Source organism: Bacillus sp. RO2 (assembly GCF_012911845.1).
Taxonomy (GTDB): Bacteria; Bacillota; Bacilli; order Bacillales; family Bacillaceae_I; genus Sutcliffiella_A.
Window position 1 is genome coordinate 1 of record NZ_JAAXCU010000033.1, and the last position, 57,671, is coordinate 57,671.

Consider the following 57,671-nt stretch of genomic DNA (forward strand, 5'->3'; position numbering starts at 1 on the left):
CCCAAACAGCCTACGAATCCTCGCAAACGGTAGTAGAGAGGGCTTCTCTAAACCCGAACAGCCCACAAATCCTCATAAACGGTAGTAGAGAGCGCTTCTCTAACCCCGAACAGCCCACAAATTCTCATAAACGGTAGTAGAGAGCGCTTCTCTAACCCCGAACAGCCCACAAATTCTCACAAACGGTCATAGAGAGGGCTTCTCTAAGCCCGAACAGCCCACAAATTTTCGCAAACGGTAGTAGAGAGCGCTTCTCTAAGCCCGAACAACCTACGAATTCTCACAAACGGTGGTAGAGAGCGCTTCTCTAAGCCCGAACAACCCACGAATTCTCACAAACGGTAGTAGAGAGCGCTTCTCTAAGCCCGAGCAACCCACAAATTCTCACAAACGGTCATAGAGAGCGCTTCTCTAAGCCCGAACAGCCCACAAATCCTCACAAACGGTAGTAGAGAGCGCTTCTCTAAGTCCAAACAACCCACAAATTCTCACAAACGGTCATAGAGAACGCTTCTCTAAGACAAAAGCAAGCTAACCAAGTTATCTTTAAACTCATTTACTTTAAAATGTCTAATTTCTAGCTTGCAAATGAAGGAGGTCTCCTCGAAAATGCTATACATTTTCTTCGTGTGATGTTACCCTAGCGAATCCTTCCTTGTCCTGCTTAAGAGTAGCGGCAATGTAGAGACCTCACAGGGTATTGAAGAGGCTCAAGGCCTCCCTCGGAATGCTAAGCTATTTGCGGAAAGGAACCGCGGTGATTAGTCAATAACAAAAATTTATGATAGGAAGACCGGTGGACTTTTGCTCGGTTGTACTTATTTAGAAGAGAAGCAGTAAATTGGAAAAAATTAATCTCTTTTATTAAGAAGAGATTACAAAAATGTCATTCCAATTAAATGCCAAGATGATATAATACCATTATGATAGAATTGAATTTTCTAATAATTATAAAATCAACATGATATGGACAACTAGAGAAGGTGAGGAAAGATGAAAAGACGTTTATTTGCAATAGTACTATTAATTACATTTACAATCATACCGATATATTGGAAAGCTTATGCTAGTTTGGATGCGATACCACTTAAACAGTTCAAGTCTTCTGAACTCGATTCCCACCTAATAGATATTGTTAATCGAGATACATTAAATCAACTTATCTATCTTCCTCCTGGGAATTTTTCAAAGGAAGATGCAGCAAATATGATCCGTCACGTTTCCAATATACCACCACATATATTACAAGTATTGGTTCAGCAGAATGTTCATTTGTATTTATTTAATGGAAAGCTTACCGATGTGGAAGGGTTTAAACATTTACATGGTGTAAAGCCTAGAGGATATAGCAATCAGGGGTCTAATTGGGAAGATGTTCCCGGAATTGGTGGTTCTAAGCTAGTGTTGGCCAAGATTGGACACAGTAATAAAGGGTTGGGACATGGTTCTATCAATTTGGAACTACATGAACTGGCGCATTCCATTGATCGCTATGTTTTCGGTAATATCCGATATAACCAAACATTCTTAAAAGCATGGAAAAGTGAGGTCTCTTCCTTGTTTCCAAACAGAAATTATTTTCACACTTTCCCCGAAGAATATTTCGCAGAAACGTTTGCCATGTACTACTTAAATGATGTGTCTAGATTCGAATTAGCAAAACATGCACCACACACATTCCTATTTTATCAAAATATGGAGAAGCTACCAGTCACTAAAAACCTAATATCCAACACTCACTAGAAAAGCATTCACATGAATGTTTTTCTTTTTTGTCTTACTAGCAAATTCGAATGATTTTTGTGATAGAATGTACTAAGAATAAAGACGATTCAAGAGGTGAGGATGGAATGAAACAATATCTGGATTTATGCAAACATATTTTACATAACGGCACCAAAAAAGAAGACCGGACAGGAACCGGTACAATAAGTACATTTGGTTATCAAATGAGATTTGACCTTCAGGAAGGGTTTCCATTAGTAACTACGAAAAAACTACACGTGAAATCAATTATTCATGAACTACTCTGGTTTTTAAATGGAGATACAAATGTGAAATATTTGCAAGATAATGGCGTAAGAATCTGGAATGAATGGGCAGATGAAAACGGAGACCTCGGCCCGGTATATGGATACCAATGGAGATCATGGCCAACACCTGATGGAGAAAGCATTGATCAAATAGCCAACCTGATTGAACAAATTAAACATAATCCAGATTCAAGAAGACTAATTGTTTCTGCATGGAATGTCGCGAATGTTGACTCTATGGCTTTACCGCCTTGTCATACGATGTTCCAATTTTATGTGGCTAACGGAAAATTATCTTGTCAATTATATCAGAGGTCGGCAGATGTTTTCCTAGGTGTACCGTTTAACATTGCTTCCTATGCCTTACTTACCATGATGGTCGCGCAAGTCTGTAACTTAGAGCCTGGTGAATTCATTCATACACTAGGTGATGCACATATTTATTCCAACCATATAGAACAAGTCAAGTTACAAATAGAACGTGAACCTAAAAAATTGCCAAATATGAAATTAAATAAAGAAGTTACATCGATCTTTGATTTCAAATATGAAGATTTTACACTTGTGGACTATGATGCACACCCCCATATTAAAGGGGTAGTCAGTGTATGATTTCCATTATTGTAGCTACTGACAAAAATAACCTAATAGGCAAGGACAACGACCTGCCATGGAGAATTCCTGCAGACTTGGCATATTTTAAGCAGGTAACGCTAGGTAACACTATTGTGATGGGTAGAAAGACGTATGAGTCTATCGGAAAGCCGTTACCTAATAGAAGGAATATTATCTTGTCGAGGCAAAATTACCATGCAGATGGATGTGAAACACTTCATTCTATTGAAGAAGTTGTAAATATGGATGAGGAGGGGAAAGAACTCTTCATTATCGGAGGGGCTCATATTTTTAAGGAAGCACTCCCTTTCGCAGACTTTTTATATATAACGTTTATAGATGAAGAATTTGAAGGAGATACCTATTTTCCTGAAATAAATGAAAAAGATTGGGATTTAATATCTAGTGAAAAAGGTATAAAGGATGAGAAAAATCCTTACGATTATTATTTTAAAAAGTTTAAAAGAGCAGGTACATTAGACAAATAGATATGGTTTTTAGGGAGAGAAAGAAATGTTACGTACGATTTGGTGGTTTGTTTATTTTTTCGGCTACTTAATTTACAGCTTGCCGACCATAAAGAAAGTGCAAAAAATAAACACTCCAATGACAGTGGAAGAAAGAGATACAATAATACATCAAAAACCCAAACACTGGGCGAAAACATTGGTGAAACTTACAGGTTCTAACATAGAGGTGGTAGGTCAGGAGAAAATTCCAAACGGCCCCGTACTTTTTGTAAGTAACCATCAAGGGAATTTCGATGTCCCGATACTAATTGGGTTTTTAGAAAAGCCGCTTGGTTTCATTTCCAAGATAGAAGTGAAAAAGATTCCATTTATTCCAAGATGGATGGAAGCAATGAACTGTGTGTTCATTGATCGCAAGGATAGAAGAAAAGCGGTTCAGTCTATAAAAGATGGGATTGAAACGCTGAAAAAAGGGCATTCCTTGGTTATTTTCCCTGAGGGGACTAGAAGCAAAGGGAACGAAATGGGAGAATTCAAGAAAGGTGGCCTTCGTCTGGCAACAGATAGCAAAGTGCCAGTCGTTCCCATTACAATTTCAGGATCTTATAAGATAATGGAAGAAAGCAAATTCGGTTTTCAAGCAGCAAAAGTCAAAGTAACCGTCCACGACCCGATTTTCCTACCACAAGACGAAAAAGTCGACGGAAACCATCTAGGCATACAAATCCAAGAAAAAATCAAACAGGAATTATGATCTCCAGCCACTACAAAAGTAGTGGCTTTACCTGTAAAATAAATACATAAAAAAGGAAGTGTGCAGACAATGTGTGGAAGATTTTCATTAACAGCAGAACTTCATAAGTTGGAAGAACGCTTTTTCCTTGAAAATACAAACACCCTTGAATATAGGATCAGCTACAACATCGCGCCCGGACAACCCATTTTAGCCATTGTAAAAGGAGAAAACAAAAACAGAGCCGGTTATCTCCATTGGGGCTTAGTGCCAAGCTTTGCAAAAGACAAAAAAATAGGCTACAAAATGATCAACGCACGAGCAGAGACATTACATGAAAAAGTAAGTTTTCGAAAGCTTTTGGAAAGAAAAAGATGTATCATTCCAGCGGACGGTTTCTATGAATGGAAAAAGCAAAACGGAGATAAGAAGCCAATAAGGTTTACAAAAACTAATGAAAAGCCTTTCGCTTTTGCAGGCCTATGGGACCGATGGGTTACAAAGGATGAAGAATTGGTCAGTTGTACATTAATAACGACTAGACCAAATCAGCTTGTTGAAGATGTTCATGATAGAATGCCGGTGATACTAAAAGAGGAACATGAAAAAGATTGGCTTTCTAGACAAGTTCTCACAAGTAGTCAGTTAGCTACCATGTTGCAACCATTTGATGCTGGATTAATGAGGTCTTTCGAAGTATCCCCTATCGTGAATTCCCCTAAAAATAATGGTCCTGATTGTATCAAAACTATCTGAAATTGTTTTATTTTGTCTATCGAAAGTTTACACTTATTTGAAATTTTAGGGTATAATGATGATAAACGGGTGAAAAAGAGGATTGATATTTTGCTATGGAAAAGCCTAGAGTTCACGGTTAATGAGGGACAGAAGGTAAAAGTCATTGAAATTCCAGTATTGGAGGACGATAGCACATATCATTTTATGGTACGAATCAGATTGGAGAGGTATATTAAAATTATCCTATCTGAGAAGGAGCCAAAGCAAATCTATTCCTTCAAGGATTATTTGCGAACAGTATTAAAATGGCCAGACTATTGTAAAGTTGTAAAAACAGATATATTAAAAAATAATGCTTAAACTTATGTTAATGTGATAATATTAATACAGGGCCAATACCCTGTATTTTTTTTTGTTCTAAGTTTGAACATGCCCGGTGAGAAGGTATAATAGTAAAAAGGATATAATTGGGGAAGTGAATGTAATGACGAATGTAAAGATAGTGACGGATTCAACAGTTGATATTGATCAGTCCCTCATTGAAGAATTAAACATAGAAATTGTTCCGTTATCCATTACGATTGACGGAGAATCATACATAGATCGATTTGGAATTAAGCCCGATGAATTTATGGATAAAATGAAACATTCTACGGAGCTTCCAAAAAGTTCGCAACCTGCTGTGGGCTCATTTGTAGATGTGTACAACCGTTTAGGTGAAGATGGTAGTAAAATTCTCTCCATCCATATGACGGGAGGAATGAGTGGAACCGTCGGATCTGCTGAAAGCGCGGCTAATATTAGTGAGAGCGATGTGACGGTAGTTGATTCAAGGTTCATTTCTTTTGCTTTATCTTTTCAGGTAGTGGCTGCAGCAAAAATGGCCAATGAGGGGAAAGCGTTGCAAGAAATAATTAATAAGTTGAATGATATTCGTTCCAATACGGATCTGTATATTATGGTAGATACATTAGACAATTTAGTGAAGGGCGGCCGAATTGGTAGAGGAAAGGCACTCATCGGATCTTTATTGAATATAAAACCGATTGCCTCTTTGGCAGATGGAGTCTACACCCCCGTGACAAAAGCAAGAAGTCACTCACAAGTAATTAAGTATTATACAAAGCAATTCAAAGAAGATATTGCAGGTAAAATGGTAAAAGGCGTGGGAATTGCTCATGCGGGATCATTAAAACAGGCTCAAGCTTTAAAAGATGCCCTATATGAAGTTTCCGGATTTGAAGACATTCAAATTGCTTATACTACCCCTGTAATCTCTACACACACAGGTCCAGGTGCATTAGCATTAATGTATTATGCTGAATAGCAAATAAAAAGGGTTATGGAAATGTAGACATTTCCGTAACCCTTTTTATATTATCCATTCTTTGGTTCAGGTGTTGGAGTAGGTGTTGAATAACCCTCTTTATACGCTTCGTCAATCAAATGTCTTATTTCTTCTACACTTTTTCCTTTGCTGTATTCCATAACAGAAGTGGCTGCAATCTCTAAACAGACCCCACATCTTGTACCATGGTCATCCCAGGTAAGAGAACCATCTTCTTTATTTTCATACACAAAGCAATTATAACTGCTCTTATGTCCGGCGGAAGTGCCACAACCACAATAACACGGAATATATTCAAGAACTTCCTTATGTTGTGCTGCGGCTGAATAGATAAGTTGCATATCTTCTGGCTTGTCCTTCAAAAAAGAAGGTAAAACTTCCACAGAAGCCGTTTCTTCCCTAAGATCTCCTTGGAAAAAGGAGGGTTTCTCGTTATGATGGTGTTGTTCTTCCTTGTGTTGTGCAATATTTTTCTGCGTTTCAGAATTGGTACAACCGACGGTAAGAATTATCATGCAGGAAGCAGCTAATGCCAATTTTTTCATAAATAAATTACACCTCGTTCACATAAACTGTACCATTATACTATAACATAGAGAAGTATAGAAAAATCTAACACTATTGTGAACGAGGCATGTAATACTGTTACTGCATGTTAGTAACAATGATATTTTACCAGAATAATAGACCGCCTAAAACGACTCCTGTTACGAATGCAAGCGGGACTGCTACAGGATTATACCCATATCCTCCGTAATATCCACCCCAAAAGCCCATGCCATATCCACCGAATCTATTTCTGCCTGTTGGTTGAATGTATACATGACTTGGTGATACTCTAACAATTCTTCCATGATGGGATGAACCGTCACGACATCTCACGGTCACCATTTGCCCCTGGTAACGACGACACTGATTATAAAATTGAGACATGTTTCCTTCCTCCTATCCTATTTAATCACTAATAGACTATTCGCCCCCCGTCCCTTGTGCCTGTATGTTTGTCTTGGTTTGTCTTAATCTAAAGTAAATATATTATGGCTCCTTAACATAGAGGAGGGATCAGTTTGAAGAAAAAAGTGTTGCTTTTTGCTGATTTTGGCATAGATGATATCATGGCAATCATTTATGCCTATTATGAGATACATGTAGAAATTGTCGGTGTGGTAGCAGAATACGGCAATGTTGATAAAAGAACGGCTATCAGAAATGCCAGATACCTCCAAAGGAATACTGGAAGATACGATATTCCTCTTATTGGAGGAGCTGAAAGATCTATGACAGGGGAACCTCCAATTTATTATCCAGAAGTGCATGGTCCGGAAGGATTTGGAGGGTATGTACTTCCTGAAGATTTTCAAACAGAAGGTGATGTTTTTGAAAATTTTCACCAGATTTATGATATTATAGAGAAATTTGCTGGAGAGTTAACAATAGTTTGTATAGGTAGATTAACCTCCCTAGCAACCTCTTTTATCCTTTATCCTGAAACAGTGGCAAAGGTAAGCGATATATTTGTAATGGGGGGAACATTCAATTTTCCAGGCAACGTTACTCCTGTAGCAGAAGCGAATATATATGGTGACCCATATGCAGCGAATATTGTTGTTAATTTTGCGAAAAACTTGACTATTTTTCCTCTAAATGTAACTCAAAAAGCAATCTTGACAGCAGAAATGGTGAATGAAATAGATATTCTAAACAAGGAAAAAAATAGCCAGTTAGGATCAATAATCAAACCCATGATGGATTATTACTGGCAATTCTATAAGTCACAGATCCCTACTATTCCTGGAGCTCCTTTACACGATGTGGTGACATTGTGGGGAGTGTTTAATGAAATGCATATTAAGTATGAAATAAAGCCAGTGAAGGTAGTCACTTCCCAGGGTTCTGCATTTGGGCAAACAATTGGTGATTTTCGTGATTTCGTTCAACTGGCAGACTATCCTGTTCATCGAGTAGCGATGGAATTTAACTATACAGCTTTTATTGACCGTGTAATAGCTGTCTTGACAGTAGAACTAAATAACCACCAATCTCCTTAAGCCGACCTTATCATATAGGGTTGGCTTTCTTAATGCAACTACCTTAATAGACTGCTCAATAGAGATTTTCATAAAATTACGTATCTTGGTAAGCCTACATTTATATGGGAGAAAAATAAAAGGGTGGTCCAGATGGAGAAAAGGAATCTTACTACATACGATTTATGCGATCTTCAGGACTATTTTAAAAAGACCTTTCATGACAGTCCAGATTTGTATTTTTATGAAATGAAAAGAGATCAACTATCTATTCTTTTTGTTTATATGAAGAACCTTGTTGATACTAACGTACTGAATCAATCCATTCTTCCTACTATAATTGATAAAACGACGGAAAATTACTTAGATATGCAGGACTTGATTTACCAATTGCCCACGACTCAGTCAAAGCTGACGGAAGATATGGATGAAATGATCCATAAGCTATTGGATGGATATGTTCTTTTAATTACACCCAAAGCTGAGAAATGTTTATTGATAAACGTCAGTAAAAAAGTGGAACGGAGTTTAGAGAAAGCAGAAACAGAATCGCTTGTCTTTGGCCCCAAAATTTCCTTTACTGAGTCCTTAAGTACAAATATTAGTATTATCAGGCAAAATATAATATCCGAAGACCTTTGTACTGAAAAAATGGCGGTCGGTAAAAAGAATGAAACGGAAATAAGAATCGTTTATTTAAAGGGGATGGCAGAAGAGGGAATAGTTCAATCACTAAGGGATAAGATCAATTCCCTTCAAGTAAATGACATACTCGATACCTCCGTCTTAGCACAATTAATTGAAGATAACAGTTATTCCATCTTTCCGCAATTTGTTCAGACGGAACTTCCTGATAGAGTAACATACAGCGTGGAAAGAGGGATGGTTGCGGTTTTTGTGGACAGGAGTCCTATGGTGATGCTGGGGCCATCTTCTCTTTTTAATTTCTTTGAATCCACAGAAGATGTTTATATGCGTTGGAATATGGGAAGCTTTATTCGGTTTCTGCGTTATGTCACTATGTTTCTTTCTGTTATTCTTACTCCAGCATATGTTGCTATCATAACCTATCACTATGAAATGATTCCTTCTACTTTGTTGGTTTCTCTTGGGGAGTCAAGGTCAAAAGTTCCTTTTACACCAATCTTTGAAGCCCTATTGTTGGAAGTTATGATTGAGTTGCTCAGAGAAGCAGGTGCTCGGCTTCCGACAAAAGTAGGACAAACCATGGGTATAGTAGGCGGGATTGTGTTAGGCCAAGCTGCGGTAGAAGCGGGTTTTACGAGCAATATCCTCATTATTGTTGTTGCCTTAAGTGCTCTAGGCTCCTTTACTGCTCCTAGTTATTTAATGGGCACTGCTGTCAGGGTCATGAGATTTCCAATATTAATACTGGCAGGGATATGGGGCGGCATTGGCATTAGTATTGGGCTTTGCTTCATATTGATTCATTTGCTTCGCTTGACCAGCATGGGTGTACCTTATCTTAAACCAATTTATCCATTTGATAAAACGCATGCAATAAACACAATCTTCCGGATGCCAATTCATTTGATAAGGAAAAATCCGAACAAAGAAGGTTTCTTTTCTTTTCGAAAGGAAGTCTCTCAAGACATAGATGAATAAGGTGAATAAATGGTAAGTACTACAAATACGAAAAAATCCTTTTTTTTATCGGCTTATTTAATTTTTTTTATTGTACATACAAACCAAACTGGTGTGGGAATAGCTGGAGTTCAACGTATCATCTTTCTTGAAGCTGGGCAGGATGCATGGATCTCTATCATCATTAGCTACATTGGAATGGCGATTGTCGTGTTTGCCATGTGTTATATTCTTAAAACGTTCGAATCAAAGGACTTGTTTCAGATTCAAAAGTTACTGTTTGGAAGATGGATAGGCAATGCGCTGAACTTAATTTTTGTTCTATATCTTTTAGCAGGTTTAATGTCTATGCTCTTAAATTATACCGAGATTGTACAGGCATGGGTATTTCCTGATTTAAAAACATGGGCAATTGTGTCACTATTACTTCTAATTTCAATTTATGGGGTATATGGGGGGATAAAAACAATCGTTGGAGTCAGCTTCTTAGGATTCTTCTTAACCATTTGGCTAATATTCATGTTAGTAGTTCCAGTGCGATACATGGATTGGACAAATTTTTTGCCTATGTTAGAGGCTTCTCCAAAAGAACTGTTTAAAGGAGCATATAAAACTTCCTTTACAGTATTGGGATTAGAAATATTGTATTTCGTTTTTCCTTATATAAGGGATAAACATAGAGTCCATAAATACGCTCAATTAGCAGTGTTTTTTACATTTTTCCTGATTTTTGCAGTAACTTTCGTGGCGATTGGATATTATAGCGGGGAACAACTAGAAAAAACGATATGGGCTACCTTATCCATGTTTAAGATAGTACAGTTCCAAAATTTAGAGAGATTTGAGTTTTTTGCGGTCTCGCTGTGGCTTGTAATAATCCTTCCTAACAACCTCTTTTTGCTTTGGGCAGCATCTAAGGGATTAAAAAGGATATTTAACCGAAGGCAAAAAAGCATGGTCATTCTGTGTAGTGTGCTGGTACTAATATGTTCCTGCTTTTTTCAAAAACGTACAGAGATCAATGAGTTTGTTGACTTTATAGGGGTGTTTGGGTTTTATACCATCTTTGTTTATTCCATTTTACTTTCGATTATCGTATTTTTACGAGAAAAAATCAAAGGGGTGAAAAGGGAGGGATGAAAAAAATTATCTGGATTTGCGTAATTGTCATCTTAAGCGGGTGTGTCCAACAAAAACCGCTGGAGGAACTCGGTCTAATAACAGCAATGGGATATGATAATGAAGATGGGATGCTAAAAGGCTCTATCATATACTATGAATTTGATCCCATGCATCCTAATAATACCAAAATGGTGACGACTTTAGCTCATACGAGTAAGGGAGTACGACAAAAAGAAAACCTTGCTTCAAGTAGAAGGCTTGTATCTGGGCAATTAAGGGTAGCAATTTATGGAGAAGAATTAGCCAAGGAAGGAATAATTTCTATAATTGATACTCTTTCCCGGGATGCACAAGTTGGAACTATGTCTTATCTTGCAGTTAGCCGACCTAAGGCTCAAGAGCTTCTTCAACTTTCCCAAGATTCAGAAGACATATCAAATGCTGGTACATTCTTATACGAATTAATCACACAAAATGTGGAAGGGGATACGTTACTTTCGCCCACCCTGCATGAATTTATGCAGTGCTATTATAGTGAAGGCCGTGATCCTGTACTTCCTCTGTTAAATTTTAAAGATAATACAATCATAATTGAAGGATTGTCGTTATTTCAAGATGATAAAGTTGTTGGAGAATTGGATAGTAATGATTCCTTCTATTTAAAATTGATGGTTGATCCTTTTGATGCAGGTAGTACAGAGATTACCATCCCTAAAGAGCAATTAAAAAAGTATATTTTAACTAGCAATAACAAACAAGAGGACAGTGTATTTGTCTCACTTGATCATCTCAGAAGTGTTACAGATATAAAATTGGAAGACAAAAAAGTTCCCTCTTATTCAATAGAAGTAAATGTGAAAACGAGAATGCAAGAAATATCTGAAAATTACGATTTGGGTAATCCTGAAGCTTTAAAAAAATTAGAAGAGGCCATAGGAAAAGATATGGAAGGACAGTTAATAGAGGTGTTGGAAAAAAGTAGGGAGATGGGAGCAGACCCGGTCGGTTTCGGCAACTATTATCGTGCAAAAGTAGGATATGATTCATTCAGTACAGAGGAATGGAGAAAACAATATCAGAACTCTAAGTATAAAATAAGTATCAACGTGGAAATATTACGTACCGGTGTAATGGATTAAAGAAGAAGGAGAGAACCTTTTTTTATGAATAAGAAAGCATAAAATTCCGTTGATTTCCGTTCCAGCCGCTTCGCTTGCCTGCGGGCGGTCCGTGAGCCTCCTCACTCCGTTGCGGGGTCTCACCTGTCCCTTCCTCCCGCGGGCGTCTGCGCGCCTTCCACTCCAATCAACAAGGTGACTTCATTCACCTAGGGTTTATGTAGATGTATTAACCAGGCTAACTGAAAATACATTAACTTTTCGTAATTGTAATTTATAGCTGTTGATTGGAGCAAAAGGCGAAGACTCCTTGAAATTGCTACGCATTTTCTTCGTGCGATGTTTCGCTGCCGAAGCCGTACCTTGTCCTGAGGGAGATAGCGCTAGGTGGAGACCCCACAGGCGTAGCCGAGGAGGCTCTCGTCAGCCCCTAGGAAAGCGCAGCTATTTGCGGAAATCAACAGTGGATAATAACCAAGCAACCAAAATAGGACCTGGCGATTTTTTGTTAGGTTTTTTTATATGAATTTGAAACTTTTTCCTAAAGTGTTACGTCTTAGATATAGTTATTTGAAAATAGAAAGAGAGATTGTCACATTTAGGGGGAAAAGACGTGAAAGCATGGTTTTTAATTAGAAAATGTTTGATCTTGATGGTTATCGGATTATTTCTATATCCGTCATATTCAAACGCAGAGACAAACTTAGAAGTGAAAGTGGAATTTGGTGTAGACAATAAAGTTCAGATGGGCAAGGGACACCAAATCAGGATTGAATTGGTGAACAAAGGGGATGCGACAAAAGGGGATATCGTTGTTTTTTCAAGCCCTACATATAATATGGCCGGTAGTTATGTAATCCCGGTTGAAATAGAAGCAGGAGGTTCCAAAACGTTGGAACTTGCAGTAAAAGGGACCTCTGATCATATGTCTTATAACTACTCCGGTACTAGAAATGATTTTGTCAGTTTTTATGAGGGGGGAGTAGAAAAAGGCAAAGAAGTGAAGCTGAAAGGTAATGCAAATGCTCAGCCAAGGTATATCGGGGATAACAGAGTTGTTCTAGGAGTCCTAAGCAATAACCATGATGCAGTAAACTTCTTGAAATTAGTAAAATATCAAAACGAAAGTATGGAATTACTCAACATTAACAGTGAGAATATTCCAAATGAATCCTATGGGCTGGAATTGTTTGATGTCCTTTTAGTTCATGATTTCCCACTGGCCACTTTAACAGCTACACAGCAAGAAGCCATTAAAGATTGGGTAAATAACGGTGGCTCTTTGATATTTGATACAAAGGTAGGTCTGAGTCAAGATTTAGGTAATTTGCAGGAGTTTCAGCTACTAGATCCTACAGATGAAACGTCACTATTGAAATTGAATGAGAAAAGTAGTTTTCCAGATCTTCCTATATTCACTGGGAATATAATAAAAAAAGATGCTACTGTTCTGACAAGGGATGGGGAAACTCCCATCACACTTATGATGAATGTGGGGACTGGGACAGTAACCCAAATCACAAGTAATTTGGCTTCTCCACTTTTTGGAGAATGGAGTGAACTAAACACATGGTGGAGTAGTGTCCTTCAAAAGGTTACTACTAAGAGTCCGAATCACTATAAGATGCCTGTCATGGAAGAACTATCTCACCAATTAAGCCCTATTGGGGAAGCTTTTCCAGGGTCGATCGTTTCAGTTCCACTGTTAATTGGAGCATTTGCTATTTATCTAATCTTAGTTATTCCTGTATTGTACATTATTCTTAAGAGAACGGACAAACGAGAACAGGCATGGTGGATCATTCCAGCAGTAGCCATTTTTACTAGTGTTGCAGTTTTTGGGATTGGTGCGAAGGATAGAATATCAGGAACGCAAGTGAATGAATCCAGTATACTCCTTTTGGACAATGAAACGGAAACTGCCAGTGGCTATGGTGTGGCGAGCATTCTTACGAATAGTGGCGGCGATTATAAAATGGAAACCGGAGAAAACACAACACTTTTCCCAATGACTTACGGTTATAACGAAAATTTTGAATTAATGAGAAATTACGCATATGTCAGTTCTTTATCTCAAGGAACAGAAATCAAGTTTAATAATGTGGAATATTGGTCAACGCGTACAAGTATCGGAAATGTTAATGCTTTGCCATTAGGGAAAATTGAACATGCTATTTCTATGAAAGACGGAAAAGTACAAGGGACAATCTCTAATCAAATGCAGTATGAATTAAAAGACGCATTTATACTATCAGGTCGAAACTCTGAACCTCTTGGAGATATTAAAGCAGGGGAAACAGTGGATCTTGAATATGAGGTGTCTGGAGGAAACGTCGCCAATGCGTTGACTGCACCGAGCAGCGCTTCTGCAACAAAGGCATTCTCTAATTTCCAAAGTTATTATAATCAGGGACCTGGCGCTAATCAAATTGAAAAGCATGAGTTGGAAGACTATAAGAAGTTTCAAATGCTAGATTTACTTGTCAACAGAAAAGATATTTTCTCTATAGCCTCTCAACCTATTCTGGTTGGTTATGTGACAGATGGAGTGATGAACACGAAGGTGGATGGAAAATCAGGAAAATCAAATGCCTCTCATCTTGTTGTTTTACCAATCACGATCACTAATTCAGGTGGAGGAAGCTTTAGTTTTACGGAGGAACATTTATCACCAAGCGTAGAGGTTGCAGAGGGTGAGACCGGCATGGTTCATAATAACGGTCTAGAATTTGGCGAAACATATGTATTTTTAGGTGGAGGGACGTATGATTTTACCTACAGTCTTCCTGATATGGTCGACATTACAAAAGATGAAATGAGAGAAGTGAAACTTAAACTTCGTACAAGAGATGGAAGTGTAGAGTACTATATTTTCAACCATAAAACGGGTGAAGCAGAATTGCTTGAAAATAAATCTTCAATCACATTAGAGGGAAATCTCCTCGATTATTTCAATGAACAGGGAGGCATTACTGTTCGTCTAAGAGTTCCAAATAATTTTGATATGGATATACAATTGCCGGGAGTACAGGTAGAGGGAGCGTTAAAAGAATGATAGAAACCATTAATCTTACAAAAAAATATGGGAAATTCACAGCATTGGATTCATTGAACTTGAAGGTTGAAAAAGGTACAGTATTTGGTTTTGTTGGTCACAATGGGGCAGGAAAATCGACCACATTTTCCATACTGTCTACCCTTCTCGCACCTACATCTGGTACTGCTTTTGTAAACGGATATGATGTTACGAAGAATCCCAAAATGGTTCGAAAGTATATTGGGTATATGCCTGATTTCTTTGGAGTGTATGATCAGTTCAAAACTGATGAGTATCTGGACTTCTATGGAGCAAGTTACGGCATCCCTCTAGAGGAAAGGCAAAAACTGATACCTCAGCTCCTTGAACTTGTTAATTTAACAGATAAGAAAGATGCTTATGTAGATGTATTATCGAGGGGGATGAAGCAACGACTTTGTCTTGCAAGAGCATTAATACATGACCCCGAAGTATTAATTTTGGATGAGCCGGCATCAGGATTGGATCCAAGGGCAAGGATTGAAATGAGGGAAATTTTAAGAGAATTAAAAAGTATGGGGAAAACCATCATGATTTCCTCACATATACTGCCAGAACTTGCGGAGATGTGTGATGAAATTGGTGTAATTAATGGTGGAAAGCTTGTTGCTACAGGAAGAGTGGAAGAAATTCACCAACAACTGCAAGCCAATAAAGTTCTGAAAGTACTCATTCTGAAAGATATAGATAAAGCTATTGCATTCTTTGAAGATATACCTAGTGTTTCTAATATTCAGCTAAGTGAACAACGATCAAATCTCTTATCCTTCTCATTTGAAGGGACAGATGAAGAGCAAGTTGCTTTGCTAAAGAAAGCACTAGATTCAGGCATAATGATTCTTAGCTTGAGTCAAGAAGAATCTAATTTGGAAGATATCTTCTTAGAAATTACAAAGGGTGTGGAATAATGAAAGCTCAACTAATAAACCCCATGTTAAATAAAGAGTTTAAATTACGCTTCAGGAGTTTCAAAAGCTTCCTGGGAATTCTATTCTACCTCGGTGTACTTGGTCTGATCGCCTTGTTCTATATCTATATGGAGACAAGATACAATTCCATGGGTATGTTCCGTGCAGAGAATAGTAAAAACATGTTCATGATATTAGCATTTGTCCAACTAGCATTAATTTTCTTTATGACACCTGGTTTGACAGCAGGAATTATTAGCAGTGAGCGGGAAAAGCAGACGTTAAATATTCTCCTGACGACACAGCAATCATCTACAAGCATCATCGTAAGTAAGTTGGTGTCGTCCCTATCATTTTTATTGTTGATAGTAATTTCCAGCTTGCCATTATATAGCATTGTCTTCTTATTTGGAGGAATATCACCGAAACTTTTAATGATAACTTTCGGAGTTTATTTGCTCTCCATGGCTACGTTAGGTAGTATAGGGGTTTTCTTTTCCACATTAATTCGTAAAACGATTGTAGCCATGGTTTGTACGTATGGTGTAGCCTTTTTCCTTGCTGCAGGGACAGCAATCATTACCATGTTCACTATTAGTTTTACGCAATATGGTGCAACAGGTCCACAGGCAAATCCGATACCGTACTTTATTGCCATGTTTAATCCCTTCGGTGTCATGTTAGCGCTATTTGAGCCTGCTGCAGCAATGGAATTAAAGAATGTATCAGGAATAGATTTACACCTTGGTGTAGGTTTGATCATTTCATATATCACTATTTCTATCATCTTGATTTTGCTTAGCATTAAAAAGTTACGCCCAAATATGAAACCAAGTAAAGGGTAGATAATTTATGAAGGAAAACGATCTTATAATCAGGTTTCTATTTTCCATTAGAAGAAAGCTTAGAGTTCAACGTATTTCTAAACAGACGCAATATGCCATCTTGGCATTTTGCGTCAGCTTTTTAAGTGTGCTTATCGTTGCCAGAATGGTGGTTACTCCTTACTTAATTGAAAAAGCTCTCTGGTTGGGAGGAGTTGTTTGTATAACAGTTTTCCTCCTATACTGGAGAAAAAGACCCTCGACTTGGGATGCAGCAAGATATTCAGATGCCTTTTTGAAAGAGGATAGACTTACCACATCCCTTGATTATGTAAAAGATACCTCCTTGGTCGCGCAACTTCAGCGCAAAGAAGCTTATGACCATCTTAAGAAAAAGGAACATACTATTAAAGAAGCAAAATTACAGCATGTACACCCAAAAGTACTTTTTATGTCGTTATTAACATCATGCCTTATTGTTCTTTTAATGTTGTTTCCAAATAATAAGATGCAAGAAGCTAAGGCTTTAGAGGCGGAACGAGAAATAATAGAGGAAACCCTTGATAAAGTAAAAAAAGATGCCGAGGAACTGAAGGATAACAAAGAAATCAAGGAAGAGTTAGAAGAGCTCAAAGAACTTAAAAATGAAAAAAATGCAGATGAGTTATTAAAAGAACTAATGGAAAAAGAAAATAACTTGGCTGAAAAGATGAAAGAGCTTCAAGAAAAGGAAGCTAGCTTGAAAGAACTTGCAAAAGATCAGCCAGATAACTCATTGGCGAACCTTGCGTTAAATAAAAAGAATGAAGAATTAGAGAAGCTACTTAATGAAATGAAGAAAAATATTGAATCCTTATCAGAAGAAGAGAAAAAACAGCTATCAGAACTATCAGATACCCTCTTAGACCAAGAAGAAATGAACTTGGAGGAAATGTCTGACGAGGAATTAGAAGCATTGTTGGAGCAACTTGAAGAGCTCCTACAAGACATTTCTGCACTATCTGATATGGAGGCGTTGCAGAATGCACTTCAAGCAGCCGCTTCTAATCAATATGGAAAAATGTCGCAGGCTGGATTAAATCCTTCTAAGTTGACTTTATCCAATTCCAACAATCCCACCTCTTCTAATCAAACTGCCCAAAATTCTAACCAAGGCCAAGGACAGGGCCAGGGTCAGGGCCAAGGCCAAGGTCAGGGCCAAAGTCAGGGTCAAGGCCAAGGTCAGGGCCAAGGTCAGGGTCAAGGCCAGGGTCAAGGCCAAGGTCAGGGTCAAGGTCAAGGCAGTGGAGGACTTGGTGCAGGAGTAGGTGTGGGTGAGCAAACATTTACGGTTCCTTCCAACATCAATAGTGATATTCAGAATGAAACGGATGGGGGTCCAACTGGGGAAGGGCAGTCTCAATACGAGGATGCTCCAGACTCTCCTACCTTGAGAGGGCAGGCAAGACCTTATGAAGAAATATTCTCATCTTATGAAAAGTCCTACAGAGAATCGCTGGACAGAATGCAATTGCCTTCAAAATTAGAAAATGTGGTTAAACAATACTTTAGTGAAGTGGATCCGAAGGGAGCAGATTAAGTGATCAGTTTGGAAGAGAAAGAAAAAGAACTGAAATATTATCAAGATACATTGCAGGAAGTGAAACAAGAAATAGGAAAGGTGATTGTCGGTCAGGAGGAAGTTATCGAACAACTGATTTGGGCGATGGTGTCAGATGGCCATGCCTTGCTCGAAGGGATGCCAGGTGTAGGAAAGACCATGCTCATTCGAACAATTTCAGAAGTACTAAGCTTTGATTTTTCTAGGATACAGTTCACTCCTGACTTGATGCCATCCGATATTACCGGAACAAAAATGATAGAGATACATGAAAACGGGAAACAATCCTTCGTTTTTCATGAAGGTCCTATTTTTTCTAATATTGTTCTTGCGGATGAAATAAACCGGGCAACTCCTAAAACGCAAAGTTCCCTTTTGGAGGCGATGGCCGAAAAAACCGTGACTATCATGGGGGAAACAAGAAAGGTTTCATCCCCATTCTTTGTATTAGCAACACAGAACCCAATTGATATGGAAGGAACTTATCCGCTTCCGGAGGCGCAGATGGACCGTTTCCTTTTAAAAATCAATATGGGCTATCCTAAGAAGGAAGAGTTATATGAAATCATTAAAAGGACTACAGGAACGGAATCCTATCATGTTCAAAAACTTTTAGATACAGACAAGATGCAAAAAATACAGTTGGCTGTAAAGGAAATACTAGTTTCACAGGAACTGTTAGACTATACGGTTCAGCTAATCATGGCAACTCATCCTGAAGAAGAGCAAGCCAGTGAACTTGTAAAAAAATATGTACGATACGGTGTAGGCCCTCGTGGTGTCCAGAGTTTAATTAAGGTAGCAAAAGCAAGAGCATTTTGCTCAGGACGCTTTCATGTCTCCAAAGGGGATATCAAACATGCTGCCATCCCTGTCCTTCGTCACCGCCTGTTCTTAAATTTTGAAGGGGAAGCTTCTGGGGTGAATGAAGATCTTATCCTAGAGGATGTCATTCAATACACTGATAAAGTATTGAATGTAAGGTAGCTCAAATGTTGAATTCTATAATAACCAAGCAGCTACAAGCCTACAGCCTTCAAGCAGGTAAGCTAAAGAGAAGCTGGCATAAAGGAACAAGAAAGTCGACAAGGTTCGGTGCATCTCATGATTTCTCTGACTATCGTATGTATGAGCAAGGCGACGATCTTCGGCAAGTGGATTGGAATATCTACGCACGTACGCAAAAGCATTACATTAAACGGTATTTAGATGAGCAAGAACTCTCAGCTTCTATTTATCTGGATTGTACGAATTCCATGGCCAGTTCTCCAGGCAAATGGAAATTAGCCAAAACACTTACAGCTTCATTTGCATACATAGGGCTAAGTCAGGATGATCGTATATCCATTATTGATGTTCACGGTGAACAGGCTCCCTACTTATATCGAAAAGGAAAAGGTCACCTCTTTCAGATGATGCAATATGTGGAGGACATACAACCTAAAGATACCTCCCTATTATTCACTGAAGCTGCTTTAAACCATATTCAAAGGAAAAGCAGTGTTTCCATTGTCATCAGTGACTTACTTGAGCCTCTGGACTCGGTTATTCACACTTTGAAGATCATCCAAGCAAATAGACAACAAATTTACTTGTTGCAAGTTTTGGAAGAGGATGAAGTTAATCCAAGTTTTGATGGCGACTTTATGCTGATTGACAGCGAAACCAATCAGGAAGTGAATGTAACAGTTTCTGATTTTACTAGAAAGAATTATAAAGAAAAAATGCAACAAAGAATGGAGATCCTAGAAGGGTTTTGTTTCGAAAGGGGAATATCCTACCTTATGTGCCATACAGGAGAGAATGTGGAAGATATTTTATTTAAAAGGATGACCTCTAAAGGTTGGATTAGGTGATGGGAATGGGTTTTACAGCACCAATATTTTTCTTGTTCAGTGCATTTTTACTATTAGTTATACTCATGTATTTCTTCAGGAAGCAATATGAGAAAAAAGCAATCCCTTCTGTCTTATTATGGCAAGAATGGATGAATGAATTCGAAGCGCAGGCTTGGTGGAAGAAACTGCAACACCATCTGCTTTTATATCTTCAGTTATTGGCACTGCTATTTCTTATTTTCACTTTAACGCAGCCTTTTTTTAAGAAGGAAGGAATTGAAGGGGACCATCTCATTTTTATTGTTGATTCATCAGCATCGATGACAGCAAAGGAAGGGGAGAAGTCGCGATTAGAGTTGGCCAAAGAGAAAATGGTGCAAATAATAGATAAAGTCGATAATCAAGAAATGACGGTAATCGTCGCAAAGGATACTCCTGAAATCCTGACGGAAAGGTCTTTGTCGAAAAAAGAAGTGTTAAATCATGTGGAAAAGATAGAAGCATCTTACGCTTCTCCAAATGTAATTGATTCCATCAATATGGCAAAAAGTCTTCTAGGAGAAGAAAACGGGAACATACAGCTTTTAAGCGATAATTTTACCAAAGAAGCATCCTTAGAACTTCATCAAAATACTGCCTTTTACGCTCATAATATAGGAACTTCACATGAGAATCTGGCAGTTGAAACATTCGGAGTAGCCAAACGTGAAAACACAGTAGTAGGGGTAGTTACCGTAAAAAATGAAAGTAACGATTCAAAGGAGTTTACCCTATCGATATTTAATGTACAGCAGGAAATAGTAAAGCAAGTTTCTGAGAAGGTAGAAGGTAATAAAGTAAAGACCATCTATCTGAAAGATCTTCCACTTGCAACAATGTATAAAGTGGAAGTGAGTGGAGACAAGCAATATTTGCTTGATAATGAACAATACGCATTTCTTGGCCAGCAACAGGATCCTACCGTTTACGTGCATAAGGATATACATCCATTTGCTAGAAAAGCGGTTGAGATTGCAAGTACGAATGTTATTCATCTCTCTTCCGATCCAGCGGAAGGGAATAAATTTGATGGTGTTCACCTTATTAAAGGGCTGCCAAAAAGCGAATGGCCTTCTGGACCGAAGCTAGTGTTTCTATCAGGGGATGATGGGGAAAAAGAAGTCGATCTTTCAGGAGAGATAACAGCAAATAGGACAAATCCGTTAATGCAATCAGTGGCAATGGAGAAAGTGTATGTGGAAAAAACCTTTTCATCTGAAGAATTTTCCTCATTAGATGTGGTAGCAAGCAGAGGAGAAACACCGCTGATTCTTTCAGGGACATATAAAGGGGATCCAATTATTGTCGTAACATTTGAGCTTGGTTCGAGTGACTGGCCTCTCCATCCCGGTTTTCCGTTATTCATGTTTCACTCTATTCAGGAATTGACACAGAACCGGGGGATGTTAGGATATTTTTATCCTGGCCAGACGATGGATTATTTTCCAGCTTCTGATGTAAGGAAAGCTGAAATTCTAGATAAGGATGATAAGGTTGTTTTTTCATCTGAAACATTCGAACAACCCATTGAACTTCCCGTAACACCTGGAATGTACACGTTAAAAGAGACAAAGGATGAGTCGGAGGAATCCAAGACTCTTTATATCATGTTAGATGATGGAGAAAAATCCATTCACACGGAAGAGAGTTTTACCATATCGGCAAATCCTACTATAGATCAAGATGAAAAGTCTACAAGCAGCAAGGACATCTCCTATTTGTTTTTAATACTTGCGCTTGTCGTCTTATTGGTAGAATGGGAGGTTTACAGACGTGGAATTTCAAATTGAACATCCTCTCATGCTTTTATTTCTTATTCCGGTACTAATCAGTCTTGTTTTGTTCTGGCGTAAAAAGAAGGTGAAGCGGAAAAAGGAGTATGTCATTATCTCCTTGAGAAGCTTAATCTATTTGTTTTTAATACTAGGACTATGTATGCCATCGCTTCTTTCCCCTGTAAAAGGGACACATACTGTCTTCCTTGTAGACCAATCGGATAGCGTGAAAAGGATGGAAGGAGAAATCCTATATTCGATCAATGAGGCTATTAAGCAGAAGAAAGAAGAGGATAGTTATAGCATTGTTACTTTTTCAGAAAAGCCGAAACTTGAACGATCCTTTACTGATCAACAGGAAACCATTCACCAACTATCAGTTAACGACGGTTCACAATTCACTAATATTGAAGAGGGATTGGAGTTTGCCGCAAATTACATCCCAGAGAATCGTAAAGGGAGAATTGTTTTACTAACTGATGGAATTGAAACAAATGGGAATAGTACTAAACAATCTAGTTTTTATAAGGGTAGAAATATAGAAATGGATGCTATGGCATTTCACCCACCGTATGTGGAAGATGTGTCACTACAATCTTTTCATACTCCACAAACAAGCTTTGAAGGGGAAGCTGTCCCATTCCAAATCGGTCTTGAGGCCAATGTAGACACACAAGCCACTTTGCATATTACTCAAAATAATGAAACCATCATTAAAGAGGAAGTGGTAGTGGCAAAAGGGGCGAATACTTATTCCTATTCCATTCCATTAAAAAACCCTGGATTGTATACGTTTAAAGCAGAAATTTTCCCAAAAGTAGATAAGATTGTTGAAAACAATATCTCTCACTCTCTAACACAGGTATCGGGCCAACCAAAAGTGCTTATGGTGGACCAGGAGGGGGAAGGGGAAAATGTGTTCCGCGCGTTAGATGCAAGCGGGTGGAAGATTGATCGCATTCATCCAAGTCTGCTACCGACGACACTCAGCGGTTTCCTGGCATACGAAAGTATTATTTTTCATAATGTGTCCGGCCACCTTTTAAGTGGAAATCAGATGGAACTCATTGAAACAGCTGTTAGGGATTTTGGTGTCGGTTTCACGATGACAGGTGGCAATGAATCCTATGGTCTCGGAGGTTATTTCCAAACTCCGATAGAAAAAATTCTACCTGTGGATATGGATGTAAAGGGTAAAAAAGAAATCCCTTCTCTTGGTTTAATTATCGTCTTGGACCGTTCGGGTAGTATGATGGGGGAAAAATTTGATTTAGCGAAAGAAGCTGCAGCACGAGCGGTGGAACTATTGAAAGAAGAAGACACATTTGGGTTTATTGCCTTTGATACGGAACCTTGGGCAGTTGTAGAGACAAAACCGATTAAGGATAAAGAAGAGGTAATAGAGAATATTCGTTCTACCGCATTAGGTGGTGGAACAGATATTTTCCCTGCCCTGAACCAGGCTTATGAGCAATTGAATGAAATGGACCTCAAACGCAAGCATATTATCCTATTAACGGATGGACAATCCAATGATGGACCATACGAGGAAATCATTGAAGAAGGTTTAACGAATAATGTAACTTTATCGACAGTAGCAATCGGTGGAGATGCAGATACTTCCTTATTAGAAGAATTGGCAGAGATAGGAACAGGAAGATTCTATGAAGTATATGAAGCAAGCTCTGTCCCAAGTATTCTCTCTAGGGAAACCGCGCTTACTACTAAAACATATATAGAAGATAATCCTCATGTACCGACTGTATATGCAGGATATGATTGGTCCAAAAGGTTTGAAAGTGGGACACCGTTCCTTAATACTTATATAGCAACGACATTGAAATCACGTGCTGAGCAAATCATATCGAGTGAAAAAGAGGATCCCATCCTTGCTCGAATGAATTACGGACTTGGAAGAACAATCGCTTGGACTTCCGATGTTTCTGGTGCCTGGAGTGGTGGGTTTCCTTCTTGGGAAGAATGGACAGCTTTCTGGAATGAAATGGTGACGTGGTCTTTGCCATCTTATGAGCAGGGAGTCTATGACATCTCTACCACTGTCGAAGGAGGTAGAGCTTCCGTGAAGGTGGAAGCAATTGAGGATATATTGATGCCTGTTTCCATATCGGTCTCAAACAATAAAGGTCAAATTATAGAAGACGCTAAAAGTAAAATGGTTGGGCCTGGCCAGTACGAAGTGGAATTTTCAGCCATACCCGACATCTACTTTCTCAATATTACCCAAGAAGAGGAAGGGAAGACGGTCTCAACTTATACTAGCGGTATGGTTGTACCTTTTTCTACGGAGTTTGAACAAAGGCCAGTTAATTTGGAACTGCTTGAAAATATCACGGCAAATCAAAATGGAAAAGTGTTAGAAGATCCTAAGGAAGTGTTTCGTTCTTACCATAAGAATGTTTATCAGTCTCAGACGGTGTGGCTACCTTTTATCATTATTGCCTTTTTCTTACTGATTATTGAAATTTTCATAAGAAGGTTCGGCTTAATTTCGCTAGCCTTTTTGAAAAAAGGTAAGGAGAAAAAGGAAAAGAACAAGTCAGACAAAAGATGGAAAACACCAGTGATTCAAAGAAAAAAGGTTAAACAGACGGAAAAAAGGGAAGAGCCCAAAGTGGAAGAAATGAAGGAACTTAAACCACGGAAAGAAACATCTACTCCACCTAAAAAAACAAAACCTTCGGAAGATCGTATGAATCAACTATTAAAAGCAAAGAACAGAAAACGTAAATAAACAAAAGAGGTTGACGTAAAAAGTCAGCCTCTTTGTTTTTTTCGTTGAGACGGTAAATTAAATATAGAAAACCAATTGGTGATGACATGAAGCGAAATACTTTTCTTTTTTCCTTCTAAGAAGAAAAAGCAAAGAATGGCCTGTAAAATACAAAGTACAGAAGAAATTACAAGAATGGAAGGAATGGAAAAATCCATAAAATAACCAAATACGATTGGTCCAAGAGCAATTCCTGCAAATCTGACTGACCCATAAAGCGATGTTACAAATCCTCTAGCCTTTTTTTTGACAGAATTGGTGATGATGGCATTCATGCATGGAAGAATAATACCAATAGAAGTGCTAATTAGGGATATTATCAACATGGTCCACCATAGATTCTTATTTAGCAATATTCCAAGTAGAAAGAAGCTAAGTAGAAAAAAATTAGCAATGACAATTCGGTAGATGTAGTTATGGAATTTTCCTAATACATTTCCAGTAAGAAAGGAAGCAATCGTCAAAAACAAAAGAGGAAAAGAGAGTATGACACCATTTAAAAATCCATGAGTTTCAAATTTGTTTTCCAACACATCAGAAGAATAATACAACAAACCAAAAAGTAAATAGAGGCAAAGTGCACCAGCACTATAACTTGTCATTAAATAATACCTATTTTCTTTTAATACTCCTCCTAAATGTCGTACATAGTGCTTGAAAATCACTTTTTCAGAAGGAGACTCTTCCTTACCAACATAGAAAAAGAAGAGGAAAAACAAAATGCCACAAGCCAAAGGAAAGATAAAGAAAACATAGTGCCACATAATTAGTGCTATGCATGCTCCGATCAATGGAGATACCACTTTCCCTAAACTATTGGTTGTTTCCATTAGACTTAATACCTTCAGCTGTTTGTTCCCTGAAAACAAGTCTGCTATAATGGCCATGGCAATCGGAGCTGTTCCCGCTGAGCCTATCCCTTGAAGAATCCTGCCAAAAATGATTCCCTCAAATGAATAAGATGCTTGTAGCATGGAAGCAATCCCTGAAACTAAACCACCAAACCCATAAAGTAAAAGCGATGCCAATATTATGTGCTTCCGAGAAAATCTATCAGATAAATATCCGATAAATGGAATGGTAACAGCTCCAGCGATGGAGAAGATGGAAAGGATAAGACTGGCTTGAACTTGAGTTAATTGAAGGTCATGACGAATTTCAGGCAGTACTGGAATAAGCATCGAGTTTCCAAGGACAAGTATAATGGATGTTGATGTAATGGATATAATACTAATTGTCTCAGATTCTCTTTGCATCCCTTAACCCCCACTACTAACAAATGTGTTATTTTTATGAATTTATTCTGCAGTTCCTTTTATCTAACTGTAAGAAGTGGTACGATTTGATTGGAAAATAACTAGCGAAAAAAGGTGAAGATCGTGATAAATAACAGTAAGATACTTCTAATAGGACTTTGTGCAGTGTTTCTTGCCGCATGTAGTGGCAATGCAAAGATACCTGATACAACAGATTGGGAACTGGCAAATTTTCAGTACATAAACCAAGATAACGAGCAAGTCAGTTTAGAGAATTTAAAAGGTGAAGTCACTGTAGCAAATATGGTCTTTACCAACTGTACAACAGTATGTTCTCCTATGACGGCAAACATGGCAAGATTGCAAAGAATGGCTAATGAAGAACAATTAGATGTTAACTTCCTATCTTTTTCTGTTGATCCTGAAGTTGATACCCCTGAAGTACTGAAGGGATTCGGAAATAACTTTGAAGCAGACTATACATCTTGGGATTTTTTAACAGGTTACACACAGAAAGAGATAGAAGAGTTTGGAATGGAAAACTTTAAAACAATTGTAGCTAAACCCAAAAACGGCGGCGAAGTGGTCCATGGAACAAGTTTTTATTTAATTGATCAAGAAGGTACCATAATTAAAAGTTATGATGGCTTGGATGTTCCTTACGAAGATATATTGGAACATGTAGAAATCCTTTTAAGTGAAAAATGATGTTGATAGGATCACTCTTTTAAATCAGAGTGATCCTTTTGATTTTCAGTAAGCTCCTCTTCTCTGCTGGCATTCAATCCGTCTGTGACTATTACATATAGCTCTTTTGAAAATAGCTCTTTTGAAACTTCTTCATTGCACGCAAGTATTTCTTTTTCCTTCAATGTAAACAACCTCCTAACCTTTTAATTTTGAAAAATACATTAGGGTATGTTATAAAAAAGTGTACTATCGTATAATGTTAGTAACGGATTTAATCCTTAACAAATTAAGGAGTTTTATGATGGTTAAATTTTGGAGAATAGCCTTACTTGGGCTAATAATAATTAGTATGGTTAGTTGTTCCGCAGAAAATTCTTCCAGTTATGTTTTGGAGAAAGCGAAGGAAAGAAGAGAAAGCCAAAATGAAAGAGAGCTTTTCAAAGATTTTTTCAAAGAAGAGTCTGCCGAGAACAAGAATAAAATAATGAATATTGAAGAAAAAGAGGATGTAACCGAAGAATTTTTTAACAGGTCGTTTAAATTGGTCTTTTTTGGTGATTCCCTGACACAAGGTGTTGGAGACGAGTCCAAAAAAGGTGGATTTACATCAGTAGTGAAACAATATTATGAATCCAAACCTTATATCGACAACGTAAGTGTCACTAATCTTGGTGTGAGGGGAAATAGGACTAATCATCTCTTAAAAAGGTTGCAAGATCCAGAAGTGCAGGAGGCTCTTGCTGAAGCAGATGTAATCTTTATGACGGTTGGCGGAAATGATCTGATGAAGGTGATACGCGAAAATTTCCTCGATCTAACATTTTCTCTTTTTGATAAAGAACAAGAATTATACGCTAAAAGGCTCGATAGTGTGCTAAGTGAAGTAAGGACACATAATGATACCAGTAGAGTATACTTAGTGGGTCTATTTAATCCTTTTTATCAATATTTCCAAGAAATTGAGGAAATGAATGAGGTTGTAACTAATTGGAATGCTACAACCGTTTCAGTCTTGGATGAGTATCCTAATACAGCCTATGTTCCGATACAAGACATTTTTATCGAGCCAGAGGAAAATTTACTAGATGATGATCAGTTTCATCCTAATCAAAAAGGGTATGAATTAATAGGTTATAATGTTGTACAAGAAGTTAAGCGGTTTAATGAGGAAACATCATTGGATGAGATGTTAGAAGAAGAGTAGTGGAGAGGGTTATGGTGAAGAAAGTAATCAACTGGAAAACAGCTTTTTTAAGCTTGCTAGTAATAAATATTATAATTGCAGGAGTAGCAATATTCTTGGTGCTACTGCCAAAACACTCAAAATTTAATTTACCCGGCAAGGATGACGATCGAAAAAGGGTTGCTTTTACAATCCAATCAGATAAAGAAAACTTAAATGAACTTATCCGTTACTATTTGGAAAAAGAAACAAGAAGACCTTTAAATTATGAAGTGGTGCTGACTGACAGAGTGGAGCTCAGGGGTGAAATGACAGTGTTTGAGAGGAACATCCCCCTCACTATGACGTTTATGCCTGAAATTCAGGAAAACGGTGATGTAGTGTTAAAACAGGACTCCATGTCGATTGGAAGGTTGCAAGTACCTGTATCCATGGTATTAAAGTATGTAGGTGATAATTACCCATTACCATCCTGGGTTACAATAATACCGAACGAACAAAGTATCTATGTCGCACTTCAAGAACTAGAGCTGCAAAGTGATACAAAAGTAAAATTTACAAAATTTGATCTTGAACGCGACGATATCGAATTTAAACTACTAGTCCCAGTTGAGGACTAACACCCAAAAAGCATGGTGATTTTTTACCATGCTTTTATATTAAGACAATAGAGCATGTAAAACGGTTGATTTCCGTTCCAGGCGCTTCGCTTGCCTACGGGTGGTCCGTGAGCCTCCTCAGGCTTCGCTCTCCGGGGTCTCACCTGTCCCTTCCTCCCGCGGGCGTCTTCGCGCCTTCCACTCCAATCAACAAAGTGGCTACATTCATTTAAGGGTTTATGAAAAACATCTTAACGAGTTAACACTGGATAAGCATTAAAGTAACATCTACTCAATTATTAGCTGTGGATTGGAGCAAATGGCTTAGACTCCATCGGGGGGGAACGGTAAATTGAGACCCCGAAACAAAGGAGGCCACTGAATAACTGAAGACGTAAAGTATTTATTGATTCCTAGCTGGTGATTGGAGCAAAAGACGAAGACTCCTGAGGGAGCTAGCGCTAGGTGGAGACCCCGCAGGCGTAGCCGAGGAGGCTCCAGCAGTGCCCCTAGGAAAGCGAAGCCATATGCGGAAATCCACAGCGACGATTATTCAAATAACTAAAATTTTCAGTTTTAAAGGTCCGGGCGGTTTCTGCCCGGTTTTTATTTTTCATATAACTTACTTGGTACTACAACGCCTAAGGGCTTAGTATTAAAAACCACCCAATTTTTTTGGAACTGGGCATATGCCTTTACCAATACGCTCACCATGAATACATTATGTATTAGGAAAGAGGGGGAGGTGTAGAGCATGGGTGGTTCTGGTTATGGATCAGGATTCGCGTTAATAGTTGTTCTGTTTATCTTATTGGTGATTGTTGGTGCAGGAGTCCTCAGCTATTAATTACCAAGCTTCGATAAATACCTTTGTAGAGGAGGTGACAGCTATGAGTTGGTGTGGTTGCGGTTACGGTCAAGTAGCAGGAGCAGGATACCCAGGTGGTTACGGAAGCTCTTTCGTGTTAATCGTAGTATTGTTTATTCTTTTAATCATCGTTGGTGCTGCTTGGTGCTAATGACATAAAACACGGTGCTCAATCACAAGTTGATTGAGCATTTTACATATCATGGCGCTAAAAAAATGACTTCCAAAGATGGACTGTTTTCCACAAGGCCAACTGCTACAATGGTATAAGCAACATCTGGCTTCAAGCTTACCCTGTTTAGGGGCAGAACGATATCCTTTGTACCTGCAACCCTTATTTCAAGATCGACTGTCATCGGTGTAAGTCCAAGATAATCTGATATTCCACTGTACGAAATATCAGAAAAAACGACATCGCCCTTTTTAACGGCAATATCCACAGAAGGGGCATCAGGGGATAAGTGCCAAAAACGGAGCTTTGATTCACTTTGAGGTACAGTAGAATCATCTATAATTGGTATTAGTTGTAGTTTATCCTTTGTACCTGCAATTGCGATTGTATACGACATACCTGTGTTTGCCTGGAGTGTACCGGTAATTAATTTCTGCCCGTTTTGAATTACTTCTATTTGATTGTTTGTTGGTTCTATATCTACATATCTACTACTGTTTGTATAACGCAGATCTTTCCATACAGTCTTATTATTTACATGCACATCCACTGCCATTAAGCCAGGGGAAGCATGAAGGATTCTAAGTTGAGAGCGATTATTTGGAGGAGCAGCTCTTGTTGGAACAGACTTTATTGTTTTCACCCATTTCTGTAGATGATAAATATGCTTTTGATAAAAATAAATATGTTGTTGTGGATCCGAGTATTTATAATAGTCAGCTAACAATTGATATTGTACTGCCAGATAGTAATTTTCATCATGCACCATATTTGCAAACACCCTCCATTTATTCCTGATGGTAAATGGATATGCAAAGAAGAGTGAAATAGTATTGATTTTTTAGGGTCCATAAAAAAAAGGATAATAGGCAACTTATGCCTGTTATCCTTTTTGATATTCTGCATGCTTGATGAAAGTGATTTCTTCATCTACATTGCCACAAGTGGCACATTGAATTTTTTGTGAAGGCCCTTTATATGGGATATGAAAAGGGTCCATGGTGCCCGATGTATATTCCTCTACAACCTCACCTGATTGAGGATTCAATTTCACGGACTTTGCCACCTGTTCAATAATGTTAAAACGCGAGCGGTTAGTTTTACAATTTGGGCATAGATAAGGGGATGCCATATCAAATCCGCCTCCTTTGATACTAGCTTTTTCCGAACAGATAACTTTTATGCAAAACCACAAACAAACGGTCCTACCAAAGTAGAACCGTTTGTGAGATTATGCTGCTTTTTCATTTGGAAAGTCATGTGCATCGAGCTCAAAATCTGTCTTTCTTGCTGCAATAGCTTTTACATAAAATAACCCAATAATAATGATCGTAAACATGGCTGCTCCGATATAAGATGCTTCAATCGGTAAACGGAAGCCAATAGGTGCATTTAATATATAGGTTGTCGTTGCCAGCGTCATAAAGATTGCGGGTATCATCGCAATGTAATATTGTTTTTTAGCAATGAAAAGATACATAGCGCCGACCCATAATGCTATAACGGCAGTTGACTGATTTGCCCAGGAGAAGTATCTCCATAATAATTCAAAATCTATTTTTGTCAGAACAAATGAAATGACGAACAATGGAGCTGCAATCCAAAGACGGCTGATAATTTTCTTCTGAGAAATATTGAAGTAATCGGCAATTATCATTCGAGCACTTCGGAATGCAGTATCTCCTGAAGTAATCGGAAGAATTATGACACCGATAACTGCCATTGTGCCACCAATTGCTCCAAGCATAGTAACAGAAACCTCACTTACAACAGCACCTGGTCCACCATTAGCCAAGACCTCACTTAATCCAGCTGATCCATTGAACAGGCTCATTCCTGCAGCTGCCCAGATCATAGCAATGATACCTTCTGCAATCATCATGCCGTAGAAAATACGGCGGCCTTGTTTTTCGTTCTGGGTAGTCCTTGAAATGATAGGTGTTTGCGTTGCATGGAAACCTGAAAGAGCTCCACATGAAATAGTTAAGAACAGTAATGGGAAGATAGGCACGTTATCTGGGTGCATATTTGTAAAGCTTAATTCAGGAATAGGTGCACCTGTAACAACTAATGAAACTCCAACACCTAAAGCACTTATCAGTAATAGTGCTCCAAAAATAGGATATAAGCGACCGATAACTTTATCGATTGGTAACATCGTTGCGAAAATATAATAGATGAAAATAGCAAATATAATGATACTAAGTGCCACTTTTCCTTCAGCTAACGTATGAATTAATCCTGCCGGCGCGGTTACGAAAACGGTTCCAACTAAAAGTAAAAGCAAGATAGCAAATGCATTAACTGTATGTTTCATCAATTTTCCGAGAAACTTACCTGCAAGTTCAGGTAAATGGGCACCGCGGTTACGGATGGATATCATACCTGTCAAATAGTCATGAACCGCCCCGGCAAAAATACAGCCTAGGACTATCCACAAAAATGCCACTGGACCATATAACGCACCTAAAATTGGTCCGAAAATTGGTCCTACACCAGCTATATTTAATAATTGAATCAAAGAATTTTTATTTTGACCGAGCGGAAGATAATCAACACCGTCTTGATTGGAATATGCAGGTGTTTTTCTAGCATCTTTTATCCCGAATACTTTTTCAACAAATCTACCATAAATGAAATAACCTAAGATTAATAAGACAATACCAGTTAAGAATGTATACAAAATGAAGACCCCTTTCTCTTTATGGAGTACCATCATTATAAATGAAAAGGCTTTCATTTAGTGGAAGGTTGGCCAAGATGTACAAAAACATAAATAACATGTCAGTATCAATCACTGACATGCTATAGTTCGAGTTTTTTTCTTAATGCTTTTACATAATTACGGCTTACAGAGAGTTTTTCTGGGCTTCCTGTAAGCTCCAGCATGTATGCTCCATTGAACCAAGGAGTCAATTTCGTCACATAGTTTAAATTAACAAGGTAACTCTTATGGATACGGAAAAAAGGGTAGTCATGCAACCTTTCCTCCAGATCTTTCAAAGCAAGCTTTGACTCGAAGTTCCGTGTATTAGTATGTATCCTCGAAATTCGATCATCTCTGCTGATATAAAGTATATCAAGTGGATCTAAATAAAAAATCTCGTTTTCATACTCCACAGCAAGCCTAGAGGAGCCGGGTTGTGGTGTAGGTTCCTTTTCTGGAAATAAATGTTTAATGAGCCGACACACGGTTTGGGACAATTGTTCCTCATCAAAAGGTTTTAATAGATAGTCAACCGCTTCATGTCTAAAAGCGTCTACTGCAAAATTAGGAAAGGCAGTAGCAAAAACAATAAGAGGTGATTTTTTTAATTCTTTTAAATGCTTGGCAACATCCAAGCCGTTCATTTTTGGCATTTCTATATCTAAAAAAACGACGTCCGGCTGTTGCTGCATGCAGAGTAAAAGAGCGTCTTCACCGGTTGCTGCCTCCCCAATCACCTGCAGACAATCATGTTCTTCTAGCAAATGTTTTAGTTCATCACGGCTGTATGGTTCATCATCCACAATGATTGTTTTTATATTATCCATATGTTTTATCATCCTTATTTAATTTCTTGGCTATGGTAAAAGAAACAATGGTGCCACTTCCTGTTTCACTTTGAAAATGTAATCTTGCTTGATTGCCAAACATCATGATAAGCCTTTTATTAATATTGTAAAGGCCAACCCCAGTACCGGTAGGAGAAGATACTTGATCCTGACCAAGCTCGTTTATTCGATCTCTTGTCATACCTATACCATTGTCGCTTATGGAAATGAAAATATCAGATTCGCGCTCTCTTATTTCGATGATTAATTTTGCATTTTCCTCCCTATCTTTAAGACCATGTTTAACCCCGTTTTCCACTATTGGCTGCAAAGAAAGGGGAGGAACAAGATAGGAAAGGGCTGATTCGTCCACATGATAGGTTACGGTTAGACGATCGGAAAACCTGGCTTCTTCTACAGATAGGTATGCTTGTACATGTTTTAACTCTTCTTGGACAGTGGTCCATTTGGCTGTGGTTGCTGTAAGATTTTGTCTAAAGAAGTGCGAAAGAGAAACCAATAGTTTTCTTGCTTTTTTGGGGTCAGTGCGTATTAGAGAAACAATTACATTCAAAGAGTTAAATAGAAAATGCGGGCTGATTTGAGCTTGAAGAGCTTTGATTTCAGCTTCTTTCACTAGCTTGGATGCATTTTCTGCTTCAGAGATTTCCAACTGATGACTCATAAGGGAGCTGAGACCTGTTATTAACTGGATGACCACATTATCTATTTCTTTATCTGAAGAAAAGTAAAATTTAAGCGTGCCTACTGTTTGCTCCCTCTTTTTTAAAGGAGCAATAACCACAGCACCGAGTGGACACGAGGGATCTTGACACTGAATGTCATTTTTTCCTGCTACCAATAAATTTCCGAATTTCAGTACTTGTTTTGTGCTATGAGTTTGGATGGGGGAGAGGGGTTTATGATGATTATTCCCCATTCCGACATGTGCTAGAATCTTCTCTCTATCAGTTATGGCTACAGCACTGGCATTCACTTCCCTGTATATTATTTTGCATGTCTCTTCTGCAGATTCAACCGACAAGCCTTTTCTAAGGTGTGTCAACGTATTCTCGGCTAATGACAAAGCTTTTTGAGCCTGTACAGCTCCTACTTTTTCTTCTTCGTTAATCACAGTTAAGATAATGAGGAAAAAGAGGGCAGATCCAACTCCGTTAGCGAAAATCATTGGAAGTCCTATACTTTCCACGAGCGCGAGAGCCTGCGAAAAAGGCTGGGAAGTAAGGAGGATTATGCCCATTTGAATCGATTCAGCTAGTGCACCAGTTAAAAGAGCCACAGAAACACTAATTCTTTTCCCCTTATATTTGCTTCGAATGAAACCTGCCAAAAGACCTGCTACTATAGCAGAAAAGCCGCAAGAAAACGCTGTAAATCCACCAAGACTCATTCGATGTATACCAGCAATTAACCCTGCACCAATCCCCACTTTATATCCGCCAAGTAACCCGCCCATTACAATCCCAATAACGCGGGAGTTAGCAATTGCCTCAGATTCATTTAGTTCCGTTATCCAACGATCGAACCCTAATGTTTCGGTACTAAAAGCAAGACCTGTATATGTTCCAATAATGCCGAAAAAGCCAAAAAATAGAATAGCATAAGCTTGCTGTTTTCTATCAATTTGCTGCCGGTTGACCAACTGTCTGAAAAAAGACAGCCTAGTCATGATAAAAGCAACGGTTACAATAATACCAAGTCGCTCTAACATGGTTAATAATAATTCAAACATACTTCACGCTCCACTTAAATCCTGATGTGCTAATGGTAGCATAACCAAACATTTTGGTTAAGATTAAATTCAGCCACAGAAAAAAAGCATGATTTCCTCTAAGGAGATAATCATGCTTAGTTTCTATTTTGCTTAAAATGCGCCTGAATTTGTCCCTTTAACATTTGTTTTTTCCAATTATCATTTTCTTTTTCTTTCTTTTTCCACTCTCTGCGTATTTCATGAGTCTGGACACCTTCTTCCATCTGATTGGCGATTTCCATCAGCCGCTCCACATCAGAGAAGGAATACTTTCGTATGCCAGAACCTGATCTGGCAGGGAAAATCAATTTTCTTTCCTCGTAATATCTTATCTGTCTTTCTGATAAGCCTGTAAGATCACGAACCGTGCCGATTGAAATGACTTTTCTCTCCTTCAAAGATGGATCCTCTTGTGTCATAGCCATTCACATCCTATTCTAGAGCTCTTACTATTATTATAGTACATTTCTTTCGTTAATTCCTGTACATGTGTAAGAAAACCTTACAGTCAAATGAAGCTCATTGTAACTTCCATGTGATAACTCCTGACAAAAATAAAGAATTTCCACTATTGATTTACTAAACTAGAAAAAAGAGAGGTGAGTGGAATGGCAAAAATTTTAGAAAAGGCTGTTAGTGATGCAAAAGAGTATTATATTACCAAACTTGTTAATGCGGGTTGTTTCATGAATCATAGTGTTCTTTCCACCTACACATTAAGTGAATTGAAAAAGGAATATACGAACTTAATTGAAAAGGGGAGGAGTTAAACTTGCAGGAATATTACAATACTGATTCATTTAAACTTGCTTACGATATTATTAAATTAGATTGTCGACGAGATCAGATTTGGGAGGAGCTACTAAAAAAAGAAGGAGACCGTTTTGGAAATTTTAAGGTTTGTCCAAAACTTTAAATGAAAGAGGCTGGCTCCGACGTCGGAGCTGGCCTTTATTGATTGGGAAGATATGATCTGTACAAGTAGAACAAATACCGATCGAGGGAAATGGAGTTCTTGCGATGAATAATGACTGGATGTTGGTGTTTGGTTCGTCTGTTTTGTTGCGAAAATAACTTTGCCAAATGCGAAAAAGATGGACGGGCAACATAATCACTCAAATAAGCTGGCTTAGTAGCATCCGGTTTTCTCGTACCATTCAAAAACTCAATGATATACGCTTCATCTTTTATTCCTAGTCCATGTCCAAAATACAAATCGTCACCCATCACCACGGCATTTTCGCCTCTCCACCAATAAGTCAATGGATTAAAATCAGGATTTTTAAAGTAAACAACATCACCTGGAATCGTATAATAAGTATAGACAGACTGCATGACAAGATCTGAATCAAAATGCCAGCTGTAAAGTAATAAATCTTGAAAAAACTCATTAAAAAGTTTAGGTCCAATTGTATTTAATATGGCGTGATAATATAGAATAAGGATCGCGGTTGCACACTCATACGCATAAAATTGACTGTTTTCAAAAATATCAGTTATAGCATCTGATGGATTGATATCATCCCGTATTAAAAAGCCGCCAGCCTCTGTTATATTCCAATATGCAGGGTTGCCTTGTGAACCAGCAAACGTTTCAAAACGTGCTTCTCCCTGTGCCATTAATGCAGCACTTGCAACAATGTTATTCCGTAAAGCAATCTCAAATCTTAATTCCTCCATAGCATCATAAGAATATACCTGTGAATCATTGAGTAAGCGTTGGAAAATTGTTTTTTCAAGATCTTCTAGATTAGGAAGAGTACTTTCTGTAATTGATTCTCCGTTTATGACAATCATGTCATCCCTCATTTCTCAAAAACAGTATAATCCTCATTACTATTCAACATATTCAATTTGAGGCGATTCATGAATGAATAAAAATGAAAAGTGCTGTGCAAATCCACATGATTTGCACAGCACTTTCGATTATTGTTTGTTTTTTTCTAAAGATTGTAATTGTTCTGTTAGCAACTCTACATCCAAGTCTTCTCCAATAATGACAAGATTCAACGGGACTTTAACCAACTCTTTTAAATACAGAGGAGTGCCGTAAGAATACTGAAACAAATAAATACTGTTTGAATGCTCGAAAGTAAGATACCCTTTGATGCGGTAAACGGAGTCAGGAAGATTTCTAAGCCAATCTTCAAATTCATCTAAGTCTATTTTAGTGGAAAACTGATACACGAAAGTTTTCAAATGAAGAGAATCCTTCACATGTGCACTAGAATGACTTCCTTTTTCTATCTGTTTCGTTCTCTTCCAGCTGTCTTCCGGAATCTTAGCAAATGTGGTCAGCAGTGTAGAAGCATGGGGATTGATGGATTGCAATTCAAACAATATGCTAGAAACCTCTGCTTCACTTACTAAATCTGTCTTGTTCAAGATAAGCATATCTGCATGCTTCACTTGTTCTCTTATCAACTGCTTGACTTGAATAGAAAGGTTGTCACGTTCTTTCCATCGAAGGACATCTAAAAGGGTGATGATACGAGCTTCAGAAAATTTGTTCGCAAATATCGGAGAGAGAACCGTGTCAAGCACTTCTATTGGATGAGCTGCACCTGTCGTCTCTATGTAAATGGCATCCAAATCTTTATCAAGTAATAGCCCTTGCATAGTTGATTCCAATTTCTCTTGAATGGTACAACAAATACAGCCATCAAATAGTTCAGATAGTGGGGTTTCATCAGGTATGGAATCAGAGTCAATGGAGACTTTGCCAAGCTCGTTCATGACCACCGCCACTTTCCTATTTTCTGATTGTTCCTGTTGCAGCATTTGGGTCAAAAGGGTAGTCTTCCCGCTCCCAAGAAACCCAGCTAATATATAAACTTCCACTTTTTTGCTCATAAATTGAACCTCCTGATATATGTACCCTTCATTTTACCATACTATTATCTTTCTGTAATACGAGCATACCATTAGGAAATCCTCTTTGATATTGCTATAATTCACGTAAATATATTTTATAAAAAGGTGGGTACTACATGATAAACAAATTGGAAAAAGCAACGTTTGCCGGAGGTTGTTTTTGGTGCATGGTTAAACCTTTTGACGAACAGGATGGCATCGAAGAAGTAGTTTCAGGCTACACAGGTGGCCATAAAGAAAACCCAACTTACAAAGAGGTATGTTCTGAGACGACAGGCCATTATGAAGCGGTGCAAATTACATTCAACCCTGAATTATTCCCTTATGAAAAACTATTAGATGTTTATTGGAGCCAAATTGACCCGACCGATGCAGGAGGCCAATTTCACGACCGGGGAGATTCTTATCGTACGGCCATTTTCTATCATTCCGATGAACAAAAAGAGATCGCCGAAAAATCCAAACATAACTTAGACCAAAGTGGAAGATTTAAAGACCCAATCGTAACAGAAATCCTTCCTGCAAAGCCATTTTATGCAGCAGAAGAGTACCACCAAGATTATTACAAGAAAAATCCTTTCCGCTACAAGATGTATCAAGCAGGATCTGGGAGGGCTGCCTTTATCAAAGAGAATTGGAAAAAAGAAAACCATGCAGACTTGAAAAAGAAGCTAACACCCATGCAGTATGAAGTTACACAAAATAATGGTACAGAACCACCTTTTAAGAATGAATTCTGGAATCATACAGAAGAAGGAATCTATGTCGACATAGTTTCTGGGGAGCCACTGTTCTCTTCCCTTGATAAATATGATGCAGGATGTGGGTGGCCAAGTTTTACCAAGCCAATAAAAAAAGAACAAATTAAAGAAGAGATGGATGTAACCCACAGAATGGTAAGGACGGAAGTTAGAAGCAAAGAGGGAGATTCTCATTTAGGTCACGTGTTTGAGGACGGCCCTGTTGATAAAGGCGGTCTTAGGTATTGTATCAACTCTGCTGCCCTTCGCTTTATTCCGGTTAGCCAACTAAAAAAAGAGGGCTATGGAGAATACAAAAAGTTATTTTCATAAAGAATTATCGGAGTGTACATCACACTCCGTTTTTTTATGAATTAGAATAACCTGCTGATTTCCGTTCTAAGCGCTTCGCTTGTCTGCGGGCGGTCCGTGAGCCGCCTCGCTGCGCTGTGGGGTCTCACCTCTCACCTGTCCCTTCCTCCCGCGGGTGTCTACGCGCCTTCCACTCCAATCAACAAGGGTATATCATTCTACAGTTAGTAAAAAATGCGGTTTACTTCAGTAAAATAAGGTATATTATATTTGTTGAATAGATTTTCTTTAAAACAATAAAAGTAGGTGAACAAATTGGGGAAATATCAATTGGATAACAAAGGTAAGGTAGCTGTGGCCAAGTTTCATGAAAAACAGACACCTGCTAAATTTGATAAAAAGCAACAACTTGAAAAATTACGTGCAGAGTATTTGAAAAAGAAGCAAAAACAAACAGATAAATAATATGGATAATAAAATAGGAAGACCAAATTCTTCATATGTAGTACCGGGCAGCTTGCCCGTTTTTTATGTCAAAATTCAACAAAATAACAGAATTATTGCAGGATAACAGAAGGAACATGAAGAATTTATAGATATAATAGAAACAAAAGCAACAAGGATGATGGAGTGGGGGATTATGCAATGTCAGCGGTAAGTGTAAAAGAATTAAAGTTTCAAGATTTAATCAACAAAAATAAGCTTATGTTTTTCGTGATTTTTATCTCGTATGGTGCAGGACTTCTAGTGAATTTCTTTGTACCGGCGGCAACCATTATAACCGTGACCTTATTTGTTGCCTTATGCTTAGGGATCGTTTTATTAATTTTGACTAGATGGAAAAATTGGTTCCACTATTTAGTTCCTTACTTTACAGTAGGTGTAACATTTTTAGTATTTTTAATCATTCTTTTAAACCGCGGGGCATCTTTATCAGGATTTATTCTACCTTTTTTTGTTTTGATGCTTGCAACCGTTTACTTTAATAGAAATGTTTTTATCGTTGGAGGGGTGGGGAGTTTAGTCCTTTTCGCTTACTCACTTTGGTCATTTTTAAACGGTAATCTGATGACAGACGGACAACTTGGAAATATAGTTCTATTATTCTTTTTGTTGTTTGTCATTACATTTGTTCAAGTGAAAATAGGGAAGAAACTGTTTGCTCAATTTGAGGGAATTGTAGACACGATGCAAGCTGCAAGTGAAGAGCGGCAAATTAAACAAGAAGCCTTTCAGCAGGATGCCATGACATTAATTGACCAAGTCAATAAAGTCCATGAGCGATTGAACATGAATATTCAATCGCAGAAAGAGGTTTCTTTAACGATACAGGAGCTTTCGGTGGGAAGTTCAAAACAAGCAGACCAAATTGGTGGCATAGCGGAACAGACGAATGATGTTTCTACTTTGATGGACAATGTAGTAGAAAAATCGAATAGTTTATATGAAACAACTAATACAACGAAATCCACAGCTGATCAAGGGAAAGTGCTGGCAGTAGAACTTCAGGAAAACATGAAAAGTTTTTCGCAAGATGTTGCGGAAATGGACGCTGTATTTCAGGTTCTTACGGAGAAAATTGATGAAACGAATATTTTGACCCAACACATAAAGAACATTACGGATCAGACAAACTTGCTGGCTCTAAATGCTTCGATTGAAGCTGCTAGAGCAGGGGAAGCTGGAAGAGGGTTTGCGGTAGTAGCAGAAGAGATCCGCAAGCTTGCCACATCCACTGGCGAAACGACAAAAGAAATTACAGAAAATCTCTCCTCTCTTCACCAAACTAAAGAAGAGGTATTGCAACAATTGCAGGTTAATATTGCAAAAATGGGGAAAAACCTTGAAGCGACAAATCAGGTCAACCAATCCTTCCAGCAGATTAGTGAAACACTGAAAACATTATTAACGGATGCACAACAATTCCGTGATTTTGCAGGAACAGTAAAAGAAAAAACGGCAAATACTGACTCCTATACGAGTGAATTTGCAGCATTGATGGAAGAGGCTACTGCTGGGCTAGAGGAAATTAGCGCGACAGTCGAACAAGTTACAGAGGATAACACACATATAGAGGAGACATTAAAAAGCATGGTCAAAATCATTGATAAAATGGAGGATCATAAATAGATTTTTCGAAAAATGGGCATATGCACATACGGGACAGCCACCTATATCATAGTGTAGAAGTGTAAATATTAAACAGGAGTGATGACCATGCACGATTACTGTTACTACACTTGCGGACCATGCGGCTATCCATCTCAAGTTGCCCCGGCATACGGCTGTGGAAATACATTTGTTTTGATCGTAGTACTATTCATTTTGTTAATCATTGTTGGAGCTTGCTATTGCAAATAAGATAAGTTTTAAAGGAAGTATCACTCAGGAACTGAGAGTGATGCTTTTTTTGATTTAGAAAGCATGTAATACTGTAGATCTTCGTTCAAGGCACTTCGCTTGCCTGCGGGCGAAGCCGAGGATGCTCAAGGTCGCCCCACGGAAAGCGTAGCCATTTGCAGAAAGTAACAGCGGGGTTAAACACACAACTAAGGACTGTTTATTTATCGATAAATTGAACGAAAGATTTCGTTCGACTGAACATAGAATGAAAGTAAGCTAGCTTATCGACAACCAGGATTTACCCTGCCTCTAAAAGGCAGGAGCTACTATTGCTAGTAAACGGTTACAGGACAGTTGTGGAAAGGAGTAATCGTTTATGGATCAATCCTATCTTATTAAGCCTTTATTAGATAAAGAGTATCCAGTGATAAGCCATGGTAACGGAGTGTACTTATACGATGTCACTGGGAAGAAATATTTGGATGGGTCTTCTGGTGCTGTTACAGCAAGCATTGGTCATCATGTACAAGCTGTAATAGATGCGATGGCCGATCAGGCAAGCAAAGTATCATTTGTTTATCGATCCCAATTTAGCAGTGTACCTGCGGAAAAACTGGCAACAAAAATAAGTTCTATCACACCAGGAGATATTAATTGGTCGTTTTTCGTAAATAGTGGGACAGAAGCTGTGGAAACGGCGATGAAAATATCCATCCAATATTGGCAAGAGGTAGGGCAACCTCAAAAAAACCAGATTATTTCACGATGGAAAAGCTATCACGGTATTACAATAGGAGCGCTATCCTTATCAGGACATGCGGATCGCAGGAAGAGATTTGAGCCCTTATTGGAAAAGTCGCCTGTTGTAGAACCGCCTTATTGTTACCGTTGTCCTTTCCATTTGGAATATCCTGCATGTGGTCTTAAGTGTGCTGAGGACCTAGAGCGTGCCATCCTGGAAATTGGGGAAGAAAATATTGCAGCATTTGTAGCGGAGCCGGTCATTGGGGCAGCAGCTGGAGCGATCTGCCCTCCAGATGGGTATTATCAAAAAATTGCGGAGATATGCAAAAAACATCACATTCATTTTATTGCAGATGAAGTAATGACGGGCATCGGAAGAACCGGCAAAATGTTTGCAATGGAACATTGGAACGTAATTCCGGACATTATTTGTATAGGAAAAGGCATGAGTGCGGGTTATTCTCCCATTGCGGCAACACTAGTGAGCGAGAGGATAATAGAAAGCATTCTAAAGGGATCTAGGCTGATAATGAGTGGACATACGTATAGCGCTAATCCCCAATCCGCAGCAGTTGCATTGGCTGTTTTAGAATACATTGAAAGCCAAAATCTTGTAAGCAATGGCCAGCAGATGGGAGAATATCTGTTGCGACAATTATATCAATTAAAACAAACATACTCCTTTATTGGTGATGTTAGAGGCAAAGGGCTTTTACTTGGACTGGAAATTGTAGCAGATCTTGCGACAAAGTATCCATTTTCACAAGAAAAAGCGGTCACCACAAGACTGGTGGAGTTGGCCCAGAAAAATGGTTTGCTCATCTACCCTGCATCAGCGGGGATAGAAGGAGTGGGTGGGGACGCCGTCATTATTGCACCACCGCTATCAATCGATCAAAAGGAAATAGATGAACTGATTGCCATCCTAGAGCTGACACTTAACGAACTTCAAGTAGAATTGTAAGGAGTGGACCGGGATGGAGAAAGTAGAGAATACATTTAACAAAATAGTGGAACTGGAAATGGTCCCCCATTTATTTTTTGATGGAATGACACTGATGTTCGGCGGCTTTGGAGGAGTGGGGACACCTCCGAAGCTGGTGGATGCCCTCTTGGATTCAAGGGTGAAAAACCTGACACTTATCGGTAATGACGCCGGCTTTCCTACTATAGGTATTGGAAAGGTAGTGTGTGCAGGAAGGGCAAATAAATTGGTTGCTTCCCATATTGGTTCTAATCCAGTTGCAGGCAAGATGATGACGGATAAAAAGATGGAAGTCGAGTTCAGTCCACAGGGAACCTTAGCCGAAAGAATAAGAGCTGGTGGTGTAGGTTTAGGAGGGATTCTGGTTGATGTTGGAATTGAGAGTGACATTGTAACTAAAAACAAGCAAATCCTTACATCAGGTGGAAAAGATTATATTCTTGAACCGGCTTTAACTGCAGACCTTTCAATCGTCTATGCAAAAAAAGCTGATCCATATGGGAATCTTATTTTTGATAAAAGCGCTAGAAACACAAATCCGCTTGTGGCAATGGCAGGGGCAAAAACTATCGTGGAAGTGGAGGAATTTGTTCCTTTAGGATATTTAGATCCGGAAGAAATTGTCGTGCCTGGAGTATATGTGGATTATATGGTTCAAAGCGAGGGGGTGAACTGGACATGGGTATGGGAGGAAACATACGGAATTTGATTGCCAAAAGAGCGGCCAAGGAAATAGAAAATGGAATGGTTGTAAACTTGGGAATAGGCATTCCGTCGTTGGTTCCCAATCATCTACCAGATAATATCCATGTTTTTTTCCAAGCGGAAAACGGTGTGTTAGGAATGTCATCTACTCCACAGTCCGGGGAAGAAGACGCCAACCTTTGCAATGCTGCCGGATTTCCGGTATCTGTCCAGCCTGGTGCATCTTATTTTGATAGTGCTCTAGCTTTTGGAATGATCAGGAAAGGGAAGCTGGATATTACGATTCTTGGATCGCTACAAGTATCGGAACAGGGAGATTTGGCTAACTGGATTGTCCCTGGCAAAAGGGTACCGGGTATGGGTGGGGCTATGGAGCTTTCACAAAAAGCAAAAAAAGTGATTGTATTAATGAGTCATACAGATAAAAACGGGCAATCAAAAGTGGTGAAATCATGCAGTTTACCTGTAACAACACCAAAATGTGTGGACATCATTATTACCGATTTAGCAGTTTTTGAGATTACGGAAGCTGGTTTGCTCCTTCGTGAATTAATGCCAGGCGTGAGTTTTGAGCAGGTAAAAGAGAAAACAGAAGCACCCTTTACACTGTCGCCTACATTTTTATAACGGTTAGATTATGCTGTGGAAAGAAGGGGGGATGAGATGAAAGAGAAAATGATTAAGGAATGGTTGAGTAAAAACACGGGAATTGGTGTCAAGCTTTTAAGAAAGCTTATTCAAGAAAGAAGTGTACAGGGCCATGAAAGTTCCGCGCAAGCAGTGGTGATCGAAGCGTGCCGGGAACTGGGGATGGAAATAGACATATGGGAGCCGGATAGTAAAGAAATGAGTTTGCATGAAAATTTTGTATCCACACGGGATAATTTTGAGGATTCTCCTAATGTTGTGGCGACCTGGAAGGGAACTGGGGGTGGTCGTTCCATCATCCTTAATGGGCATATCGATGTAGTACCTGAAGGAGACTTGTTGCAGTGGGAATGTGATCCGTACGAAGGTAAAGTTCAAGATGGTAAAATATACGGCAGGGGAAGCACAGATATGAAAGGTGGAAACGTCTCCCTATTACTTGCGCTAAATGCTTTAAAATCCATTGGTGTAAAACTTAAAGGGGATGTAATTTTTCAAAGTGTCATTGAAGAAGAGAGTGGGGGAGCCGGAACATTGGCGACCATACTTCGAGGCTATTCTGCAGATGCAGTACTAATACCAGAACCTACAAATATGAAAATTTTCCCAAAACAACAAGGGTCCATGTGGTTTCGTCTAAAAGTAAAGGGACGTTCAGCACATGGAGGTACACGATATGAGGGAGTAAGTGCCCTTGAAAAGAGCATTCTGGTTATAGAAAAAATCCAAAAGTTAGAAACGAAAAGAAATGAAAGAGTAGAAGATCCTTTATATAAAGGCATTCCAATACCCCTTCCGATTAACATCGGAAAAGTAGAAGGAGGAAGTTGGCCGTCCTCGGTACCAGATATGGTAGTGTTGGAAGGAAGAATAGGAGTAGGGCCGGAAGAAAAACTAGTAGAAGTCAAACAAGAACTAGCAACGTGGATGGAAAGCATGAGTGAAACAGATCCGTGGTTTAAAAGTAACCCTGTCGAACTTGAATGGTTTGGTGCGCAGTGGGTGCCTGGATCAGTAGAGTTAGGCCATCCTTTTGTGAAGATGATTGAAAAAGCATATATACAAGTGGAAAAGAAGCAACCCATTTTAGAAGCATCACCGTGGGGGACGGATGGAGGATTATTCACCCAACTCTCAGGTATCCCAACAGTCGTATGCGGTCCCGGAACAACAGAAGTAGCGCATTATCCTAATGAATTTATCTACATTGACGAAATGATAAAGGCTGCAGAGATTTTTGCCATTCTTTTAATGGACTGGTGCGAAACCTCTGACTAAGTATAGATGAATAACTAAGCAACTAAAAAAGACCGGGCGGTTCTTGCCCGGTTATTTTTATTGGTGTGATGGTAGTTGAAGGGGTGGCGGATATTGTTGAATTGTGTCGAGTTCTTGATATAATCTATTTTTTCTTGATATATCTTCAGAATTATTGATATATCTCAGAATTTCTTGATATCCTCCAATTTTTCTTGATATCCCATCTGACTGGTTTACATATCCTGAGATGTTTAGAAAATACTATCAAGTATATGAAGACCGGAGGCAACTTTATGGTTACGTTCTTTACTATCTTACTATTTTTAAGTATGGTGATTTTTACTTCCATCCTCGATTGTTATTACTATAACAGGGATGTTTTAGACTGTTTTAGTCGTTTGTTCATTTTTGATCCTGGATTAAGAGAGTGGATGGTTTATCTGACGTTTATATTTGGGATTTCAATCGCTGTCATTCAAGATCTCCGTTTCAAAAATAATAAAAACAGGAGCAAAGATACTAATGGGCAATAAAGAGACAATATCATTATGGCAACTGTTTATCTTAATGCTCATTTTTGAAATGGGCAGCGCCACAGTAATCGGGATAGGTGGAGAAGCAAAGCAAAATGTCTGGATTGCCATCAGCTTGGCTGGATTAATAGGAGTAGGCTATATTTATTTATTTATTACACTTCATGCTTGGAAGAAAAAAAGGCTATAATCTTTTTGCTCTCATAGAATTCTGTTTAGGGAAATGGTTAGGAAGCGCAATAAGTTTCCTTTACATTATTTATTTTATTTATATCTCTTCAAGAGTTTTGAGAGATTTCGGTGAATTAATTGTGTCTACCATTTTTGTCTTTACTCCAATTGAAATAATTAGCATCACGATTATGCTGACGATTATTTACATGTTAAATTCCGGTATTGAAGTGATGGCTAGAACATCGGAGATATTCTTTCCATATGTGTTTTCTTTTACATTTTTGGTTGGTATTTTTATTTTATTGTCTGGAGAAATCCAATTGGAGAACCTAAGTCCATTTCTAGATGAAGGAATGAAACCCATTTTCCAAGCAATTATTCCCGGCCTATTGACCTTTCCTTTTGGAGAACTTATTGCGTTTGCAGTTGTATTACCATTAGTCACCAAATATACGAAGGCAAAAGGCTTTGCTGTAGGTAGTATCATTCTCAGTACATTAGTACTAGTATATTCATCTGTTATTCAAGTACTGACACTTGGACACGAAATGAAACAAAGGTCAAACTTCCCCCTCCTTTCGGCTGCAAGGGAAATCTCTTTATTAGATTTTATTGAAAGGGTAGATATAGCAGTCGTCTTTGTGGTGATGTTTGGAATCATCGTTAAGATAGGTGTTTTCTTTTTTGGGGCAATAAAGGGTTTAGAACATATCTCCAAAAGGGAGTACAGGTCGTATCTAATTCCTGTTGGTTCAATTATTTGTTTATCCTCCATAATCATAACCGACAATTTTGCTGAACATATTGAGGAAGGTTTACAAATCGTTCCTTATTTTGTCCACCTTCCCTTTCAGTTCGCATTGCCACTAATTTTACTTGTGATTGTGCTGATACGAACAAGAGGGAGAAGTGGCAGGAAAAGGAGTGATATTAATTGGGAAAGTTGAAACAAATTCTATTAGGGGAAGATAGCAATTTCAGTTCTACCGAAAAAGAGCTATATTCACCTGAAGAAACGTCGGAACCTCTACAAAAATCGCTTAAAGAAAATGACGAAATCATACAAAAAGAATTTTCTCTCTCCATTGATTTTCACTATTCGACTTTAATTGTTGGAAAAAGGGATGCTATCGTTTATTTTTTTGACACCTTGATTGCCAAAGATAGATTGACTGAAGAGATCTTCGAACCGCTTGTTAGTGCAGAAGGGTCTGATACAGTATTACAATCCCGAGATTTAGAAGAGTTTAGAAAAGAATACTTTGCATCTGTTCCTTATAAATTTGCAGAGAATTATCATCAGATCTTTTGGAAGCTTCTTAATGGATATGCTGTCATTGTAATAGATGGAATGGAGCAGGCACTATGCATTAATCTTGGAAGTATTGAAAAAAGAAGCGTAACGGAACCGAGTACCCAAACCATTATCAGAGGACCAAAAGACAGTTTTACCGAAACGATAAATACAAATATTAGTTTAATTAGACGAAGAATACGTAATCCCAATCTCTGTTTTGAACAATACCGTGTAGGACAGGATACAAAAACAGCGGTAGTGATAGGGTATATAAAAAATATTACCAACGATGAACTTGTCCAAGAGGTGAAAAGTAGAATTGAAAAGGTGAATGTAGTGGGGCTTTTTGATAGTGGGAATATTGAGGAATACTTGACTGACAAAACGTTGACACCTTTTCCACTTACCTATAACACAGAAAGACCAGATAACATAGCAGCAAATCTTATAGAAGGAAAGGTTGCAGTGTTAGTTGATGGCAGTCCTTTCGCATTGAGTGTGCCAACTGTTTTTACCGATTTTTTTATTTCAACGGAAGATTATTATCAACCATTTTTCATGGCTTCTTTCATCAGGCTTATCCGGTATGTTTCTTTTATGCTTTCATTGTTATTGCCTTCTTTGTATGTAGCTATTTCTACTTATCATCATGAATTGATTCCCACTTCCTTGTTAATTAGTGTTCAAGCTCAAAGAGAAGGTGTACCTTTTCCGGCAGTAATTGAAATACTGCTGATGGAACTTACGTTTGAAGTATTGAGGGAAGCGGGAGTAAGGATGCCGAGAGCTGTTGGGCAGACAGTTTCCATTGTTGGTGCATTGGTTATCGGACAGGCTGCTGTTGAGGCCGGGTTAGTTTCTAGTGTTTTAATTATTATTGTCGCGTTGACAGCTATTGCAAGTTTTGTCTCGCCTATTTATAACTTTTCTATTGCGACAAGAATTCTTCGATTTGCCTACATTATGATGGGAGCATTGATAGGGTTGTATGGAGTACTGCTGTTGGTTGTTATCATGGTTATCCATTTGACTGGTTTACGATCATATGGCGTGCCGTATCTGGCTCCAGTGGCTCCGCTCCTTTTAGAAGATCAGAAGGATGTATTTGTAAGAATGCCTGTTTGGGATAATATAACCGGCCCATCTTATCTAAAGCCTAAGCATACTAAAAAAACTTCCGAAAAAGGAATTAACAGCGGACCATCAAAGGATAAGGGGAATTTTTCATGAGGAAATGGTTATGTATATGCTCTGTCTTAATCTTATTGACGGGATGCTGGGACAAGGTTGAACTAAATGAAATCTCCATCGTCACAGGGATTGCTATTGAAAAGGGAGAAAATGCAAAGTTTCGTGTTACAGTCGAGACAATAAACGCACCACAATTATCAGCTGAACAGCCTGGTAGCGGAACACCTGTTATTACTTTTCAAGAAGAAGGGAACTCACTGGCTGAATTATCTGAAAGAATGAACGTCGGACTTTCTAGAAAACTCATCTATTCCCACACTAGAATAATTGTTATCGATGAATTACTCGCTAAGGAAGGTGTCGGTGATGTCTTGGACTTTTTGGAAAGAACGGGAGAATTTCGAAATGACTTCAACATTCTAATATCTAGAGGAACAAGAGCTTCTGATATTGTAAAAACAACCTATCCATTAGAGTTAGTACCATCCATAAAGGTGCATAAGCAAATTGAGGTGTATTTAGAAGAATGGGGTGGGGACCCGTATGTACGCCTTACAGATTTTATTTCCTCTCTAACTTCAAAGGGGAGACACCCTGTCACAAGTGCTGTATCAATTAATGGAAAACCGGAAGCAGGAAAAAATATTGAACAAAATTCAAAGACAGAGTTGGATTCCATTGTTGTTATTTCTGGTCTATCCGTTTTTAAAAAAGATAAATTGATTGGTTTTTTATCTCGGGAAGAAGCTAGAGACTACCTTTGGACACAAGGTCTTAGCGGGACAAGTCTAACGGTCCCTTGTTATATGGAAGGAAACGATGCAGAAAATAATTATTTAGATATTCGTATTATCCATTCTCATTCTGATGTGAAAACGACAGAAGAAGAAACGGGGGTCAAAATCAAAGTGAAAATCAGTGGAGAGGCAAAAATACAAGGAACACAATGTCATCAAAATCTTGAAAAAATAAAAACATATGAAAATCATGAAGATGCATTAAATAAATATATAGAAGAAAAGATTTTGGCAACTATTCATAAAATGCAAAATGAATACAAAGCAGATATTTTTGGGTTTGGGGAGGTATATTTCCGTACCTCTCCAAAAAAATTTAAGAAGGTTGAAGACAAATGGGATGAAATCTTTACAGAAGCAGAAGTGGAGGTCCTAGCAGATTACCGTATCAAACGTTCAGGAATAAGGAACAAAAGCTTTCTGACCGATGAACCGGTTTCTGGACAATAAAAAGTGAATAATATATGGGGGATTTTCCTACTCTTTAGCGAATTGAATTAGTAGGGGGGATACAATGAGTATAAAAACAGGTAAAACCTTAGTGGTAAAGAATGAAACATTCTGTTTGAACGCATATGTAGATCAGTTTAATAAAAGACTGAAAATAGAAGATTTCAGAGGGAATTTAGATCACATCTTACATTACATTGGAAATTGGAGCAAGCAGCCTTTTGTAGAGAAAGTAATTGTAAAATCTAGAAAGGAAAATATTAAAACACTAATGGAAAGAGGGTTTCTTTTGGAAGCCTCTGTTCCTGGATACTTTCTTGGTGGAGAAGGGTTCTTTCTATGCAAATATAAAAATATTGATCGCTATAACAGTGATAGATGGTGTGAAGAAGATAATATCCTTGATTCTGTATGGCAAAAAAGGAAGCAAAAAGAAGTACCCCTTGACCCAAATTTAACGTTGCGTGTGGCAGAGGTAAAAGATGCTAAAGCCTTATCCGACTTCTATAAGTACGTTTTTCCTATTTATCCTGTACCTATTGAGGATCCGAATTATATTATGGAACAAATTCATAGTAATACAGTTTTTATGTTAATAGAAGAAAAAGAAAACGGAGAAATAATCGCAGCAGCATCAGCCGCAATAAATGATTCATTTAGAAATGCTGAAATAACGGACTGTGCCACCTCGCCTTTAAAACGTAAAGGGGGGTATATGAATTCCTTGATTCGTGAATTAGAAGCAGAATTAGTGAAAAGGCAAATTTATTGCAGCTATTCCATTGCCAGGGCTCTCTCATTTGGAATGAATGCCGTCTTACACAACCTGGATTACACCTATAAAGGAAGGCTGAAAAACAACTGTTATATTTTTGATAAGATAGAAGATATGAATGTTTGGAGTAAAGATCTCTCCTTAACAGATGCCCAAAAATTGGCACCAATTGCCGAGAAATAGGCGGATGATAAACATGCAAACACACACACTTTCAAAAGAAATGTTAATGGCAATATTAGATGGAATCGATGAGGCTATTCACGCAGTAGATAAAGACGGTTTTACGATCTATTATAACAAGGTGGCAGCTGGCTATGATGGCATGAAAGTGGAAGAGGTGTTAGGGAAACATCTTTTGCATGTTTTCCCTTCCTTGACGGAGGAAACCAGTACCTTACTGAAGGTCCTGAAAACGAAAACACCGATATATCATGAAAATCAACGATATGAAAATAAAAAAGGGCAGTTGCTTGAAACGGTGAATACTACCATTCCAATCCTCAAGGGAGACAATTTATTAGGTGCAGTGGAAATTGCCAAGAATTATGGACACTTAAATACACTATCTAATAAACTAATGGACTTACAAGCCAAAATTAATAGATCAGAAGGAACTAAGAAGATTTCACCTTTCCAAGCATCCTATACTTTAGATGATTTCATCACGGATGATCCTGATTGTGTATCTATGCTTCAAGACGCCATGTTATTCGCATCCTCCTTATTACCTGTTGTTATTTGGGGAGAAACAGGGACGGGGAAGGAAATAATCGCGCAAGGAATTCATCATCACTCTCCTAGAAAACGTGGACCATTCATCGCGCAAAACTGTGGAGCGATACCGGCAACATTGCTAGAAAGCATTCTGTTTGGAACAGAGAAAGGCAGTTACACCGGAGCAGTTGACCGCAAAGGACTTTTTGAGCTGGCATCGGGAGGAACCTTATTCCTTGATGAAATGAATTCTATGCCATTAGAATTGCAGGCCAAACTGCTGAGAGTCCTTGAAGATGGATCCATAAGGAGAGTTGGCGGGACAGCTACGATTAAAGTAGATGTTAGAATTATTACTGCAATGAATGAGTCTCCTGAGACATGTGTAGACAATGGTTCATTTAGAGATGACTTGTATTATCGATTGAACACTTGCCCGATATATATCCCTCCACTAAGAGAACGACCTCAAGACATTCGTCTCCTATTGGAAAAGAAATTGCAAGCCAGGATTTCTTATCTGTTACCTCATGCAATTGGAGAAATGTTTCGTTCCTATCATTGGCCTGGGAATGTAAGAGAATTAATCAATACGATAGAATATGTCCTATTAAAATCAAAAAACGAAACCATATCTACTAAACATCTTCCTGCAAAGTTGAACAAAATAAAGCAGCAATCTTCTACCTTGAAAAATCTGGGGTCATTAAGGATGGAATTACAGAAGACAGAAGAATCAATGATACAAAATGCCATGGTTCAGACAGGGGGGAATGTAATGAAAGCGGCAAAGATACTGGATATACCTCGTCAGACCCTTCAATACAAACTTGCTAAAATGGTAGAGAAATCTAATACTGCTGAAGTGCCAAAAATTCGGCACGCAGATTAATAACAAGTTTCTCCTATTCTACATATATAAGTAATAACTGGGCATCAGTGTAGTTGGCACGGTTATTGCATGGTGTAGAACAGGGAGGAGATAGAGATGAAAATGGATCTATATAAGCCCAAACGGCATTGGAGTGAATTTGAACTTTGGAAAGATGTAACCGAAGAACAATGGAATGATTGGATATGGCAGTTGACCAATACGATCCGAACACTTGAGGATTTAAAAAAAGTTATAAACTTAACACCGGAAGAAGAGGAAGGGGTAAAAATCTCCACTAAAACCATTCCTTTAAATATAACGCCATACTATGCTTCGTTAATGAATCCAGATGATCCAAGGTGCCCTATAAGGATGCAATCTGTGCCAATTTCAAAAGAAATCTACAAAACAAAGTACGATTTAGAAGACCCTCTTCATGAAGATGAAGATTCCCCAGTTCCAGGCCTGACGCACCGATATCCGGATAGAGTATTATTTTTGGTTACCAACCAGTGTTCGATGTATTGCAGGTACTGTACTCGTAGAAGGTTCTCCGGCCAAATCGGTATGGGAGTGCCCAAAAAACAATTGGATGCTGCCATTGCCTACATTGCATCCAATGACCAAATTCGGGACTGTCTAATTTCCGGTGGAGACGGTCTACTAATCAATGACCAGATCCTTGAATACATCTTAAAAAACCTGCGGGCCATTCCACATCTTGAAATAATCCGGATAGGAACTAGGGCACCCGTCGTGTTTCCTCAACGAATTACAGAGAACCTTTGCAACATATTAAAGAAATATCACCCTGTCTGGTTAAATACGCACTTTAATACTTCTATAGAAATTACAGAAGAATCTAAGCTTGCTTGTGAAATGCTAGTGAATGCAGGGGTGCCAGTAGGAAATCAAGCCGTCATTTTGGCAGGCATCAATGACAGTGTTCCTATAATGAAGAAGTTGATGCATGATCTAGTGAAAATACGTGTAAGACCTTACTATATTTATCAATGTGACCTATCTGAAGGTATCGGACATTTTAGAGCCCCCATATCTAAAGGACTTGAAATTATTGAAGGGTTACGCGGACATACGAGCGGCTATGCTGTTCCTACCTTCGTGGTAGACGCTCCAGGAGGCGGTGGTAAAATTGCCGTTCAACCGAATTATATTATCTCACAAAGTGCGAACAAAGTAGTGTTAAGAAATTTCGAAGGGGTTATCACCACTTATCCGGAACCAGAAAACTATGTCCCTGGAAGAGCGGAAGCCTATTTTGGTGAGATTTACTCAAACATGGAGGATAAGCGTTCGAATATTGGGATCGCAGCGCTAATGAATGATTCTCAATTCAATCTCGTTCCAGAAGGATTAAATCGTTTGAATCGACGCAAAGACTATGAAACAAACCCAGAACACTCTTCTTTAAAAGATAAACGCGACAAACGGGATGAATTAAAAGAAAAGAAATTCCAGGCACAGCAGAAGAAATATCTTGTTGGTGACGAAGAAAAACAAAGTGAATCCAGTTAGGAGGGTGCTTGATGAAATGCAATTGGTGTGAAAGCTCACAAGCAACATCTTCATCTGGTACAGTTTATTGGGAACTGCCCGATGGTACAAAAGCCGTGACTATAACGGAAACACCTTCTGTCAACTGTGGGGACTGCGGAATGGAATATCAAGAAGACAAGACTGTGAAGGAAATAGAGGATCAATTGTTTTTAATCAACACGAAGGAATTAGAAGCAGAGCTCAGCTACAAGGACCTGATGTCTAAACCTCGATTGTTAAAAAGAAACTACTTTGACTTTTCAAGCTAATGGTTGTCCTTTACCCTCATTCTAATGTAGAATGAGGGTAAAAAATGGGTGTGGATGTATTTTGAGAAAGTCGTTTTACCATTATTTGATGAAGTTTCGTCATGCTTTGAAAAAAGATGACATCAGTATATTTGCGAATCATGCTTACGACGATCATAGTTTTCCAAAAAATTCAGAGGACTACCATGAAATAAGCAGCTACTTAGAAATGAACGGACAGTACCTAGAGAGCATGTCTACCTTTGATAAAGCCTGGGAGCTGTATGAAGAAGAAGTTTAATAGCTATTTAAAATGCACCTTTTATGATGGTGTATTTTTTTTAGATAAGTATAGATCCAATTGATTTCCGTTCCAGGCGCTTCGCTTGCCTGCGGGCGGTCCGTGAGCCTCCTCACTCTGTTGGAGGCCACTGGAAATTGTTAACGTAAAATTTTTATTGATTTCTAGCTGTGAATTGGAGCAAATGGCGTAGACTCCTGAGGGAGATAGCGCTAGATGGAGACCCCGCAGGCCTAGCTGAGGAGGCTCTAGCAGCGCCCCTAGGAAAGCGAAGCCATTAGCGGAAATCAACAGCGGTGTTTTAAAAAATATTAAAATCTAAGACTTTTTCTGTGGCTTCCTCCGTTGCGGGGTCTCACCTGTCCCTTCCTCCCGCGGGCGTCTGCGCGCCTTCCACTCCAATCAACAAGGTGCCTTCATTCAACTTAGGAAAAAAAACATCTAATTGAGTTATCTGAAATTGCTTTAAATATCTTTATGTAAATTCTAGCTGTGGATTGGAGTAAATGGCAAAGACTCCTGCGGGGGAGTAACGGTAGCTTGAGACCCCACAGCGCAGGAAGCCACTGAAAAACTGATAACGTAAAGTTTTTATTGATTTATAGCTGTGGATTGGAGCAAAAGGCGAAGACTCCTGAGGGAGAGAGCGCTAGGTGGAGACCCCCAGGCGTAGCGAAGTCACCGAAAAATTGATAAAGTAAAGTTTTTTTATGATTCCTAGCTGTGGATTGGAGCAAAAGGCGAAGACTCCTGAGGGAGATAGTGCTAGGTGGAGACCCCGCAGGCGAAGCCGAGGAGGCTCCAGTAGCGCCCCTAGGAAAGCGAAGCCATTTGCGGAAAGGAACAGCGTCCATTAGCCAAACAACACAAGTTATTATTTTTTCATGCGGTTATTGAAAACGAGATTGATAGGGACAGCTGCCTATTAACACATCGGTACAACCACTTTTTGCCCCAACACTTTGGCGAGTTGGCATCTTGCTGCATATAATACATTACTATCAAAGCCACAGTGATAAATGGGGAGAAATTATATGGGGAAGAACAAAAAACCAAACAAACCAAAATATAAAATCGGTGACATTGTCGTCATCACCATCTATGGAACTGTCGGTAAAGTGACGGACATGAAGCAAATAGATGGTGCGTATGTATATGAAGTAAATTCAAGTGAAGGGCTATATCAGGAAGAGACCCTTGCCTTTGTATCTGAATATGAAGGAAAAGTACTGGTAACCGAACGACTTGATATCAAGTACATGTATTTTATCGGTGATATCGTCCATGTTGCTGGTTATGGCAAGGAATTATTTAAAATAGTGGGTTTCCGCACTGAAATCTGGCGATATAAAGAAGACTCATGGGAAGACATCATTTATGAATTGACAAGATTGTCTGATGGGGAATGGTTGGAAGCCGGAGAGGAAGAATTAACAATGGTTGTCCATCACGAACATGCTGAAATTCTTATCCACAAACTTGGATTGTCCTATATGTTCAACAAAGAAAATACAAGCTTGGAGTTGTATAATCCGATGACTGGATCAAACAAACATTTTAAAAAAGAAGAATACAATAAGGAATACCAAAGGATTATTGATGGGCTACTAGATGTCTATAATGATTATAAAGTGTTACATGATATCTTCGGTGATGAGGAATACCAGGAAGTGATGAATCTAGTAATGAAAAACTTAAAAAAATACATGGATGGCAAAAAACATAGTCAATTAGAAAAATAGAATGGAGAATTGAAAGAACAAATAGATAAAAAAAGGACCTCCGATAATGGCTGCAGCTAAAACCAATTTGTCCGAAATTTTGTCTAACAATGGTAATAAGACTTCCTCTTCTCCTAATCTTTCTAAGCTTGCTAAATAGTTCTTCATATAAATTTCCTCCTTTTTGTGACTGCTTGTCCTTATGTCCCCAATGTATGCACGCTTGAACTTTGATATGCACTTTTTTGAAATTTTTGAAAACAAAGATAGCATTTGTCCAACCTGATGAATTAATATAGAGAGTAAGACATATATCTTTAAAGACGTACATAAACCTTTAAAAAGGGGTGATATTGTGAAAGAAATCGAAGTAGTTATCGACACAGAAGAAATAGCCGAGTTCTTTTACAATGAGCTGGTAAGGCGGGGGTATGTTCCAGCTGAAAGCGAGATAGAAGAGTTGGCGGATATCATGTTTGATTATTTACTGGAAAAATGCATTATTGATGAAGAGATAGAATAGGAACCGATTCATAGCCCAGATAAAAACTATACAAGAATTGCTGGTCCTTAGGCGAGAGCATTGCCTTTGGGGCAGCTTTTTTAGGTTTACCTGGTCAGTGATTTTCGCAGGACTACGTTTTAATGCTATTTTGATGAAAATTAAGCAAAAATAAGCTAATTATGCGGGCTTTGAAACCGTTTGGACAAAATAAATAAAGGTTCGGTCAAAATGAACAATTGAAAAGAGGGTGTTCGGACAATTCAAATTAGGCTTTGGACATAAAAAAATGAGGTTCGGTCACTTTAAAATTTCGTTCGGTCAACTTTCGGGAAACTTTGGTCAAATTCGCGAAATCTTCGGTCAATTTTTGAAAATCTTCGGTCAACTTTGGAAAAACTTCGAACATTTACACTTTTTATACCCCGAACAACAACTAAACCACAAGTGTACTTTACAACCATCTTCATTTTTCCTTAAAAAAATATCCCATGAAGTTCAGAAATCCCAGTAAGCTTCATCAAATTATAAAGATGTGTTTTTTCCATATCAGCCGGCACTATGGTTGAAGGGAGATAAAAAAACTTTATAACTTCCTGAATATCTTTAAACCAATCAACAGGCACAATGGACGAATGATCAAAATCAGTCCAAGCTTTTTCAATAGTCGGACTATATATTTTACGGGAAGTAGAATCAGCTGAAAAAACAGAAGGAAGGTAATCTTCTCTTGAACCGGTATGGGAATTTTCCTTGCAAAAACGCAAAGCCCCTTGCAGTACATCCTCGTTCTTAAACAATAGGACATAAAGCTTTTTGCCTATCTCAATACGGTTAGGAAGTTTGGAGAATTGCTGTACTCCGAGACCAGTCAAAAGAGTGTTCGAACCCTTTCGGTAAGGAAACAATACTAAAGTAAAACCCAGCTTTTCCTGTAGTTGGTAGGTTAGACTGGATAATACTTTTTGCTGGAAATAAGGATTTTGAAGGAGGTTAGACTCAATAAAATTCTGTTCATTAATGATCAACGAAATGGTAAGCAGTTCTTTCATACTGTTATTTTTCCAAAAAAGGGTCCATATCGGACTCATAAAAAATGAAACGTGAAATTCGGAGAGTAGATAAAATAGAGGTCTGCCAGCCTTTTTGCTTTCTTCATAAAGGAGCAGTTGTGGGTAAGCATCTTG

59 protein-coding genes (1 of these 59 running past the window's edge) are annotated in these 57,671 nt (G+C 38.5%); 45 read left to right on the forward strand and 14 right to left on the reverse strand.

Features of this window, described 5'->3' with window-relative positions; translation table 11 throughout:
* The first annotated feature begins 993 nt into the window (after window positions 1-993).
* The 7 genes from HF078_RS07815 (at window position 994) to HF078_RS07845 (ending at window position 5,916) form a co-directional block, all read left to right on the forward strand.
* Window positions 994-1,743, forward strand: coding sequence for an anthrax toxin lethal factor-related metalloendopeptidase (locus tag HF078_RS07815; RefSeq protein WP_169290632.1), 750 nt, complete (start codon window positions 994-996; stop codon window positions 1,741-1,743).
* A 107-nt stretch (window positions 1,744-1,850) separates the two neighbouring features.
* Entirely contained in the window at window positions 1,851-2,645 is a 795-nt protein-coding gene (locus tag HF078_RS07820) for a thymidylate synthase (protein WP_169290633.1), read from the forward strand.
* The gene (locus tag HF078_RS07825) at window positions 2,642-3,136 is read left to right on the forward strand and encodes a dihydrofolate reductase (protein WP_169290634.1); all 495 of its coding nucleotides are present in this window, start codon (window positions 2,642-2,644) and stop codon (window positions 3,134-3,136) included. The genes HF078_RS07820 and HF078_RS07825 overlap by 4 nt, the downstream gene beginning before the upstream one ends.
* Before the next feature lie 25 nt (window positions 3,137-3,161).
* Window positions 3,162-3,872, forward strand: coding sequence for a lysophospholipid acyltransferase family protein (locus HF078_RS07830; RefSeq protein ID WP_169290635.1), 711 nt, complete (start codon window positions 3,162-3,164; stop codon window positions 3,870-3,872).
* A gap of 69 nt (window positions 3,873-3,941) precedes the next feature.
* Complete coding sequence (locus HF078_RS07835; protein WP_169290636.1) at window positions 3,942-4,607, forward strand: SOS response-associated peptidase; 666 nt, start codon at window positions 3,942-3,944, stop codon at window positions 4,605-4,607.
* A gap of 90 nt (window positions 4,608-4,697) precedes the next feature.
* Window positions 4,698-4,949: a DUF2535 family protein gene (locus HF078_RS07840; RefSeq protein WP_169290637.1), complete on the forward strand. Its 252-nt coding sequence runs from the start codon at window positions 4,698-4,700 to the stop codon at window positions 4,947-4,949.
* A 124-nt stretch (window positions 4,950-5,073) separates the two neighbouring features.
* Window positions 5,074-5,916 (forward strand): DegV family protein, encoded by an 843-nt coding sequence (locus HF078_RS07845; protein WP_169290638.1) that lies wholly within the window; start codon window positions 5,074-5,076, stop codon window positions 5,914-5,916.
* A gap of 50 nt (window positions 5,917-5,966) precedes the next feature.
* Here the strand turns inward: HF078_RS07845 and HF078_RS07850 are convergent, their stop codons facing one another.
* Window positions 5,967-6,482 (reverse strand): PCYCGC motif-containing (lipo)protein, encoded by a 516-nt coding sequence (locus HF078_RS07850; RefSeq protein WP_169290639.1) that lies wholly within the window; start codon window positions 6,480-6,482, stop codon window positions 5,967-5,969.
* A 127-nt stretch (window positions 6,483-6,609) separates the two neighbouring features.
* Window positions 6,610-6,870 carry a hypothetical protein gene (locus tag HF078_RS07855; RefSeq protein WP_169290640.1) on the reverse strand — a complete coding sequence of 87 codons (261 nt, stop codon included), beginning with the start codon at window positions 6,868-6,870 and terminating at the stop codon, window positions 6,610-6,612.
* Window positions 6,871-7,004: 134 nt separating this feature from the next.
* On the opposite strand from HF078_RS07855, the gene HF078_RS07860 reads away from it, so the two are divergent.
* The 12 genes from HF078_RS07860 to HF078_RS07915 all read left to right on the forward strand — a co-directional run bounded on the left by HF078_RS07860 (window position 7,005) and on the right by HF078_RS07915 (window position 24,621).
* A complete protein-coding gene (locus HF078_RS07860; RefSeq protein WP_169290641.1) occupies window positions 7,005-7,985 on the forward strand; it encodes a nucleoside hydrolase in 981 nt (326 codons plus the stop codon).
* Window positions 7,986-8,117: 132 nt separating this feature from the next.
* On the forward strand, window positions 8,118-9,590 hold the full coding sequence (locus tag HF078_RS07865; RefSeq protein WP_169290642.1) for a spore germination protein: 1,473 nt from the start codon (window positions 8,118-8,120) through the stop codon (window positions 9,588-9,590).
* A gap of 9 nt (window positions 9,591-9,599) precedes the next feature.
* Window positions 9,600-10,709 (forward strand): GerAB/ArcD/ProY family transporter, encoded by a 1,110-nt coding sequence (locus HF078_RS07870; protein ID WP_169290643.1) that lies wholly within the window; start codon window positions 9,600-9,602, stop codon window positions 10,707-10,709.
* Window positions 10,706-11,830 (forward strand): Ger(x)C family spore germination protein, encoded by a 1,125-nt coding sequence (locus HF078_RS07875; protein ID WP_169290644.1) that lies wholly within the window; start codon window positions 10,706-10,708, stop codon window positions 11,828-11,830. Before HF078_RS07870 ends, HF078_RS07875 begins: the two co-directional genes overlap by 4 nt.
* Before the next feature lie 592 nt (window positions 11,831-12,422).
* The gene (locus HF078_RS07880; RefSeq protein WP_169290645.1) at window positions 12,423-14,864 is read left to right on the forward strand and encodes a hypothetical protein; all 2,442 of its coding nucleotides are present in this window, start codon (window positions 12,423-12,425) and stop codon (window positions 14,862-14,864) included.
* On the forward strand, window positions 14,861-15,793 hold the full coding sequence (locus tag HF078_RS07885; RefSeq protein ID WP_169290646.1) for an ABC transporter ATP-binding protein: 933 nt from the start codon (window positions 14,861-14,863) through the stop codon (window positions 15,791-15,793). The genes HF078_RS07880 and HF078_RS07885 overlap by 4 nt, the downstream gene beginning before the upstream one ends.
* Complete coding sequence (locus tag HF078_RS07890; protein ID WP_169290647.1) at window positions 15,793-16,638, forward strand: ABC transporter permease; 846 nt, start codon at window positions 15,793-15,795, stop codon at window positions 16,636-16,638. Before HF078_RS07885 ends, HF078_RS07890 begins: the two co-directional genes overlap by 1 nt.
* A 7-nt stretch (window positions 16,639-16,645) precedes the next feature.
* Entirely contained in the window at window positions 16,646-18,196 is a 1,551-nt protein-coding gene (locus HF078_RS07895) for a hypothetical protein (protein ID WP_169290648.1), read from the forward strand.
* On the forward strand, window positions 18,197-19,204 hold the full coding sequence (locus tag HF078_RS07900; protein ID WP_169290649.1) for an AAA family ATPase: 1,008 nt from the start codon (window positions 18,197-18,199) through the stop codon (window positions 19,202-19,204).
* A 5-nt stretch (window positions 19,205-19,209) separates the two neighbouring features.
* Complete coding sequence (locus tag HF078_RS07905; protein ID WP_169290650.1) at window positions 19,210-20,073, forward strand: DUF58 domain-containing protein; 864 nt, start codon at window positions 19,210-19,212, stop codon at window positions 20,071-20,073.
* 5 nt (window positions 20,074-20,078) lie between these two features.
* Window positions 20,079-21,884, forward strand: coding sequence for a vWA domain-containing protein (locus HF078_RS07910; protein WP_169290651.1), 1,806 nt, complete (start codon window positions 20,079-20,081; stop codon window positions 21,882-21,884).
* Window positions 21,868-24,621: a VWA domain-containing protein gene (locus HF078_RS07915; protein ID WP_169290652.1), complete on the forward strand. Its 2,754-nt coding sequence runs from the start codon at window positions 21,868-21,870 to the stop codon at window positions 24,619-24,621. The genes HF078_RS07910 and HF078_RS07915 overlap by 17 nt, the downstream gene beginning before the upstream one ends.
* Before the next feature lie 23 nt (window positions 24,622-24,644).
* Here HF078_RS07915 and HF078_RS07920 read toward each other — a convergent pair whose 3' ends face one another.
* Entirely contained in the window at window positions 24,645-25,916 is a 1,272-nt protein-coding gene (locus HF078_RS07920; RefSeq protein WP_169290653.1) for an MFS transporter, read from the reverse strand.
* A 126-nt stretch (window positions 25,917-26,042) separates the two neighbouring features.
* Here HF078_RS07920 and HF078_RS07925 point away from each other — a divergent pair, with 126 nt between their 5' ends.
* Window positions 26,043-26,624 carry an SCO family protein gene (locus tag HF078_RS07925; protein WP_169290704.1) on the forward strand — a complete coding sequence of 194 codons (582 nt, stop codon included), beginning with the start codon at window positions 26,043-26,045 and terminating at the stop codon, window positions 26,622-26,624.
* An 11-nt stretch (window positions 26,625-26,635) separates the two neighbouring features.
* Here the strand turns inward: HF078_RS07925 and HF078_RS07930 are convergent, their stop codons facing one another.
* Window positions 26,636-26,788 (reverse strand): hypothetical protein, encoded by a 153-nt coding sequence (locus tag HF078_RS07930; protein ID WP_169290654.1) that lies wholly within the window; start codon window positions 26,786-26,788, stop codon window positions 26,636-26,638.
* 116 nt (window positions 26,789-26,904) lie between these two features.
* Between HF078_RS07930 and HF078_RS07935 the strand changes: the two genes are divergently transcribed.
* From HF078_RS07935 to HF078_RS07950, 4 genes are all read left to right on the forward strand, one after another.
* On the forward strand, window positions 26,905-27,810 hold the full coding sequence (locus HF078_RS07935) for an SGNH/GDSL hydrolase family protein (protein ID WP_169290655.1): 906 nt from the start codon (window positions 26,905-26,907) through the stop codon (window positions 27,808-27,810).
* Window positions 27,811-27,821: 11 nt separating this feature from the next.
* Complete coding sequence (locus tag HF078_RS07940; protein WP_169290656.1) at window positions 27,822-28,409, forward strand: YpmS family protein; 588 nt, start codon at window positions 27,822-27,824, stop codon at window positions 28,407-28,409.
* Between the two features lie 733 nt (window positions 28,410-29,142).
* A complete protein-coding gene (locus HF078_RS07945) occupies window positions 29,143-29,235 on the forward strand; it encodes a YjcZ family sporulation protein (protein WP_082380722.1) in 93 nt (30 codons plus the stop codon).
* A 43-nt stretch (window positions 29,236-29,278) separates the two neighbouring features.
* On the forward strand, window positions 29,279-29,407 hold the full coding sequence (locus tag HF078_RS07950) for a YjcZ family sporulation protein (protein WP_082380721.1): 129 nt from the start codon (window positions 29,279-29,281) through the stop codon (window positions 29,405-29,407).
* Between the two features lie 49 nt (window positions 29,408-29,456).
* Here HF078_RS07950 and HF078_RS07955 read toward each other — a convergent pair whose 3' ends face one another.
* From HF078_RS07955 to HF078_RS07980, 6 genes are all read right to left on the reverse strand, one after another.
* Complete coding sequence (locus HF078_RS07955) at window positions 29,457-30,197, reverse strand: DUF4397 domain-containing protein (RefSeq protein ID WP_169290657.1); 741 nt, start codon at window positions 30,195-30,197, stop codon at window positions 29,457-29,459.
* Between the two features lie 114 nt (window positions 30,198-30,311).
* Window positions 30,312-30,560 (reverse strand): hypothetical protein, encoded by a 249-nt coding sequence (locus HF078_RS07960; protein WP_010193873.1) that lies wholly within the window; start codon window positions 30,558-30,560, stop codon window positions 30,312-30,314.
* A 99-nt stretch (window positions 30,561-30,659) separates the two neighbouring features.
* Window positions 30,660-32,111 carry a carbon starvation CstA family protein gene (locus HF078_RS07965; protein ID WP_169290658.1) on the reverse strand — a complete coding sequence of 484 codons (1,452 nt, stop codon included), beginning with the start codon at window positions 32,109-32,111 and terminating at the stop codon, window positions 30,660-30,662.
* 122 nt (window positions 32,112-32,233) lie between these two features.
* A complete protein-coding gene (locus tag HF078_RS07970; protein ID WP_169290659.1) occupies window positions 32,234-32,962 on the reverse strand; it encodes a LytR/AlgR family response regulator transcription factor in 729 nt (242 codons plus the stop codon).
* Window positions 32,955-34,715 (reverse strand): sensor histidine kinase, encoded by a 1,761-nt coding sequence (locus HF078_RS07975; protein WP_169290660.1) that lies wholly within the window; start codon window positions 34,713-34,715, stop codon window positions 32,955-32,957. The genes HF078_RS07970 and HF078_RS07975 overlap by 8 nt, the downstream gene beginning before the upstream one ends.
* Window positions 34,716-34,831: 116 nt before the next feature.
* A complete protein-coding gene (locus tag HF078_RS07980; protein WP_060663845.1) occupies window positions 34,832-35,155 on the reverse strand; it encodes a MerR family transcriptional regulator in 324 nt (107 codons plus the stop codon).
* A 189-nt stretch (window positions 35,156-35,344) separates the two neighbouring features.
* Here HF078_RS07980 and HF078_RS07985 point away from each other — a divergent pair, with 189 nt between their 5' ends.
* Window positions 35,345-35,506, forward strand: a complete 162-nt coding sequence (locus HF078_RS07985) for a Fur-regulated basic protein FbpA (RefSeq protein ID WP_169290661.1) — start codon at window positions 35,345-35,347, stop codon at window positions 35,504-35,506.
* 181 nt (window positions 35,507-35,687) lie between these two features.
* On the opposite strand, the gene HF078_RS07990 is transcribed toward HF078_RS07985, so the two are convergent.
* A complete protein-coding gene (locus tag HF078_RS07990; RefSeq protein WP_346775325.1) occupies window positions 35,688-36,545 on the reverse strand; it encodes a protein-glutamine gamma-glutamyltransferase in 858 nt (285 codons plus the stop codon).
* Window positions 36,546-36,662: 117 nt separating this feature from the next.
* Entirely contained in the window at window positions 36,663-37,589 is a 927-nt protein-coding gene (locus tag HF078_RS07995; RefSeq protein WP_169290662.1) for a CobW family GTP-binding protein, read from the reverse strand.
* A gap of 137 nt (window positions 37,590-37,726) precedes the next feature.
* Between HF078_RS07995 and msrA the strand changes: the two genes are divergently transcribed.
* The 19 genes from msrA (at window position 37,727) to HF078_RS08090 (ending at window position 56,003) form a co-directional block, all read left to right on the forward strand.
* The gene (gene msrA, locus HF078_RS08000; protein WP_169290663.1) at window positions 37,727-38,683 is read left to right on the forward strand and encodes a peptide-methionine (S)-S-oxide reductase MsrA; all 957 of its coding nucleotides are present in this window, start codon (window positions 37,727-37,729) and stop codon (window positions 38,681-38,683) included.
* Between the two features lie 294 nt (window positions 38,684-38,977).
* A complete protein-coding gene (locus HF078_RS08005) occupies window positions 38,978-39,127 on the forward strand; it encodes a hypothetical protein (protein ID WP_060663841.1) in 150 nt (49 codons plus the stop codon).
* A 1,050-nt stretch (window positions 39,128-40,177) separates the two neighbouring features.
* Window positions 40,178-40,792, forward strand: coding sequence for a methyl-accepting chemotaxis protein (locus tag HF078_RS21275; protein ID WP_481748006.1), 615 nt, complete (start codon window positions 40,178-40,180; stop codon window positions 40,790-40,792).
* 87 nt (window positions 40,793-40,879) lie between these two features.
* On the forward strand, window positions 40,880-41,023 hold the full coding sequence (locus HF078_RS08015) for a YjcZ family sporulation protein (protein ID WP_168865651.1): 144 nt from the start codon (window positions 40,880-40,882) through the stop codon (window positions 41,021-41,023).
* Between the two features lie 358 nt (window positions 41,024-41,381).
* Window positions 41,382-42,713 (forward strand): aspartate aminotransferase family protein, encoded by a 1,332-nt coding sequence (locus HF078_RS08020; protein ID WP_169290665.1) that lies wholly within the window; start codon window positions 41,382-41,384, stop codon window positions 42,711-42,713.
* A 13-nt stretch (window positions 42,714-42,726) separates the two neighbouring features.
* The gene (locus tag HF078_RS08025; protein ID WP_169290666.1) at window positions 42,727-43,443 is read left to right on the forward strand and encodes a CoA transferase subunit A; all 717 of its coding nucleotides are present in this window, start codon (window positions 42,727-42,729) and stop codon (window positions 43,441-43,443) included.
* Entirely contained in the window at window positions 43,413-44,066 is a 654-nt protein-coding gene (locus tag HF078_RS08030) for a 3-oxoacid CoA-transferase subunit B (protein WP_169290667.1), read from the forward strand. The genes HF078_RS08025 and HF078_RS08030 overlap by 31 nt, the downstream gene beginning before the upstream one ends.
* A gap of 36 nt (window positions 44,067-44,102) precedes the next feature.
* Window positions 44,103-45,365, forward strand: coding sequence for a peptidase (locus tag HF078_RS08035; RefSeq protein ID WP_169290668.1), 1,263 nt, complete (start codon window positions 44,103-44,105; stop codon window positions 45,363-45,365).
* 275 nt (window positions 45,366-45,640) lie between these two features.
* The gene (locus HF078_RS08040; RefSeq protein WP_169290669.1) at window positions 45,641-45,880 is read left to right on the forward strand and encodes a hypothetical protein; all 240 of its coding nucleotides are present in this window, start codon (window positions 45,641-45,643) and stop codon (window positions 45,878-45,880) included.
* Window positions 45,870-46,070 carry a GerAB/ArcD/ProY family transporter gene (locus HF078_RS21045; protein WP_169290670.1) on the forward strand — a complete coding sequence of 67 codons (201 nt, stop codon included), beginning with the start codon at window positions 45,870-45,872 and terminating at the stop codon, window positions 46,068-46,070. The genes HF078_RS08040 and HF078_RS21045 overlap by 11 nt, the downstream gene beginning before the upstream one ends.
* On the forward strand, window positions 46,045-47,001 hold the full coding sequence (locus tag HF078_RS08050) for a GerAB/ArcD/ProY family transporter (protein WP_169290671.1): 957 nt from the start codon (window positions 46,045-46,047) through the stop codon (window positions 46,999-47,001). The genes HF078_RS21045 and HF078_RS08050 overlap by 26 nt, the downstream gene beginning before the upstream one ends.
* Window positions 46,989-48,581, forward strand: coding sequence for a spore germination protein (locus HF078_RS08055; protein ID WP_169290672.1), 1,593 nt, complete (start codon window positions 46,989-46,991; stop codon window positions 48,579-48,581). The genes HF078_RS08050 and HF078_RS08055 overlap by 13 nt, the downstream gene beginning before the upstream one ends.
* Entirely contained in the window at window positions 48,578-49,789 is a 1,212-nt protein-coding gene (locus HF078_RS08060; protein ID WP_169290673.1) for a Ger(x)C family spore germination protein, read from the forward strand. Before HF078_RS08055 ends, HF078_RS08060 begins: the two co-directional genes overlap by 4 nt.
* Before the next feature lie 64 nt (window positions 49,790-49,853).
* Complete coding sequence (ablB, locus tag HF078_RS08065; RefSeq protein ID WP_169290674.1) at window positions 49,854-50,747, forward strand: putative beta-lysine N-acetyltransferase; 894 nt, start codon at window positions 49,854-49,856, stop codon at window positions 50,745-50,747.
* A 13-nt stretch (window positions 50,748-50,760) separates the two neighbouring features.
* The gene (locus tag HF078_RS08070; RefSeq protein WP_481748005.1) at window positions 50,761-52,173 is read left to right on the forward strand and encodes a sigma-54 interaction domain-containing protein; all 1,413 of its coding nucleotides are present in this window, start codon (window positions 50,761-50,763) and stop codon (window positions 52,171-52,173) included.
* 96 nt (window positions 52,174-52,269) lie between these two features.
* Window positions 52,270-53,691 carry a lysine 2,3-aminomutase gene (kamA, locus tag HF078_RS08075; protein WP_168862556.1) on the forward strand — a complete coding sequence of 474 codons (1,422 nt, stop codon included), beginning with the start codon at window positions 52,270-52,272 and terminating at the stop codon, window positions 53,689-53,691.
* An 11-nt stretch (window positions 53,692-53,702) separates the two neighbouring features.
* Window positions 53,703-53,981, forward strand: a complete 279-nt coding sequence (locus HF078_RS08080) for a YokU family protein (protein WP_169290676.1) — start codon at window positions 53,703-53,705, stop codon at window positions 53,979-53,981.
* Between the two features lie 31 nt (window positions 53,982-54,012).
* Window positions 54,013-54,261, forward strand: coding sequence for a YozE family protein (locus HF078_RS08085; protein ID WP_168862554.1), 249 nt, complete (start codon window positions 54,013-54,015; stop codon window positions 54,259-54,261).
* A 1,034-nt stretch (window positions 54,262-55,295) separates the two neighbouring features.
* On the forward strand, window positions 55,296-56,003 hold the full coding sequence (locus HF078_RS08090) for a hypothetical protein (RefSeq protein WP_169290677.1): 708 nt from the start codon (window positions 55,296-55,298) through the stop codon (window positions 56,001-56,003).
* On the opposite strand, the gene HF078_RS08095 is transcribed toward HF078_RS08090, so the two are convergent.
* Entirely contained in the window at window positions 55,992-56,150 is a 159-nt protein-coding gene (locus HF078_RS08095; RefSeq protein ID WP_169290678.1) for a hypothetical protein, read from the reverse strand. The genes HF078_RS08090 and HF078_RS08095 overlap by 12 nt on opposite strands.
* 187 nt (window positions 56,151-56,337) lie before the next feature.
* Between HF078_RS08095 and HF078_RS08100 the strand changes: the two genes are divergently transcribed.
* Window positions 56,338-56,505, forward strand: a complete 168-nt coding sequence (locus HF078_RS08100) for a YozD family protein (RefSeq protein ID WP_010193926.1) — start codon at window positions 56,338-56,340, stop codon at window positions 56,503-56,505.
* 455 nt (window positions 56,506-56,960) lie between these two features.
* Here the strand turns inward: HF078_RS08100 and HF078_RS08105 are convergent, their stop codons facing one another.
* Window positions 56,961-57,671: the 3' portion of a DUF2515 family protein gene (locus HF078_RS08105; RefSeq protein ID WP_169290679.1), read on the reverse strand. It continues 393 nt past the right edge of the window; 711 of the gene's 1,104 nt are visible here — the last part of the coding sequence; the start codon falls outside the window, past its right edge; it ends in the stop codon at window positions 56,961-56,963.

Coding starts and splice junctions, on each gene's coding strand:
- HF078_RS07815 (WP_169290632.1), top strand. CDS start 994: ATGAAAAGACGTTTATTTGCAATAGTACTATTAATTACATTTACAATC.
- HF078_RS07820 (WP_169290633.1), top strand. CDS start 1,851: ATGAAACAATATCTGGATTTATGCAAACATATTTTACATAACGGCACC.
- HF078_RS07825 (WP_169290634.1), top strand. CDS start 2,642: ATGATTTCCATTATTGTAGCTACTGACAAAAATAACCTAATAGGCAAG.
- HF078_RS07830 (WP_169290635.1), top strand. CDS start 3,162: ATGTTACGTACGATTTGGTGGTTTGTTTATTTTTTCGGCTACTTAATT.
- HF078_RS07835 (WP_169290636.1), top strand. CDS start 3,942: ATGTGTGGAAGATTTTCATTAACAGCAGAACTTCATAAGTTGGAAGAA.
- HF078_RS07845 (WP_169290638.1), top strand. CDS start 5,074: ATGACGAATGTAAAGATAGTGACGGATTCAACAGTTGATATTGATCAG.
- HF078_RS07850 (WP_169290639.1), bottom strand. CDS start 6,482: ATGAAAAAATTGGCATTAGCTGCTTCCTGCATGATAATTCTTACCGTC.
- HF078_RS07855 (WP_169290640.1), bottom strand. CDS start 6,870: ATGTCTCAATTTTATAATCAGTGTCGTCGTTACCAGGGGCAAATGGTG.
- HF078_RS07865 (WP_169290642.1), top strand. CDS start 8,118: ATGGAGAAAAGGAATCTTACTACATACGATTTATGCGATCTTCAGGAC.
- HF078_RS07870 (WP_169290643.1), top strand. CDS start 9,600: ATGGTAAGTACTACAAATACGAAAAAATCCTTTTTTTTATCGGCTTAT.
- HF078_RS07875 (WP_169290644.1), top strand. CDS start 10,706: ATGAAAAAAATTATCTGGATTTGCGTAATTGTCATCTTAAGCGGGTGT.
- HF078_RS07885 (WP_169290646.1), top strand. CDS start 14,861: ATGATAGAAACCATTAATCTTACAAAAAAATATGGGAAATTCACAGCA.
- HF078_RS07890 (WP_169290647.1), top strand. CDS start 15,793: ATGAAAGCTCAACTAATAAACCCCATGTTAAATAAAGAGTTTAAATTA.
- HF078_RS07895 (WP_169290648.1), top strand. CDS start 16,646: ATGAAGGAAAACGATCTTATAATCAGGTTTCTATTTTCCATTAGAAGA.
- HF078_RS07905 (WP_169290650.1), top strand. CDS start 19,210: ATGTTGAATTCTATAATAACCAAGCAGCTACAAGCCTACAGCCTTCAA.
- HF078_RS07910 (WP_169290651.1), top strand. CDS start 20,079: ATGGGTTTTACAGCACCAATATTTTTCTTGTTCAGTGCATTTTTACTA.
- HF078_RS07920 (WP_169290653.1), bottom strand. CDS start 25,916: ATGCAAAGAGAATCTGAGACAATTAGTATTATATCCATTACATCAACA.
- HF078_RS07935 (WP_169290655.1), top strand. CDS start 26,905: ATGATGGTTAAATTTTGGAGAATAGCCTTACTTGGGCTAATAATAATT.
- HF078_RS07940 (WP_169290656.1), top strand. CDS start 27,822: ATGGTGAAGAAAGTAATCAACTGGAAAACAGCTTTTTTAAGCTTGCTA.
- HF078_RS07945 (WP_082380722.1), top strand. CDS start 29,143: ATGGGTGGTTCTGGTTATGGATCAGGATTCGCGTTAATAGTTGTTCTG.
- HF078_RS07950 (WP_082380721.1), top strand. CDS start 29,279: ATGAGTTGGTGTGGTTGCGGTTACGGTCAAGTAGCAGGAGCAGGATAC.
- HF078_RS07955 (WP_169290657.1), bottom strand. CDS start 30,197: ATGGTGCATGATGAAAATTACTATCTGGCAGTACAATATCAATTGTTA.
- HF078_RS07960 (WP_010193873.1), bottom strand. CDS start 30,560: ATGGCATCCCCTTATCTATGCCCAAATTGTAAAACTAACCGCTCGCGT.
- HF078_RS07970 (WP_169290659.1), bottom strand. CDS start 32,962: ATGGATAATATAAAAACAATCATTGTGGATGATGAACCATACAGCCGT.
- HF078_RS07975 (WP_169290660.1), bottom strand. CDS start 34,715: ATGTTTGAATTATTATTAACCATGTTAGAGCGACTTGGTATTATTGTA.
- HF078_RS07980 (WP_060663845.1), bottom strand. CDS start 35,155: ATGACACAAGAGGATCCATCTTTGAAGGAGAGAAAAGTCATTTCAATC.
- HF078_RS07985 (WP_169290661.1), top strand. CDS start 35,345: ATGGCAAAAATTTTAGAAAAGGCTGTTAGTGATGCAAAAGAGTATTAT.
- HF078_RS07990 (WP_346775325.1), bottom strand. CDS start 36,545: ATGAGGGATGACATGATTGTCATAAACGGAGAATCAATTACAGAAAGT.
- HF078_RS07995 (WP_169290662.1), bottom strand. CDS start 37,589: ATGAGCAAAAAAGTGGAAGTTTATATATTAGCTGGGTTTCTTGGGAGC.
- msrA (WP_169290663.1), top strand. CDS start 37,727: ATGATAAACAAATTGGAAAAAGCAACGTTTGCCGGAGGTTGTTTTTGG.
- HF078_RS21275 (WP_481748006.1), top strand. CDS start 40,178: ATGAAAAGTTTTTCGCAAGATGTTGCGGAAATGGACGCTGTATTTCAG.
- HF078_RS08015 (WP_168865651.1), top strand. CDS start 40,880: ATGCACGATTACTGTTACTACACTTGCGGACCATGCGGCTATCCATCT.
- HF078_RS08020 (WP_169290665.1), top strand. CDS start 41,382: ATGGATCAATCCTATCTTATTAAGCCTTTATTAGATAAAGAGTATCCA.
- HF078_RS08025 (WP_169290666.1), top strand. CDS start 42,727: ATGGAGAAAGTAGAGAATACATTTAACAAAATAGTGGAACTGGAAATG.
- HF078_RS08030 (WP_169290667.1), top strand. CDS start 43,413: ATGGGTATGGGAGGAAACATACGGAATTTGATTGCCAAAAGAGCGGCC.
- HF078_RS08035 (WP_169290668.1), top strand. CDS start 44,103: ATGAAAGAGAAAATGATTAAGGAATGGTTGAGTAAAAACACGGGAATT.
- HF078_RS08040 (WP_169290669.1), top strand. CDS start 45,641: ATGGTTACGTTCTTTACTATCTTACTATTTTTAAGTATGGTGATTTTT.
- HF078_RS21045 (WP_169290670.1), top strand. CDS start 45,870: ATGGGCAATAAAGAGACAATATCATTATGGCAACTGTTTATCTTAATG.
- HF078_RS08050 (WP_169290671.1), top strand. CDS start 46,045: ATGCTTGGAAGAAAAAAAGGCTATAATCTTTTTGCTCTCATAGAATTC.
- HF078_RS08060 (WP_169290673.1), top strand. CDS start 48,578: ATGAGGAAATGGTTATGTATATGCTCTGTCTTAATCTTATTGACGGGA.
- ablB (WP_169290674.1), top strand. CDS start 49,854: ATGAGTATAAAAACAGGTAAAACCTTAGTGGTAAAGAATGAAACATTC.
- HF078_RS08070 (WP_481748005.1), top strand. CDS start 50,761: ATGCAAACACACACACTTTCAAAAGAAATGTTAATGGCAATATTAGAT.
- kamA (WP_168862556.1), top strand. CDS start 52,270: ATGAAAATGGATCTATATAAGCCCAAACGGCATTGGAGTGAATTTGAA.
- HF078_RS08080 (WP_169290676.1), top strand. CDS start 53,703: ATGAAATGCAATTGGTGTGAAAGCTCACAAGCAACATCTTCATCTGGT.
- HF078_RS08085 (WP_168862554.1), top strand. CDS start 54,013: ATGAGGGTAAAAAATGGGTGTGGATGTATTTTGAGAAAGTCGTTTTAC.
- HF078_RS08090 (WP_169290677.1), top strand. CDS start 55,296: ATGGGGAAGAACAAAAAACCAAACAAACCAAAATATAAAATCGGTGAC.
- HF078_RS08095 (WP_169290678.1), bottom strand. CDS start 56,150: ATGAAGAACTATTTAGCAAGCTTAGAAAGATTAGGAGAAGAGGAAGTC.